Annotated in this window: 50 protein-coding genes (2 of these 50 running past the window's edge); 30 read left to right on the top strand and 20 right to left on the bottom strand. The window is 63.1% G+C overall.

The window, feature by feature from the left end; all coding sequences use genetic code 11:
• The 4 genes in view from JV241A_RS21640 to JV241A_RS21625 are tightly spaced (at most 46 nt apart) and all read right to left on the bottom strand, a layout consistent with a single transcriptional unit that may run on beyond the window.
• A protein-coding gene (locus JV241A_RS21640) for a phosphatase PAP2/dual specificity phosphatase family protein (RefSeq protein ID WP_134064392.1) crosses the window boundary here: on the bottom strand, positions 1-1,214 show its 5' portion. Its footprint begins 106 nt before the window's first position; the window shows 1,214 of its 1,320 coding nt (coding positions 1-1,214); the start codon lies at positions 1,212-1,214; the stop codon falls past the left edge of the window.
• Positions 1,214-2,968: a bifunctional alpha/beta hydrolase/class I SAM-dependent methyltransferase gene (locus JV241A_RS21635; protein ID WP_134064390.1), complete on the bottom strand. Its 1,755-nt coding sequence runs from the start codon at positions 2,966-2,968 to the stop codon at positions 1,214-1,216. Before JV241A_RS21635 ends, JV241A_RS21640 begins: the two co-directional genes overlap by 1 nt.
• 30 nt (positions 2,969-2,998) lie before the next feature.
• Positions 2,999-3,604 (bottom strand): CDP-alcohol phosphatidyltransferase family protein, encoded by a 606-nt coding sequence (locus JV241A_RS21630; protein ID WP_134064388.1) that lies wholly within the window; start codon positions 3,602-3,604, stop codon positions 2,999-3,001.
• 46 nt (positions 3,605-3,650) lie between these two features.
• The gene (locus JV241A_RS21625) at positions 3,651-4,583 is read right to left on the bottom strand and encodes a LysR substrate-binding domain-containing protein (RefSeq protein ID WP_115088845.1); all 933 of its coding nucleotides are present in this window, start codon (positions 4,581-4,583) and stop codon (positions 3,651-3,653) included.
• 77 nt (positions 4,584-4,660) lie between these two features.
• On the opposite strand from JV241A_RS21625, the gene JV241A_RS21620 reads away from it, so the two are divergent.
• A complete protein-coding gene (locus JV241A_RS21620) occupies positions 4,661-5,425 on the top strand; it encodes a sulfite exporter TauE/SafE family protein (RefSeq protein WP_115088843.1) in 765 nt (254 codons plus the stop codon).
• On the opposite strand, the gene JV241A_RS21615 is transcribed toward JV241A_RS21620, so the two are convergent.
• Positions 5,415-5,729, bottom strand: a complete 315-nt coding sequence (locus tag JV241A_RS21615; protein WP_115088840.1) for a putative quinol monooxygenase — start codon at positions 5,727-5,729, stop codon at positions 5,415-5,417. The genes JV241A_RS21620 and JV241A_RS21615 overlap by 11 nt on opposite strands.
• A 191-nt stretch (positions 5,730-5,920) precedes the next feature.
• Between JV241A_RS21615 and JV241A_RS21610 the strand changes: the two genes are divergently transcribed.
• The 3 genes from JV241A_RS21610 (at position 5,921) to ggt (ending at position 9,260) form a co-directional block, all read left to right on the top strand.
• Positions 5,921-6,511, top strand: coding sequence for an NAD(P)H-dependent oxidoreductase (locus JV241A_RS21610; RefSeq protein ID WP_134064386.1), 591 nt, complete (start codon positions 5,921-5,923; stop codon positions 6,509-6,511).
• Positions 6,512-6,578: 67 nt separating this feature from the next.
• Positions 6,579-7,475 carry a LysR family transcriptional regulator gene (locus JV241A_RS21605; protein WP_115088837.1) on the top strand — a complete coding sequence of 299 codons (897 nt, stop codon included), beginning with the start codon at positions 6,579-6,581 and terminating at the stop codon, positions 7,473-7,475.
• A 117-nt stretch (positions 7,476-7,592) separates the two neighbouring features.
• Complete coding sequence (gene ggt / locus JV241A_RS21600) at positions 7,593-9,260, top strand: gamma-glutamyltransferase (protein ID WP_134064384.1); 1,668 nt, start codon at positions 7,593-7,595, stop codon at positions 9,258-9,260.
• Between the two features lie 113 nt (positions 9,261-9,373).
• Here the strand turns inward: ggt and JV241A_RS21595 are convergent, their stop codons facing one another.
• Together JV241A_RS21595 and JV241A_RS21590 are read right to left on the bottom strand one after the other, a co-directional pair.
• Positions 9,374-11,293, bottom strand: a complete 1,920-nt coding sequence (locus tag JV241A_RS21595; protein WP_115088833.1) for a methyl-accepting chemotaxis protein — start codon at positions 11,291-11,293, stop codon at positions 9,374-9,376.
• A 210-nt stretch (positions 11,294-11,503) separates the two neighbouring features.
• A complete protein-coding gene (locus JV241A_RS21590) occupies positions 11,504-12,388 on the bottom strand; it encodes a neutral zinc metallopeptidase (protein WP_115088832.1) in 885 nt (294 codons plus the stop codon).
• Positions 12,389-12,588: 200 nt separating this feature from the next.
• Between JV241A_RS21590 and pcaH the strand changes: the two genes are divergently transcribed.
• Together pcaH and pcaG are read left to right on the top strand one after the other, a co-directional pair.
• A complete protein-coding gene (pcaH, locus tag JV241A_RS21585) occupies positions 12,589-13,308 on the top strand; it encodes a protocatechuate 3,4-dioxygenase subunit beta (protein ID WP_115088830.1) in 720 nt (239 codons plus the stop codon).
• 11 nt (positions 13,309-13,319) lie between these two features.
• Positions 13,320-13,925 carry a protocatechuate 3,4-dioxygenase subunit alpha gene (gene pcaG / locus JV241A_RS21580; RefSeq protein ID WP_115088828.1) on the top strand — a complete coding sequence of 202 codons (606 nt, stop codon included), beginning with the start codon at positions 13,320-13,322 and terminating at the stop codon, positions 13,923-13,925.
• Positions 13,926-13,980: 55 nt separating this feature from the next.
• Here the strand turns inward: pcaG and JV241A_RS21575 are convergent, their stop codons facing one another.
• Positions 13,981-16,731, bottom strand: a complete 2,751-nt coding sequence (locus tag JV241A_RS21575; RefSeq protein WP_205125919.1) for a beta-eliminating lyase-related protein — start codon at positions 16,729-16,731, stop codon at positions 13,981-13,983.
• Between the two features lie 107 nt (positions 16,732-16,838).
• Positions 16,839-18,551: an FAD-dependent oxidoreductase gene (locus JV241A_RS21570; RefSeq protein WP_134064382.1), complete on the bottom strand. Its 1,713-nt coding sequence runs from the start codon at positions 18,549-18,551 to the stop codon at positions 16,839-16,841.
• 172 nt (positions 18,552-18,723) lie between these two features.
• Here JV241A_RS21570 and JV241A_RS21565 point away from each other — a divergent pair, with 172 nt between their 5' ends.
• The 3 genes from JV241A_RS21565 to JV241A_RS21555 all read left to right on the top strand — a co-directional run bounded on the left by JV241A_RS21565 (position 18,724) and on the right by JV241A_RS21555 (position 21,355).
• Positions 18,724-19,500: an IclR family transcriptional regulator gene (locus tag JV241A_RS21565; RefSeq protein ID WP_115088824.1), complete on the top strand. Its 777-nt coding sequence runs from the start codon at positions 18,724-18,726 to the stop codon at positions 19,498-19,500.
• A gap of 151 nt (positions 19,501-19,651) precedes the next feature.
• A complete protein-coding gene (locus JV241A_RS21560; protein ID WP_134064380.1) occupies positions 19,652-20,458 on the top strand; it encodes a TIM barrel protein in 807 nt (268 codons plus the stop codon).
• An 18-nt stretch (positions 20,459-20,476) separates the two neighbouring features.
• On the top strand, positions 20,477-21,355 hold the full coding sequence (locus tag JV241A_RS21555) for a DMT family transporter (RefSeq protein ID WP_115088820.1): 879 nt from the start codon (positions 20,477-20,479) through the stop codon (positions 21,353-21,355).
• Here JV241A_RS21555 and JV241A_RS21550 read toward each other — a convergent pair.
• A complete protein-coding gene (locus JV241A_RS21550; RefSeq protein WP_134064378.1) occupies positions 21,352-22,692 on the bottom strand; it encodes an MFS transporter in 1,341 nt (446 codons plus the stop codon). The two genes, JV241A_RS21555 and JV241A_RS21550, sit on opposite strands and share 4 nt — an antisense overlap.
• A gap of 209 nt (positions 22,693-22,901) precedes the next feature.
• Here JV241A_RS21550 and quiC point away from each other — a divergent pair, with 209 nt between their 5' ends.
• Together quiC and JV241A_RS21540 are read left to right on the top strand one after the other, a co-directional pair.
• Positions 22,902-24,812: a 3-dehydroshikimate dehydratase QuiC gene (gene quiC, locus JV241A_RS21545; protein WP_115088817.1), complete on the top strand. Its 1,911-nt coding sequence runs from the start codon at positions 22,902-22,904 to the stop codon at positions 24,810-24,812.
• A 77-nt stretch (positions 24,813-24,889) separates the two neighbouring features.
• Entirely contained in the window at positions 24,890-25,558 is a 669-nt protein-coding gene (locus JV241A_RS21540) for a TetR/AcrR family transcriptional regulator (RefSeq protein WP_134064376.1), read from the top strand.
• 100 nt (positions 25,559-25,658) lie between these two features.
• Here JV241A_RS21540 and JV241A_RS21535 read toward each other — a convergent pair whose 3' ends face one another.
• A complete protein-coding gene (locus JV241A_RS21535) occupies positions 25,659-26,519 on the bottom strand; it encodes a shikimate dehydrogenase (RefSeq protein ID WP_166675728.1) in 861 nt (286 codons plus the stop codon).
• Between the two features lie 171 nt (positions 26,520-26,690).
• Between JV241A_RS21535 and JV241A_RS21530 the strand changes: the two genes are divergently transcribed.
• Positions 26,691-27,863: a nucleotide pyrophosphatase/phosphodiesterase family protein gene (locus JV241A_RS21530; RefSeq protein WP_134064374.1), complete on the top strand. Its 1,173-nt coding sequence runs from the start codon at positions 26,691-26,693 to the stop codon at positions 27,861-27,863.
• 68 nt (positions 27,864-27,931) lie between these two features.
• Here the strand turns inward: JV241A_RS21530 and trmA are convergent, their stop codons facing one another.
• Positions 27,932-29,017, bottom strand: a complete 1,086-nt coding sequence (trmA, locus tag JV241A_RS21525; protein ID WP_134064372.1) for a tRNA (uridine(54)-C5)-methyltransferase TrmA — start codon at positions 29,015-29,017, stop codon at positions 27,932-27,934.
• Positions 29,014-30,309: an NCS2 family permease gene (locus tag JV241A_RS21520; RefSeq protein WP_115088809.1), complete on the bottom strand. Its 1,296-nt coding sequence runs from the start codon at positions 30,307-30,309 to the stop codon at positions 29,014-29,016. The genes trmA and JV241A_RS21520 overlap by 4 nt, the downstream gene beginning before the upstream one ends.
• Before the next feature lie 208 nt (positions 30,310-30,517).
• On the opposite strand from JV241A_RS21520, the gene JV241A_RS21515 reads away from it, so the two are divergent.
• Both JV241A_RS21515 and JV241A_RS21510 read left to right on the top strand, forming a co-directional pair.
• Positions 30,518-30,997 (top strand): GNAT family N-acetyltransferase, encoded by a 480-nt coding sequence (locus JV241A_RS21515; protein ID WP_134064370.1) that lies wholly within the window; start codon positions 30,518-30,520, stop codon positions 30,995-30,997.
• A gap of 39 nt (positions 30,998-31,036) precedes the next feature.
• Entirely contained in the window at positions 31,037-31,585 is a 549-nt protein-coding gene (locus JV241A_RS21510) for a DJ-1 family glyoxalase III (protein ID WP_115088806.1), read from the top strand.
• Between the two features lie 84 nt (positions 31,586-31,669).
• Here the strand turns inward: JV241A_RS21510 and JV241A_RS21505 are convergent, their stop codons facing one another.
• Positions 31,670-32,896, bottom strand: coding sequence for an MFS transporter (locus tag JV241A_RS21505; RefSeq protein WP_134064368.1), 1,227 nt, complete (start codon positions 32,894-32,896; stop codon positions 31,670-31,672).
• A gap of 361 nt (positions 32,897-33,257) precedes the next feature.
• On the opposite strand from JV241A_RS21505, the gene JV241A_RS21500 reads away from it, so the two are divergent.
• The 3 genes from JV241A_RS21500 to JV241A_RS21490 are packed head-to-tail and all read left to right on the top strand — an operon-like array spanning position 33,258 to position 35,876.
• A complete protein-coding gene (locus tag JV241A_RS21500) occupies positions 33,258-34,697 on the top strand; it encodes a cytochrome ubiquinol oxidase subunit I (protein ID WP_115088804.1) in 1,440 nt (479 codons plus the stop codon).
• A 3-nt stretch (positions 34,698-34,700) separates the two neighbouring features.
• Complete coding sequence (cydB, locus tag JV241A_RS21495) at positions 34,701-35,708, top strand: cytochrome d ubiquinol oxidase subunit II (protein ID WP_115088803.1); 1,008 nt, start codon at positions 34,701-34,703, stop codon at positions 35,706-35,708.
• Between the two features lie 12 nt (positions 35,709-35,720).
• Entirely contained in the window at positions 35,721-35,876 is a 156-nt protein-coding gene (locus tag JV241A_RS21490; RefSeq protein ID WP_115088802.1) for a DUF2474 domain-containing protein, read from the top strand.
• 169 nt (positions 35,877-36,045) lie between these two features.
• Here the strand turns inward: JV241A_RS21490 and JV241A_RS21485 are convergent, their stop codons facing one another.
• Together JV241A_RS21485 and JV241A_RS21480 are read right to left on the bottom strand one after the other, a co-directional pair.
• Positions 36,046-37,170, bottom strand: coding sequence for a methyltransferase (locus JV241A_RS21485; protein WP_134064366.1), 1,125 nt, complete (start codon positions 37,168-37,170; stop codon positions 36,046-36,048).
• A gap of 94 nt (positions 37,171-37,264) precedes the next feature.
• Positions 37,265-37,969: an autoinducer binding domain-containing protein gene (locus tag JV241A_RS21480; protein WP_115088800.1), complete on the bottom strand. Its 705-nt coding sequence runs from the start codon at positions 37,967-37,969 to the stop codon at positions 37,265-37,267.
• 376 nt (positions 37,970-38,345) lie between these two features.
• On the opposite strand from JV241A_RS21480, the gene JV241A_RS21475 reads away from it, so the two are divergent.
• Complete coding sequence (locus JV241A_RS21475; protein WP_115088799.1) at positions 38,346-39,122, top strand: ferredoxin--NADP reductase; 777 nt, start codon at positions 38,346-38,348, stop codon at positions 39,120-39,122.
• A gap of 36 nt (positions 39,123-39,158) precedes the next feature.
• Here JV241A_RS21475 and mscL read toward each other — a convergent pair whose 3' ends face one another.
• The gene (mscL, locus tag JV241A_RS21470; protein WP_115088798.1) at positions 39,159-39,584 is read right to left on the bottom strand and encodes a large-conductance mechanosensitive channel protein MscL; all 426 of its coding nucleotides are present in this window, start codon (positions 39,582-39,584) and stop codon (positions 39,159-39,161) included.
• A 174-nt stretch (positions 39,585-39,758) separates the two neighbouring features.
• Here mscL and radA point away from each other — a divergent pair, with 174 nt between their 5' ends.
• The 9 genes from radA (at position 39,759) to JV241A_RS21425 (ending at position 51,509) form a co-directional block, all read left to right on the top strand.
• A complete protein-coding gene (gene radA / locus JV241A_RS21465; protein WP_134064364.1) occupies positions 39,759-41,126 on the top strand; it encodes a DNA repair protein RadA in 1,368 nt (455 codons plus the stop codon).
• A gap of 105 nt (positions 41,127-41,231) precedes the next feature.
• Positions 41,232-41,735 (top strand): RNA polymerase sigma factor, encoded by a 504-nt coding sequence (locus JV241A_RS21460; protein ID WP_038997249.1) that lies wholly within the window; start codon positions 41,232-41,234, stop codon positions 41,733-41,735.
• Between the two features lie 68 nt (positions 41,736-41,803).
• The gene (locus JV241A_RS21455) at positions 41,804-42,802 is read left to right on the top strand and encodes a FecR family protein (RefSeq protein ID WP_240047893.1); all 999 of its coding nucleotides are present in this window, start codon (positions 41,804-41,806) and stop codon (positions 42,800-42,802) included.
• 75 nt (positions 42,803-42,877) lie between these two features.
• Complete coding sequence (locus JV241A_RS21450) at positions 42,878-43,336, top strand: hypothetical protein (protein WP_134064351.1); 459 nt, start codon at positions 42,878-42,880, stop codon at positions 43,334-43,336.
• 202 nt (positions 43,337-43,538) lie between these two features.
• Positions 43,539-46,205 carry a TonB-dependent receptor gene (locus tag JV241A_RS21445; RefSeq protein ID WP_275670892.1) on the top strand — a complete coding sequence of 889 codons (2,667 nt, stop codon included), beginning with the start codon at positions 43,539-43,541 and terminating at the stop codon, positions 46,203-46,205.
• Between the two features lie 82 nt (positions 46,206-46,287).
• Positions 46,288-46,905 (top strand): heme acquisition protein HasA, encoded by a 618-nt coding sequence (locus JV241A_RS21440; protein WP_115088793.1) that lies wholly within the window; start codon positions 46,288-46,290, stop codon positions 46,903-46,905.
• A gap of 160 nt (positions 46,906-47,065) precedes the next feature.
• The gene (locus JV241A_RS21435; protein WP_134064349.1) at positions 47,066-48,841 is read left to right on the top strand and encodes a type I secretion system permease/ATPase; all 1,776 of its coding nucleotides are present in this window, start codon (positions 47,066-47,068) and stop codon (positions 48,839-48,841) included.
• A 2-nt stretch (positions 48,842-48,843) separates the two neighbouring features.
• On the top strand, positions 48,844-50,178 hold the full coding sequence (locus JV241A_RS21430; protein ID WP_134064347.1) for an HlyD family type I secretion periplasmic adaptor subunit: 1,335 nt from the start codon (positions 48,844-48,846) through the stop codon (positions 50,176-50,178).
• 5 nt (positions 50,179-50,183) lie between these two features.
• The gene (locus tag JV241A_RS21425; RefSeq protein WP_134064345.1) at positions 50,184-51,509 is read left to right on the top strand and encodes a TolC family outer membrane protein; all 1,326 of its coding nucleotides are present in this window, start codon (positions 50,184-50,186) and stop codon (positions 51,507-51,509) included.
• A 54-nt stretch (positions 51,510-51,563) separates the two neighbouring features.
• Here the strand turns inward: JV241A_RS21425 and JV241A_RS21420 are convergent, their stop codons facing one another.
• Positions 51,564-53,084: a nucleobase:cation symporter-2 family protein gene (locus JV241A_RS21420; RefSeq protein WP_115088790.1), complete on the bottom strand. Its 1,521-nt coding sequence runs from the start codon at positions 53,082-53,084 to the stop codon at positions 51,564-51,566.
• 263 nt (positions 53,085-53,347) lie between these two features.
• Positions 53,348-53,713: a PilZ domain-containing protein gene (locus JV241A_RS21415; RefSeq protein ID WP_115088789.1), complete on the bottom strand. Its 366-nt coding sequence runs from the start codon at positions 53,711-53,713 to the stop codon at positions 53,348-53,350.
• 183 nt (positions 53,714-53,896) lie between these two features.
• On the opposite strand from JV241A_RS21415, the gene JV241A_RS21410 reads away from it, so the two are divergent.
• From JV241A_RS21410 to yjiA, 3 genes are all read left to right on the top strand, one after another.
• The gene (locus tag JV241A_RS21410; RefSeq protein ID WP_134064343.1) at positions 53,897-55,963 is read left to right on the top strand and encodes a carbon starvation CstA family protein; all 2,067 of its coding nucleotides are present in this window, start codon (positions 53,897-53,899) and stop codon (positions 55,961-55,963) included.
• An 18-nt stretch (positions 55,964-55,981) separates the two neighbouring features.
• Positions 55,982-56,179 carry a YbdD/YjiX family protein gene (locus JV241A_RS21405; protein ID WP_010226397.1) on the top strand — a complete coding sequence of 66 codons (198 nt, stop codon included), beginning with the start codon at positions 55,982-55,984 and terminating at the stop codon, positions 56,177-56,179.
• 90 nt (positions 56,180-56,269) lie between these two features.
• On the top strand, positions 56,270-57,235 hold the full coding sequence (gene yjiA / locus JV241A_RS21400; protein WP_115088787.1) for a GTPase: 966 nt from the start codon (positions 56,270-56,272) through the stop codon (positions 57,233-57,235).
• A gap of 37 nt (positions 57,236-57,272) precedes the next feature.
• Here the strand turns inward: yjiA and JV241A_RS21395 are convergent, their stop codons facing one another.
• A protein-coding gene (locus tag JV241A_RS21395) for a hypothetical protein (protein ID WP_134064341.1) crosses the window boundary here: on the bottom strand, positions 57,273-57,385 show its final stretch. It continues 457 nt past the right edge of the window; only the last 113 of its 570 coding nucleotides appear in the window; the start codon falls outside the window, past its right edge — the gene reads right to left on this strand; it ends in the stop codon at positions 57,273-57,275.

Here is a 57,385-nt window from a genome sequence, read left to right as displayed (position 1 = left end):
TCGCTGCAGCGCCCGCTGAGCACCAGCCAGGCGGCCACGGCGCTGGCGCTGCGGGAGTAACCGAGGGCGCAGCAGACCAGCACCGGGCCCTGCTGGCGCAGTTGCTCGATGGCCGCTGCCGCGTCCCGGCAGCGCTCGGCCGTGGGCACGACCAGATCGAGGCTGGGCAGGGCGCAGTAGGCCTGGCCCGGGGCAAGCGACGCTGGCAGTTCGGCGCACAGATCGACAATGGCGGCGAAGTGCGCGGCTTGACCCTTGCCCGGAATTCGCCCGAGGTACACGCCATCGCACACTTCATCCGCTTGAGGATGACACCGCGTCCACCAGCGTGAGTTGAGCCAGGCACCAATCAGGTAGGGCGCCAGCAACCAGCGCGCGGCATACGAGAGCCGGCCATCGGACCCTTTCTGAAAGCCTTCGGCGCCCAGTTGCGCATAGTTGAGCGCCACCACCAGCAGCGCGACCGCCGGCCACATCAACCACAGGGCGACGCCGCCCAGGTACAGCGCCAGTCCCACCAGCACTGCCGCCCCGGCCCCATAGCGCAGCGCCAGGCGCCAGCGCTGCGGATCGCGGGCAAGTTGCAGATGGCGCAGCACCGGCCGGCCGTCAACCGGCCACAGCCAAACGCACAGCACCCCCACCAGCGCGCCGCTGGGCAGGTCGATAAAGTGGTGTTGCCAGGTGGTCAGCACCGACAGGCCGATCAGCGCCATCCAGCCATGTACCAGCAAGCGTGGCAGCCTGGCGTGGATATGCCGGGCAAACATCGCCCAGATGATCACCAGCAAGGCGATGTGCAGCGACGGCGCCTGGTTGAACGGTTTGTCGAAGCCCATCAGCACATCGAACAACCAGCCGAACAGGCCATCCAGCGCTGGCCGTTCGACGGTGAAACGCAGCGGCCAGAGCAGAAAACCGAGGATGCAGATGACCTGCGCGCTAAGCAGGCGCAGGGCATGGCGGTCCATCTCCCGACGGCTCAGCGGCAGCAGGAACGACAGGCCGTAGAGCAGGTCGATCGACCAGTACGGGATGATGGTCCAGGGCCACAGCGGGATGCTGCCTTCCCAGGCAAACACCAGGCTGCCGACGTCGCTGCGCCCGGCGGTGTAGGTGTTGGTCAGGCCGTAGCTGAGAAAGAACAGCGGGCCGAGCAACAGCAGCCAGAGCACCCCGCGCTTGATCAAGCCTGGCTCGCGCGCAGTGCTCATCAAGCGACCCGCTGGGCCAGGCTGACGCTGAAGATGCCCCACTCATCGATACGCTGGCAGACCTTGCGAAAGCCGGCCGCCTCGACCAGTTGATCCATCTCCACCTGGCTGCGCCGGCGCATCACCCAGGCCTGGCCGGCGCGGTGGCTGGTCAGGGCGCGGGCGATCATCTCCAGCTGCGGGTGCCAGGGTTGGCCGGTGTACACCAGGTAACCGCCGGGCTCCACGGCCTGGGCCAGGCCGCCCAGGGAGTCGCCAACCATCTGGTTGCTGGCGAACAGTTCATACAGGCCCGAGACCACTGCCAGGGTCGGGCGTGGGTCGAGGCTGGCCAGGCTTTGGGCATCGAAGGCATCGCCCTGGACGAAGCGGGCAATGTCGGCCAGGCCTTTTTCGGCGATCAGCGCGCTGCCCTGCTGGACGTTGAGCTCGCTGTAGTCGCGCAGCAGGATCGACTCCGGCTTGCGCTCCAGGCCCTGCAGCGCTTCGAGGATGTAGCGGCCATGGCCGGCGGCGATATCGACGATATCCACCGGCTTGCCCTGTTCGCGCAGGCGCTCGATGGCCAGGCGCAGCAGTTCCTCGACATGCAGCTTGCGCTGGCGGATGCCGCGCCAGCCGATGGCGTTGAGGTAGTTCTGGTCGACCATCCGCCCGATCGCGCCCTTGCCGGTGGGCTGGTTGCGGTAGACGTAGTCCAGGGTGCTGCCGGAGTCGAAGCCGGTGTCGAAGCCCAGCTTGACCCCGTCCGACAAGCCCTTGCCCAGCCGTAGGCTGGCGCGGGTGGCGCGCCAGTAGAGGTCGGCCGGCGAGTTGCGTGGCAGCGGCGCGGCCAGGCTTTCGGCCTCGGCGCAGCTGGCACCCAGCTGGTCGGCAGCGAGCAGGGAAGGGCGCTGCGGCGCCTGGCTGAAACAGTGCCCGATAAACCGGCGGATCCGCGCCAGGGCATGGCTGCGGTCACGTTCGCCAAGGGTGTCGTGGAAGAACCCGGGGAGGATGTGTTTTTCTTTGTGCACGCTGCCCAGGCGCTCGAAGAACTGCTCCTGGGGTTTGCGCTTGACCACGAAATCGGCGCCGGAAATCAACAGCTGGGTCGGCACCTGGATCGCCTGGGCATCGGCCACCACGCGGTCGGCTGCTTCATACAGGCCAAGCAGCATGGTCACCGAAATCGGCCGGCTGATCAGCGGGTCGCTTTCATACGAGGCGATGCGTTCGGGGTCGTGGCTGAGCAGGCGCGGCTTGACGTAGCTGTTGACGAAGAAGTTGCCGCGCCAGGCGCGCATCAGCTTCAGCCCCGGGCGGGCGAACGGCACGTACAGCTTGACCTTGAAGGCCGGCGAGGCCAGCACCAGGCAGCGCACCTTGGGGGCGTAGTCGTGGGCCCAGGTGGCGATCAGCACGGCACCGACGCTTTGCGCCAGTACTGCCATGTCCTCTTCGGCGATGCCGTGCTCGCGGGCGATATGTTCGATGAAGGTCTGCACGTCGCGCACACTGCAGGCGAAGCTCGGGCTGTCGCCACGGGCCCCGGGCGACTGGCCGTGGCCACGGGCGTCCCAGGCGAAGAAGTCATGGTCGGGCAACTGCAGCTCATCGGCCAGATGGGCCATGCGCCCACCGTGTTCGTGGCCGCGGTGGAACAGCACCACGGCGCGGCGTGGCTGGCCGTCAGCGACGTTGGCGGGCCAGTGGCGGTAATGCAGTTCGACGCCGTCGTGGGTGGTGAAGTGCAGCGATTGCGCGTTGCGCATGGCAAATATCCTTATCTGGCACAAAGAGCTTCAGCGGGTTTGCGCCAGACCGCGGCTGACCCGGTTGTAGAGGGTATAGAGCGAGAGCAGCAAGATCACCAGCAGCACGCCGTTGATCCAGCTGGCAGGCAGCAGTCCTGCGGCGACGCCGGCACCGAGCACGCCGAAGACAAAGGCCCGGTCGCTCTTGCCCATGGGGCCGTCGTAGCGGCGCTCGGCGCCGACCAGCGGGCCCATGACACCGGCGTATTCGCTGATCAGCGCCGCCAGCACGACGATCACCACCAGCGCCGATGAGACGCCCGGCAGCAAGGCAAAAGGCAGGTACAGGGCGCTGTCGGCGACCAGGTCGCAGAGTTCGTTGTAGTAGGCGCCGAGCTTCGATTGCTGGCCGAATTCGCGGGCGAGCATGCCGTCGATGGCATTGAGGGCCATGCGCAGCAGCATCCACACCGGCACCAGGGCGAACAGCCAGGTGAGGTGTGGCAGCCAGGCCAGCAACAGGCCGAGCAACACGGAAACCACGGCGGCGCTCAGGGTCACCTGGTTGGCGGTGACGCCGCGTTGGTACAGGCGCTCGACCGTCGGGCGCAACAGCGCCTGAAAGCGGGGTTTGAGCTGGTAGATCGACGGCACGGTGAAACTCCCTTTACGACTCGGTTGGCGATCAGTGCAGCAACAACTAGGTCCGCGGGGGCGATTGTCGGTGGATTGCCCCTGCCGGAGCAATAGCGCCGGCACTCAGGCAGTCGAGCAAGGCCTGCGCATGCCCGGGCAGTCCGGCAAAATCCCGGCTGCACAGGCGCAACTGACGGTTGGCCCACGGCTCGTTTAGCGCCAGGCTGTGCAACGGCAACACGCCCTGCCAGCGCTGTACCGCTGCCAGTGGCACGATTCCCAAACCGGCGCCATGGGCGACCATGCGGATCACCCCGTCGAAGCCTTCGGCGCGCACCCGGACTTGCAGGCGCCGGCCCAGGTGCAGGGCCTGCTCTTCAAGGTGCAGGGCGAGGGCGCTGTCGGCCTGCAGGCCGACGTAGCCGTGGCCGAGGGTGTCGGCAAAGCGCAGGCTGGCGTCGACGGCCAGTGGGTGAGCGGGCGGCATGATCAGTACCAGCGGGTCGTCGCGAAACGCCAGGGTCTGCAGGTGTTCGCTGGCCACCGCGCTGGAAATGATGCCGATATCCGCCACGCCCTGGGTGATCGCCTGAACGATGCGCAGGCTCGGCAGTTCATGGATATCGAGGTCGATGGCCGGGTACTGCTGAAGAAACCCGGCAAGCAGCTCCGGCAGGTATTCGGTCAACGCTGCGGTGTTGCACAGCAGTCGCACCTGGCCCTGCAGGCCCTGGGCGTACTGCCCGAGGTCGAACTGCAGGCGTTCGACCTGCTGGGCGATCAGCCGGGCATGCTGCAGCAGCGCCTGCCCCGCAGGCGTGGCCTGCACGCCACGGCGGTTGCGTTCGAGCAGCGGTGTGCCCAACGAACTTTCCATGGCGCGGATGCGCGCGCTGGCGGCCGGCAGCGACAGGTGGCTGCGCTGGGCGCCAGCGGTGATGTTGCCGCACTCCAGGGTGTGCTGGAACAGTCGCAGGTCAATCAGATCGAAATGCATCAGCCTCTTCCTGGGCAATAGTCTGGCTGAGTATATGGCAGATTTTCAGTCTCAGTGGCGAGGTGCAGGATAGCGCCATGACTACCTTGTTCGGCTTCTATCAGGATATCGGTCCAGCGCTGACGCTGCTGGTTCTGGCGACCTTCGTGCTGGCCGGCGCGGTGAAGGGCGTGATTGGCCTGGGCCTGCCGACCATAGCCATGGGCCTGCTCGGTATGGCTATGTCCCCGGCGCAGGCAGCGGCCTTGCTGATCGTGCCCTCGACCCTGACCAACCTCTGGCAACTGGCCTTTGGTGGACACTTGCGGGCCCTGCTGAAAAGGCTGTGGCCGATGCTGGCGATGATTTTTGTCGGCACCTTGCTGGGCAGCGCCTGGCTGGGCATCAACAGTGGCGAATGGGCGGCGCGTGCCTTGGGTGGGGCGTTACTGGCGTATGCGTTGTACGGCCTGTTCGGCCGAGCAGTGCGCCTGGCGGCTGCACATGAACCCTGGCTTGGGCCGCTCTGCGGGCTGAGCACCGGGGTGATCACCGCTGCCACCGGGGTGTTTGTGATTCCTGCGGTGCCTTACCTGCAGAGCCTGGGCCTGAGCCGCGACGAAATGGTCCAGGCCCTGGGCCTGTCGTTCAGCGTCTCGACCCTGGCCCTGGCGATCGGCCTGGCGGGCCAGGATGCGCTGGGTGCGCAGGCCCTGGGCGCGTCATTGCTGGTGCTGGCGCCGGCGCTGCTGGGTATGCTCGGCGGCCAGTGGCTGCGTCAGCGCATCAGCGCCGTGCTGTTCAAGCGCTGCTTCTTTACCGGCCTGGCCCTGCTCGGCGCGCACCTGTTGCTCAACGGCTAGCCGAAGAGGGGCTGAGCATGTCGATCAACTGGATATCGAAGTCACGCTCCAGGTAGTCCATGCGCTTCTCGAAAAACGCCGCCATGTGCGGCAGGGCCGAGTGCACATCCAGCGCCGCCTTGCTGGCCCAGATCTCGTAGAAGACGAACAGGCTTGGGTCTTGCTGGTCGCGCAGCATGTGGTATTCGACGCAGCCCGGTTCCTCTCGGCTTGGCTCGACGTAGGCGCGAAACAGCGCTTCGAAGGCTTCGGACATTTCCGGACGGGTCTTGGCTTTGAGGATGAAACCGTATTGCTCGCTCATGAAGAGGCCTCTGAAAGGAAGGGGTGAAACGATTCTAAGGCAACAATAAGCGTGCTATTCGTGCTTTTTGGTCAAATGTATTTTGCCCCGGCGCGGCTGTTTCCCCGCGAGGCCGACCCCTATTCTGCCGCCATCAAATTCACTCGGTCACAGGCTCCGTTGCCCCTGATCGAACACAGATGAGGCACCCCATGAAAAAAGTCCTGTTGCTCAACGGTGGTAAAAAATTCGCCCACTCCGATGGCCGCCTGAACGAAACCCTGCATGAAACCGCACTGGCATTCCTTGACCGCGCCGGTTTCGACGTCAAGACCACCTACATCGACGGCGGCTACGACAACGCCGAAGAGGTGCAGAAGTTCCTCTGGGCCGACGTCATCATCTATCAGATGCCTGGCTGGTGGATGGGCGCGCCGTGGACCGTCAAGCAGTACCTGGACGAAGTCTTCACCGCCGGCCACGGTAGCCTCTACGCCAGCGACGGCCGCACCCGATCCGATGCTTCGCAAAAGTACGGCAGCGGCGGCTTGATCCAGGGCAAGCAGTACATGCTGTCGCTGACCTGGAATGCACCGCAGCAAGCCTTCGACGACCCCAGCGACTTCTTCGAAGGCAAGGGCGTGGACGCGGTGTACTTCCCGTTCCACAAGGCCAACCAGTTCCTCGGCATGAGCGGCCTGCCGACCTACCTTGCCGTCGATGTGATGAAGCGCCCCAACGTCGAAGCCGCCGTGGCCGCCTACGAGCAGCACCTGGCCGAGGTTTTCCAGGCTCAAGCCTGATGAAGCCTTGCGCTGGCCGCGCCAAGCGGCTATCTATCACGGCTGTTGCCAACCCCGGGGTATAGCCGTGAAAGCCAGGTCCGATGAATTGCAGGTGTTCGTCTCGGTGATCGAGTGCGGCTCGATTTCCGCGGCTGCCGAGCAGGGTGGGCAGACGCCGTCGGCGATCAGCCGGACCCTGTCGCGCCTGGAAACCAAGCTCGGCACCACCCTGATCAACCGCACCACCCGGCGCATGGACCTGACCGAAGAAGGGCGGTTTTTCTTCGAGCGGGCCAAGTCGATCCTGCAGCAGATGGACGAGCTCGAAGAGCATCTGTCGGTGCACCACCAGACGCCGTCCGGGCGCTTGCGCATCAACGCCGCGCTGCCGTTCATGCTGCACGCCATCGTGCCCTGGGTCGGTGAGTTCCGCGCGCTGTACCCGCAGATCCAGCTGGAGCTCAACACCAGCGATTTGATCATCGACCTGATCGAACAGAGCACCGACGTTGCCATTCGCATCGGCGAGCTGGCCGACTCCAGCCTGCATGCCCGCGCGCTCGGTTGCAGCCCGTTGAACCTGCTGGCCAGCCCCGAGTACCTGGCCCGGCATGGCACGCCCGAGCAGGTTGAAGACCTGCAAGGCCATGCGCTGCTCGGCTTCACCCAGACCGAGACCCTCAACCACTGGCCACTGCGCCATGCCGAAGGCGATCGCCTGCTGATCCGTCCGGCGCTGTCGGCCTCCAGCGGTGAAACCCTGCGCGAACTGGCCCTGGCCGGTGAAGGTATCGTCTGCCTGTCGCACTTCATGACCCATGAAGACATCCGCAGCGGGCGCCTGCAGGTGCTCCTGCCCGAGCACAACAGTGGCTATCGCCAGCCGATCAATGCGGTGTACTACCGCAACACCCAGCTGGCGCTGCGCATCCAGTGCTTTCTCGATTTCATCCAGAACAAGCTGGCGATCTACGCCTGCTGAAGCATCCATCCGCGACAGCTTCTGCCTGTGAGCGGCGAAATTTCCTGCCGTGTTTGATAACTCGTCTGACATCAGCCTTAATGGCTGTTCAACGAAAACAACACTAAGGAAGCTCTCATGCGCGTTGTGATTTTCCGATCCCTGGCCCTGGGCGCCGCGATCCTCGCCAGTAACGCGGCTTACGCGGTTAGTCTGGAGGGCGGTGCGGTCGCTGCACCCGATCAATATGGTGCACAGGTCGCCGCCGATATCCTGAAAAAAGGCGGCAACGCGGTGGACGCGGCAGTGGCCACCGCCTTCACCCTGGCGGTCACCTACCCCGAGGCGGGCAACATCGGTGGCGGTGGTTTCATGACCCTCTATGTCGACGGCAAGGCCTACTTCCTCGACTACCGCGAAACCGCGCCGAAGGCCGCCAGTCGCAACATGTACCTGGACGACAAGGGCGAGATCATCGAGAACCTCAGCCTGGTCGGCTCCCGTGCCGCTGGCGTGCCTGGCACGGTGATGGGGCTGTGGGAGGCGCATCAGAAATTCGGCAAGCTGCCCTGGGCCGAGCTGCTGACCCCGGCGGTTGGCTATGCCAAGAATGGCTTCAAGGTCGCGTCCAAGCAGTACCAGTATCGCGAAGATGCCCTGGGCCTGTTCAAGGACAGCACCAACTTCAACGACTATTTCGGCAGCATGAAAGTCGGCGAGACCTTCAAGCAGCCGGAGCTGGCGCAAACCCTGGAGCGCATTGCCGACAAGGGCGTCAGCGAGTTCTACCAGGGCAAGACCGCCGACCTGCTGGTGGCGCAGATGCAGGCCGACAAGGGCCTGATCAGCAAGGACGACCTCAAGGATTACAAAGCGGTATGGCGTGAGCCGATGAAGATCGACTGGCGTGGCAACACCGTCTACACCGCGCCGCTGCCAAGCTCGGGCGGTATCGCCCTGGCCCAGCTGCTGGGCATCAAGGAAGCGCGCGCCGCTGACTTCAAGGGTGTCGAGCTGAACTCGGCGCGCTACATCCACCTGTTGGCCGAAATCGAAAAACGCGTGTTTGCCGACCGCGCCGACTACCTCGGCGACCCGGCGTTCTCCAAGGTGCCGGTCGAGCAGCTGATCGCCAAGGACTACATTGCCAAGCGCGCCCAGGAGGTCAACCCGACCGCCATCTCGGAAACCGCGAAAGTCCGCCCGGGCCTCGAACCGCACCAGACCACGCACTTCTCCATCGTCGACAAGGACGGTAACGCGGTCAGCAACACCTACACCCTGAACTGGGACTACGGCAGCGGCGTGGTGGTCAAGGGCGCGGGCTTTTTGCTCAACGACGAAATGGACGACTTCAGTTCCAAGCCGGGTGTGGCCAACGCCTTTGGTGTGGTCGGTGGCGATGCCAACGCGATCGAGCCGGGCAAACGCATGCTCTCGTCGATGAGCCCGAGCCTGGTGACCCGCGATGGCAATGTCACCCTGGTGCTGGGTACCCCGGGTGGTTCGCGGATCTTCACCTCGATCTTCCAGGTGCTGAACAACCTCTATGACTACAACCTGCCGCTGGAAAAAGCCGTGGCTGCGCAGCGCGTGCATCACCAGTTGCTGCCCAAGGACACCATTTATTTCGATGCCTTTGCACCGCTTAACGGCAAGGTCGCTGAAGAGCTGAAGAAGATGGGCTACACCCTGGAAGATCAGGGTTGGGAGATGGGCGACATCCAGGCCATCCGGGTTAATGGCACGGCGCTGGAAACCGCTTCCGATCCGCGTGGGCGGGGAGTGGGGCAGATTGTTAAATAAGTGGTGAAGCTATCGCTGGCAAGCCAGCTCCCACAGGGTTCGGTGTAAACAGATCCATTGTGGGAGCCGGACTTGCCGGCGATGGGCTGCAAAGCAGCCCCGGCTTCAGCGGGTCAGACGCGGAAGTGGCTGACCATGGTTTGCAACTGGTTACCCAGGCGCGCCAGTTCAACACTCGACGCTGCGGTCTCATCGCTGGCCGCCGCCGTCTGTTCGGACACATCGCGCACATTGAGAATGCTGCGGCTGATCTGCTCGGCCACCGCGCTCTGCTGCTCCGCCGCTGCAGCAATCTGCTGGTTCATCGACTGAATGTTCGACACGGTGCGGGTGATGCTTTCCAGCGAGGCACCGGCCTTGCGGGTGAGCTCGACGCTGCTGTCGGTCAGGTTGCGGCTGCCGAGCATCACGTTGGCCACCTGCTGGGTACCGCTCTGCAGGCCAGCGACCAGCTCTTCGATCTCTTCGGTGGATTTCTGCGTGCGCTGGGCCAGGCCGCGAACCTCGTCGGCCACCACGGCAAAACCACGACCGGCTTCACCGGCGCGGGCCGCTTCGATGGCAGCGTTGAGCGCCAGCAGGTTGGTTTGCTCGGCCACCGACTTGATCACGTCCATGACGCTGCCGATCTTCTGGCTTTCCTGCTGCAGTTGGCCCATGGCCTCGGTGGAGCGGTGCACTTCTTCGGCCAGGCGTTCAATCTGCCTGATCGCTTCGGCGACTACCTGGTCACCGGCGCGAGCCTGGCCATCAGCTTCGGTGGCAGCCTCGGAAGCATGCTCGGCATTGCGCGCGACTTCCTGAACAGTGGCAGCCATTTCGTGCATGGCGGTGGCGACCTGGTCGGTTTCAACCTTCTGGCTGTTGACCCCGGCGCTGGTTTCTTCGGTGACGGCCGACAGCTCTTCGGCGGCGCTGGCGATCTGGGTGACGCCGTCGCGGATACCGGTGATCAGGTCGCGCAGGGTCGAGCCCATGCGCTGGATGCCTTGCTGCAGCACACCCAGTTCGTCGCGGCGGGTGACGCGCAGGTTGTGGGTCAGGTCGCCGGCGGCGATCTTCTCGACCACGGCCAGGGTCTCGCGCAGCGGACGGGTGATCTGCCGGGTGATGATCACGGCGGCCAGTACACCGACCAGCAGCGCCAGCAAGGTGGCGGTCAGTTGCAGGGTGCGGGCCTGAGCGCTTTCAATGTCGCGACGGTCGAGCTGGATCTGGTACAGGGCGTCGCTGGTCTTGACGATGTCGGCACCTTGAACGGTCATCTCCTGACGTGACACGGCGATATCAGCGGTGGCGTCGCGGAACTGGCGCACGGCGTCGCGGTAAGCCATGACGGCAGTCTCGAACTGCTTGATGCGCGCGGCTTCGCCAGGCAGTTGGCGGTTCAGGCTGGCGATTTCAGCCAGGGCGGTGTCGAGCTGACGCAAGGCCAGTTGCTCGGTCTCGCTGCTGATGTCAGCGATGTAGCTGCGCACGGCCAGGCGTACCAGCAGCAGTTGTTCCTTGGCCTGGGTGGTGGTGCGGAACTGCTCCAGGCGGCTGGCGTCACCCTCGGGCAGGGCCAGCACGTCGCGGTTGATCGCTTCGATCAGCTCGATGGCGCGGGCCGCGGCCTGGTTCATCGAATCGCGAGCGGCCAGGCTGGTCTTGTAGCCGGCGCGCATCTTGTTGATCGACACCTGGTATTCGCTGATGGTCTGGCCCAGGTCCTGGAGCAGCTTGATGTTCTCGGGGCTCTTGAAGCTCTTCAGCAGTTTTTGCTGCTGTTCGCTGAAGGCATTGAGCTTGACCTGAACGTTGCCGGCCGCCGCATCGTCGCCGTTGGTCAGCATGTACTGCAGGCGGGTGATGCGCAGGTTGGTCAAGTCGCTGTTGAGCTGGGTGATGTCACTCATCCAGTTACTGCGATTGATCAGACTGCCCAGGCTGTTCCAGCCGGTCAGGGCCAGCAGGCCGGTAAGCAACAGCACCAGGCCAAAGCCCAGGCCGAGTTTCAGGTTGACGCTGATGTTGGCAAACCAGCTATTCATGCAATCCCTCCAGGAACGTTGTGCTTCTTGATCCGAATCGGTGGAAGGTTGTTGTTATTGATGGCCAGCCGATGTTCTGAGCAGGGTTTATCGGCGGCTTGCGCCGGAGCTGAAACGCTTTTTCAGCAAAAATGATCAGCGGTAGGTAACAGGGCATTTCTGCGGCCAGCCTGAGACTTCAGGTGGCCGCGAAACGGTGGGGCAGGCGGGTCAGAGCGAGCGTGCGCTAAAGGTGTCGCACTGGTTGATATCGCCCTTGGCGAAGCCGGTCTTGAACCAGCGCTGGCGCTGTTGCGAGGTGCCGTGGGTGAACGAATCCGGGACCACCCGGCCTTGGCCCTGCTGCTGCAGACGGTCGTCGCCGATGGCGTTGGCGGCGTTCAGGGCCTCTTCGATATCGCCGGGCTCCAGCCAGTTCAAGCGTTTTTGCGCCTGGAAAGCCCAGACGCCGGCCAGGCAGTCGGCCTGCAGTTCCTGGCGCACCAGCAAGCCGTTGTCGCCTTCCATGCGCTCGCCACGCTGGCGCGCGGCCTGGACCTTGGCCGAGACGCCGAGCAGGGTTTGCACATGGTGGCCGACTTCGTGGGCGATCACGTAGGCCTGGGCGAAGTCGCCGGCGGCCGAGAAACGCTGCTCCATTTCGCGGAAGAAGCTCATGTCCAGGTAGACCTTCTGGTCGGCCGGGCAATAGAACGGGCCGACCGCCGAAGAGGCGAAGCCGCAGGCCGAGTTGATCTGGCCGCTGAACAGGATCAGGTTGGGGTCTTTGTACTGGCGGCCGGCCTGGGCGAAGATGGCCTTCCAGGTGTCTTCGGTGTCGCCCAGCACGGACCGTACGAATTCCGCCTGCTCGTCGTTGGCCGGCGGCGCCTTGCCGGTGCCAGGGCTGACCGGTGCGGTCTGTTCCTGGCCCATCTGCCCGGCCAGTTGGCCGAGGATCTGCAGCGGGTCCTGGCCGGTGATCCAGCCAATCCCGACAATCAACAGGATCGCGCCGATGCTCAGGCCTTTGCCACCGCCGAAGCGCATGCCGCCACCGCCCTCGCCACGGGCATCGACCACATTGTCGCTACGCCTGCCTTTTCGCCATTGCATGAGTGCTCTCCGGAGCTTGGAAACATGAGGACAAAGATTAGTTCACCGCGTGGGGCTCTGTCAGATTCCTGATCTATTCATAACCATTTGGTTATGTATGGTGCGGTTCTTTTCAGTATTCGCCGGGCCCCGCATACCGGAAACTGCATGCTCGCCTGCCACGCCCAGGCCCTCCAATAATTCCAAGACAGGAGAACGGCATGTCTGCGCAAGACAACAGTCGCTTCGCTATCCGTGATCGCAACTGGCACCCGAAAGCCTTCACCCCGGACTACAAGACTTCCGTCGCCCGTTCGCCGCGCCAGGCCCTGGTGAGCATCCCGCAGTCGGTCAGCGAAAGCACCGGCCCGGATTTCTCGCACCTCAAGTTCGGCCCGCACGACCACGACCTGCTGCTCAACTTCAACAACGGCGGCCTGCCGATCGGTGAGCGCATCGTCCTGGCCGGCCGCGTCTGCGACCAGCACGGCAAACCGATCCCGCACACCCTGGTCGAGATCTGGCAAGCCAACGCCGGTGGCCGCTACCGGCACAAGAACGACCGCTACCTGGCGCCGCTGGACCCCAACTTTGGTGGCGTCGGCCGGGCCCTGACCGACAGCCAAGGCTACTACAGCTTCCGCACCATCAAGCCGGGTCCGTACCCCTGGCGCAACGGCCCCAACGACTGGCGTCCGGCGCATATCCATGTGTCGATCAGCGGCCCGTCGATTGCCACGCGCTTGATCACCCAGCTGTATTTCGAAGGCGATCCGTTGATCCCGATGTGCCCGATCGTCAAGTCGATTGCCAACCCTGACGCGGTGCAGAGCCTGATCGCACGGCTGGACATGAGCAATGCCAACCCCATGGATTGCCTGGCCTACCGCTTTGACATCGTGTTGCGCGGGCAGCGCAAGACCCACTTCGAAAACTGCTGAGGAGGTGCCCCATGCCTATCGAACTGCTGCCGGAAACCCCTTCGCAGACCGCCGGCCCCTACGTGCACATCGGCCTGGCCCTGGAGGCCGCCGGCAACCCGACCCGCGACCAGGAGATCTGGAACCGCATGGCGCGGACTGACGCCCCGGGCGAGCACATCCTGGTGTTCGGCAATGTCTATGACGGCAACGGCCATCTGGTGCGCGACTCGTTCCTGGAGTTCTGGCAGGCCGACCACAATGGCGACTACCAGGGCGACTTCGATCCGGAAAAACCGTTCAACAGCTTCGGCCGCACGGCCACGACGTTCGATGCCGGTGAGTGGGCCTTGCACACCATCAAGCCGGGTGTGGCGAACAACGCCGCGGGCGTGCCGATGGCGCCGCACATCAACATCAGCCTGTTTGCCCGTGGCATCAACATCCACCTGCAGACCCGCCTGTACTTCGATGACGAAGCCGAGGCCAATGCCAAGTGCCCGGTGCTCAACCTGATCGAGCAGCCGCAGCGGCGCGAGACGCTGGTTGCGACCCGTTGCGAGGTAGACGGCAAGCTGGCGTATCGGTTTGATATCCGCATTCAGGGTGAAGGCGAGACGGTATTCTTCGATTTTTGAATGTTGAAGCGAGTGACATGAGCAAAGCCCGCCATTGGCGGGCTTTTTGTTCTGATCAGCGTGGTGTCGTAACGCCGATGGATTCGGACTTCAACAGTTTCAAGCCTTCATCGGCGTTGTAGCCATGAATCTCTTTCACATCGAGCTTGCGCATGAACGAGAGCGTTTCAGCAGTGATCACCTGCCCCGGTACCAGGATTGGAAACCCCGGCGGATAGGGGATCACGAAGTTTGCCGAGATCAGCGGCGGGCCGTTTTCCAGGCGTTCGTCGATGGTTTTGTCGAACAGACGAATATGCTCGCACGCTGCGCTGTCGTAGGCTTTGTAGTAAGCACTACGAATGTCTCCTTCTGCCGTACTGCTGTTCGCCGACTCACGAAAAGCGGGGTAGAAACAGCTGAAGTCGGGCAGGTCCGGCACATCTTCCATGAGTGACTGGACTCGGGCATTGAAGGTGTCCCGCAGTTTGCCATCACTGGTGCGCAGGCGATCCTCCAGTTCGCGGCTGATTCGTACCAGCACCCGGATCAGGTGTGCTACGTCACTGCGAGTGTTGTTGATGTTGGTTTGCAGCAGCACGCTGTTGCGAGAGGTCTTGTTCAACTGAACATCGTAGCGGTTGGTCAGCAAGTTCTTGAACGTGGTGCCGTCAAAGCCTGCATGGCCACAGACCAGCGTCAGGCGGGTAGGGTCCAGGGCGACTTCATCGGTGTTCAGGGCATCGACGACGGTGGACCACGCAGTACCCTTGGCCAGGTAATCCTGCAGCCCTGAAGCCCGATAGACCGTTGGCACCAGGTCCTCGATCGTGAGTATCTTGAAATACTTTGATATTAGCGGGTGGCGGCTGACCTCTCGACGGATGTCGAAGGCCAACTGGGTTGCCGACATCACCAGTTCATAGCCTTCCAGCTCCATTTGCCGACGGGCAACATCAAGGGAAGCAATGATTTGCTGATTGGGGGAGGTGGACGTGTGGGTAAATACCGCCTCGCGGAACGATGCTTCGACGTGATGGAAGTCCTGATCGTCGACCAGGATCATCGAGCCCTGGCGCAGCGCCGACATAGACTTATGGGTGGAGTTGGTCTGGTAGACGCGCACGCGGGTGGTGTCCGGGTCCATCAGCAGGTGCTCCTGCAGCAGCGCAGGGTCATCGGCAGCAAGCGCTTGCAGTCGTTCGCGCTGGCATTCGAAGGCGTGCCGGTACTGCGGGCAACTGAGCGCCTGCTTGAGTTGTGCGGCGGCGCCCATGCCGGTTCGACGACGCAGCAGGGGTGAAAAGCGTGCAAAGCCAAACCAGGCTTCATCCCAGAGAAAGGCCAGGTCCGGTTTGATCGCCAGACATTCTTCCATGACCCGGAAGGTGTTGTAGACATGACCATCGAAGGTGCAGTTGGTCAACACCAGCAGTTTGACCCGATGCAGCTTTCCTTCCTTTTTCAGGTCGAGTAGCGCTTGCTTGATAGCGCTCAGTGGCACTGCGCCGTACATCGAGTATCGGGGCAGCGGGTAGGCTTCGACATACAGCGGGTAGGCGCCGGTCAGAACCATGGCGTAGTGGTGTGACTTGTGGCAGTTGCGATCGACAATCACAATGTCACTGGGCGCAAGCAGGGCTTGTTCAACGATCTTGTTCGAGGTCGAGGTGCCATTGGTGACGAAAAACGCCTGCTGTGCGCCGAACGCATGGGCTGCCCGGTCCTGGGCCTTTTTGATGTTGCCGGTGGGCTCTAGCAGGCTGTCGAGCCCCCCCGTGGTGGCGGAGCTTTCGGCCAGAAACAGGTTGATGCCGTAGAACTCGCCCATGTCGCGGATCCAGTTCGACTTGAATATCGATTTTCCGCGGGCAATGGGCAGCGCATGGAAGGTGCCGATAGGACGTTGAGCATAGTGTTTCAGGTTGTTGAAAAACGGCGTTTCATAGCGTTTTGCAACGCCTTGCAGCAGGCTCAGGTGGATCTCCAGCGGCTCCTCGACTTCGTAGAACACCCGGCTGATGAACGCGTAGTCTTCATCACCGGCAATTCGCTCAACCTGACGATCGCTGAGCAGCAGGATATCGAGCTCCGGCCTGATGGACTTGATCGCTCGGGCCAGTGGCAAGGCCAGGTTCGTGGAGTCTTCGTCGTCCGGGCTGTTGCCCAGGTGTGGGGCCAGCAGCTCACGCACCCAGGCGGCGCGACAGCTCGATGTAAAAGCGAAACCTTCGTAGATCACGACCGCTTGCAGGTTGACGTTGAGTATCACCGCGAGCAACGCATCCTCAAAGGAGCCGGTCATGACGGGCTCGTAGATGAAGGGGTCCTGGTGGCGGCGCAACTGGCGAATGGCCTGAAGGTGCTGCGGCCATGTCGAGATTGGCGCGGGGCTGACAATCAGTGTTTCGAAATACGGACGATGTGCGGACGCAGCGGCGAAACTACGGGGCGCGGGTGCGTCGGGCAGGTCTTCGCTGGCCTCCCAGTCGTTTGCGTCTTGCTTGTAACTGCGGTCGAGCAGCGAACTGCTGATGCGCTGAGCCAGATGCAGGGCTCCGATGCCATTGCCCGCTGCTACGCGTTCGACCAGCAGGGCCAGCAGGCGAGGGCCCGGGTAGGCCTGGTAAGCCTCCAATTGCGCAAGCTGCTCGAGTTGGGCAAGGCATTGCTGCTGGACCTTCGCGCTAGCGGGCTGATCTTTGCAGTTGCGCCAGCGGCGACACAGGGCGTTGAGCTCACGCCACAAGTCAACGCGGGCAGTGGTACAGGAAAACAGTTGATCGATTGGCTTTGCGTCGCCATCGGGTAGGGTCAGGTTGTTCACGATTCAATTCCTTTTGAACGGTCGCCGGGGCCGTGAAGTATTGGCGTGGCGGATAATCGTGAGCAGCCTGTCTGCTTTCCCTGGGATGCCATGCTGCAAGGTACGCCTTACTCGTAATCTGTCACCCCGGCAATATGCCGCCCGGCGATATAGCCGAACGTCGCCGCCGGCCCCAGATTGATCCCGCCCGCCGGGTAGTGCCCGCCCATAATGCTGGCCATGTCAGTGCCCACCGCATACAGCCCGGCAATCGCCTGCCGCTGCTCGTCCAGTACCTGCGCATGGGCGTTGGTCCTGAGCCCGGCAAAGGTGCCGAAGCAGCCCGGTTCGACTTTCACCGCATAGAACGGCCCCTGTTCGATCGGCGCCACGCACGGATTGGGCCCGTGCAGGGCATCACCCTGTTTGCGGTTGTAAGGCGTGGAGCCGCGCCCGAACTGCGGGTCTTCGCCGTTGCGGGCATGCAGGTTGTACTCGGCGACCGTCGCGACCAGGCCCTGAGCGTCAATCCCGCAGGCCCGCGCCAGGGCTTCGAGGCTATCGCCGGTTTTCAGGTAGCCGGAATTGATCAACGGCTGCACCGGTAAAGGAAACGGCCGCGAGATGCCCAGGCCATAACGACGCTGGAAGGCATGGCTGCAGATCAGCCACGACTCGACCTTGTCCCCGGGCGCCTGGGCGACCATGGCGCTGACGTAGTCGTAGTAGCCGTCGGCCTCGTTGACGAAGCGCTTGCCGTCGGCGAGCACGCCGATGATGCCGGGCTTGGCCCGATCGATGATGTGCGGGAAATGCCCAATGCTGCCGTCCGTGTGCGGCACCCGCGACACCGGCGCCCAGGCCACCGGGCTGTGCAAGTCATCGGCAACCTGGCCGCCAACGCTTTCGCCCAGGCGCAGGCCGTCACCGTTGGCGCCCAGCGGCGGCAGGGCCAGGTGCTCGTGGCCGGTGGGTGTTCGCGGGAACAGCGCCTTGCGCCGTTCGACGTCATTGGCAAAGCCGCCGGCGGCCAGTACCACGGCCTTGCGGGCATGGATGCGGATCGGCCCGCGGGTGGTTTCAATAACGGCACCGCTTACCCGGCCCTGATCCTGGATCAACTGGCGAGCCGCTGCTGACTCCCAGAGCAACACGCCAAGGTCTTCAGCCGATTTGGCCAATCGCGCAACCAGCGCTACGCCATTGACCAGTTGCAGGGCTCGGCCGTGGATCGCCAGGTCGAGCAGGTGGCGGCTTAAACGCTTGCTCACGTGCATTAGTGAACGCCAGGAACGGGTGAGGGTGAGGAAGGCACCGAGGTCCTTGCCGGCCATGATCGGCATGCCCATGAACGAGGTTTCGCGCAGGGTTTTGCGCAGGCGCTTGAGCAGCTTCTTACCCACCTGGCGTCCGTCGTAAGGCGCCGCAATCACCGAACGCCCGCCGGTGCCGGCGCCGGGGGTGTTGCCGTGAATGTCGGCAATGCCGTTGCCGTCGGCAAATTGCAGTTGGGTATGGCGCTCGAAGAACGACACCATGTTGGGCGCAGCTTCCAGGAACGCATCGATCATTGGCGCATCGAAACGCTCGCCCAGTTCATGCTCCAGGTAGCTGCGCGGCTGGGCGCGCTCTTCGATGATCCCGGCGCGCTGTGCCAGCGGGTTGCACGGCACCCACATCCAGCCGCCGGACCAGGCCGTGGCACCGCCGAACACCGGGTCTTTTTCGACCACGATGACTTTTTCACCATGCCAGGCGGCAGTCACCGCAGCGGCCAGTCCGGCGGCGCCGGAACCGATGACCAGTACATCGCATTCGACCAGCGGGGTGTCGACGGGCATGAGCAGTATCCTCCAACAAGTTTTGTTATATTTTGGAACTTGATTCCATATTCTATGGTTCGAGAGATCGCTCAGCCAAGGCGTGCCACGACAAAGTGGGCGAAGATCGGACAGTGATTTGCGCTTTCGCCGGGGCTCTTTAGAATCGGCACAAATTTCAGGGACCATGACCATGGCCGGCAGTCAGATCGAACGCGCGTTCAACCTTCTCGAACGCCTTACCAGCGCCCCGCGCGGGCTGCCCCTGCAGACCCTGGCCGAAGAGCTGGACATCCCCAAGAGCGCCACCCACCGCATGCTCGCCGAGCTGATGCGCCTGGGCTATGTGCGCCAGAATGCCGAGAGCAGCCGCTATCACCTGAGCACTCGCCTGGTGGCCATGGGCTTTCGCTACCTGGCCAGTAGTGGCGCCGATATTGTCCAGCCGATCCTCGAGCAACTGGCGCAGCAGACTGGCGAACTGGTGCGCCTGGGGGTGATCGACGGCGAGCGTCAGACCTGGATCGCCAAGGCCCAGGGCGCCCGTTCCGGCTTGCGTTACGACCCCGACATGGGCCGTGATGCGCCGTTGTTCTACACCGCCTCCGGGCATGCCTGGCTGTCCAGCCTGAGTGATGCCCAGGCTTTGTTGCTGGTGGAGCGCCAGGGGATTGCCGACCCGGCGGAGTTCGGCCCCAATGCGCCGAAATCCAATGCCGAGCTGCTCGAACGCCTGCGTATTGCCCGCGAGCATGGTTATGCCTGGGTGGTGGAAAGTTCGGCGGTGGGTACTTCGGCATTGGCGGCAGTAGTGCGTCACCCGCTCGACGGCCACGCGCTGGGGGTGCTCAGCGTCGCCGGTCCCAGTGCACGGATGAGCGAGGCGCGCATGCACGAGCTGGCGCCGGTGTTGCTGGCGGCGGTGGCGGAGTTGTCGGCGGCGAGTCCTGCGTCCGAGTTGTTCGTTTAAAAGCATCGCTGGCAAGCCAGCTCCCACAGGTACTGCATACACCGAACCTGTGGGAGCTGGCTTGCCAGCGATGGGTGTCGTTTTTTTGCTTGCATTGAAATTGGAACTAAGTTCTAAATATTTCCAAATTCAACTCGCCGAGACAACAACAATGACTCAACGCGTGATGTCCCTCGCCGCCCTGACGGTACTCGAGCTGTCGCCGGTGGAAATGGTCGAGGTCGCCGCTCGCGCCGGTTACAGCCATGTCGGCTTGCGTCTGGAGCCGGCCACGGCCGAGGAGCATCACTTCCCGCTGGTGGCCGACGCCGGCCTGCGTCGGCAGACCGCTGCGCGCTTGCGTGACACCGGCATCAAGGTGCTGGATGTGGAGATCCTGCGGCTCAAGCCCGACACCCTTGTCGCCGACTTCGAAGCGCTGCTGGCAGTGGGCGCGGAATTCGGCGCCAGTGAGCTGCTGGTCGCCGGCAATGACCCCGACGAGCAGCGCCAGACCGACAACTTCGCCGCGCTGTGCGATTTGGCCGGGCAGTACGGCCTGCACCCGCACCTGGAATTCATGCCCTGGACCGATGCGAAGAACCTCACTCAGGCCAGGCGTATCGTCGAGCAAGCCGGACGCGACAATGGCGGGGTGCTGGTCGATGCCTTTCACTTCGACCGCTCGGCTTCATCGCTGGACGAGTTGCGCCAGGTGCCGCCCTCGCGGCTACGCTATGCACAGTTGTGTGACGTGGCCGGTCCGCGTCCGGACGACATGGCCGAGATCCTGCGCCAGGCGCGCAACGAGCGGCGCTTTCCCGGTGATGGCAATTGCGACTTGCCCGGCTTGTTGCGTAGCCTGCCGCAGAACATCGCGCTGAGCCTGGAAATCCCCGTCCGCGACCAGGGCCTGAGTGCCTTGCAGCGGGCGCAGATGGCCCTGGACAAGACCTGTCAGCTGCTCCGTCAACTCTGAACCCGCGAGCCTTTACCGATGCCCCGTCCCACTGCGCTCGACGCTGTCAGCCAACCGCTCAAGGGCATTGCCCTGGTGGTTCTGGCGACCTTGCTGTTCGCCAGCCACGACGCCTTGTCCAAGTACCTGGCGGGGTTCTATCCGATTCTCTGGGTGGTGTGGGCGCGCTATCTGGTGCACACCCTGCTGATGATGGTGATCTTCCTGCCGCAGTCGGGCCTGCGCGTGCTGCGTACGCGAAGGCCGGGGCTGCAGACCTTGCGCGCGCTATGCCTGCTGGGCACCAGCCTGTTGTTCACCACGGCCTTGCAGTACATACCGCTGGCCGAGGCGACTGCGGTCAACTTCCTTGCCCCCTTGCTGGTCACTGCGCTGTCGCTGCCGCTGCTGGGCGAGAAGGTCACGCGCGGGCAGTGGGTGGCGGTGCTGGTGAGTTTCGTCGGGGTGACGGTGATCATTCATCCAGGTGGGGCGTTGTTCACCCCGGCGGTGTTGTTGCCGTTCGGTTCGGCCTTGTGCTTTTGCTTCTACCAGTTGCTGACGCGCAAGCTCAGCGGCACCGACAGCCCGACCACCAGCAACTTCTTCACCGGCCTGCTCAACACCCTGGTGATGAGCGCCGTGGTGCCGATGTTCTGGCAGACTCCAAGTTTGATCCACGGCCTGATGGCAGTGGCCCTGGGCACCTGCGGGATGACCGCACACCTGTTCCTGACCCAGGCCTTCCGCCATGCGCCGCCGGCCATGCTGGCGCCGTTCAGTTACTGTCAGATCGTGTTCGCCGGGATTCTCGGCCTGGTGCTGTTCGGACACAGCCCGGACATGGCCGGGCTGGTGGGGATTGCCTTGATCTGCCTGAGCGGCCTGGGCGCCGCCTGGCTGCAGCGGCGTCGTTAGGCCTCGACTGTCGGCACCTTGCGCGGGGCCATGAAGTACATCCAGGTCAGGGCGATGAAGTACATGGCCGGGATCATGGTGAACAGCAGGGTGTAATTGTTGTTGGTGGTGGTGAGGATATAACCCACCAACTGGGTCATGAACATGCCGCCGATGGCCGCGCACATGCCGCCGAAACCGAACACCGTGCTCATCATGTGCTTGGGCGTGTAGTCCATCACCAGGCTCCAGATGTTGGCGGTCCAGGCCTGGTGCGCGGCGATCGCCAGGGAAATCGCCAGTACCGCGACCCACAGGCTGCTGGCGCCAGCGGCGAAGATCACGCCGATGATGGTGGTGGCAAACAACAGCATCGACAGCAGCCGCGCCTTGACCGGGGCCATGCCGCGGCCAATCAGGAACGACGAGAGAATGCCGCCGCCGACACTGCCGAAATCCGCACTCAGGTAGATGACGATCAGCGGGATGCCCATCTGCGTCACGCTGATGCCCAGGCTGTATTGCTGGTTGAGGAACGGCGGCAGCCAGTACAGGTAGAACCAGAACACCGGCGCGGTCACCGAGTAAGCCAGGGCGAAGGCCCAGGTGCCGCGCATGCGCAGGATGCGTGAGAACGGCACGCGAGCCTGATCCGCTTCTGCTTCGCCTTGCACGTAGGCCAGCTCTTCCTTGCTGACGGTCGGGTGGTCTTCGGGGTTGAAGTATTTCAGGCCCCAGAACACCACCCACACCAGGCCCAGCGCGCCCATGCCCATGAACGCCGCTTGCCAGCCCCACACGGTGAGGATCAACGGCAGCAGCATCGGTGTGAACATGGCGCCGACGTTGGTACCGGCGTTGAAGATGCCAGTGGCCACTGCCCGTTCACCGGCCGGGAACCACAAGCGGGTGGTCTTGACGCAGGCCGGGTAGTTGGCCGCTTCGGTCAGGCCAAGAATGAACCGGCAGACCATGAAGCCCACCGCCGAGGTGGCCAGACCGTGAGCGCCGGTGGCCAGGCTCCAGAGCAGCACGGCGCAGAAGAACACGCGTTTGACCCCGACCCGGTCGATCAAGCGGCCCTGGAGCACGAAGCCGATGGCGTAGCCGACCTGGAACCAGAAGTTGATGTTGGCGTAATCCATCGCCGTCCAGCTCATTTCCTTGGCCAGGATCGGCTGCATCACCCCGAGGGCGGCGCGGTCGATGTAGTTCAAGGTGGTGGCGAAGAACACCAGGGCGAGCATGACCCAGCGGGTCTTGCCGACGGCCATGGCGCCACGCAACTTGTCGCCGATGCCGGCGTGCGGAGTACTGCCCAGGGGCTGGGCCATGCGGGTGGATTGAGTGTGGATCATCGCGGGTTACCCGTATTTTTATGTTTATGGGTCAAGCCTTGGTGTTGAAATGGTGCGCCCGTGGTCAAAAAAGGGTCAATTCGCTGAACGCTATTTTGGGCGATAATCGAACACAAAACTAACTAGTTCGTACCTTTTGCATTGAGCAAAAATTGGCCAACGCCAATAATTCCTCCACCGGTTTTTGCCTGCCCATCGGAGCCAGAATAATGCAGCGTTCGATCGCCACCGTATCCTTGAGCGGTACTTTGCCAGAAAAACTCGAAGCCATCGCCGCCGCAGGCTTCGACGGGGTCGAGATCTTCGAGAATGACCTGCTGTACTACGCCGGCAGTCCGCGCGAAATTCGCCAGCGCTGCGCCGACCTGGGTCTGGCAATTACCCTGTTCCAGCCGTTTCGCGATTTCGAGGGCTGCCGCCGCGATCGCCTGGCGCGCAACCTGGAACGGGCCGAGCGCAAATTCGATCTGATGCAGGAGCTGGGCACCGATCTGGTGCTGGTGTGCAGCAACGTCGCCGCCGATTCCCTCGGTGAGCGCCAGCTGCTGGTGGACGACCTGCGCCTGCTGGCCGAGCGCGCCGGTGCCCGTGGCCTGCGCATCGGTTACGAAGCCCTGGCCTGGGGCCGCCATGTGAATACCTGGGAGCAGGTCTGGGACATTGTCAAAACCGCCGACCATGCCAGCCTCGGGATGATCCTCGACAGTTTCCACACCCTGTCGCTCAAGGGCGACCCACGGGCCATCGCCCAGGTGCCGGGGGACAAGATCTTCTTCGTGCAGATGGCCGACGCGCCGATCCTGGCCATGGACGTGCTGGAGTGGAGCCGGCATTTTCGCTGCTTCCCGGGGCAGGGCGAGTTTGACCTGCCGGGGTTTCTGGCGCCGATCCTGGCCAGCGGTTACAGCGGCCCGCTGTCGCTGGAAATCTTCAACGATGGCTTCCGCGCCGCGCCGCCACGGGCCAATGCCGCCGATGGATTGCGCTCGCTGTTGTACCTGGAAGAGAAGACCCGTCAGCGCCTGGAGCAAGACCGCGTAGCGCCGGCCAGCGACGACCTGTTGTTCGCCCCACCGCCTGCCAGTGCCTATGACGGTATCGAGTTCCTCGAATTTGCCGTCGACGACGCCCTGGGTGCCAAGCTGGGCAACTGGCTGGAGTGCCTGGGCTTTACCCGCGCCGGCGTGCATCGTTCGAAGAATGTCAGCCTGCTGCGTCAGGGCGACATCAACCTGATCCTCAACGCCGAACCCTATTCGTTCGCCCACAACTTTTTCGAAAGCCATGGCCCGTCGCTGTGCGCCACGGCGATCCGGGTCAAGGACAGCGCCCAGGCCCTGGCCCGTGCCGTGGCCTACCATGGCCAGCCCTACCGTGGCCTGGTCGGCCCCAACGAGCGCGAGCTGGCGGCGGTGCGCGCACCGGATGGCAGCCTGATCTACCTGGTGGATCAGGACGCCCAGGGCCGGACCATCTACGACACCGACTTCAGTGTGCAGCAGCAAGCGGGCAGCAGCCTCGGCTTGACCCGCATCGATCATATGGCCCTGGCCTTGCCGGCCGACGGCCTGGACAGCTGGGCGCTGTTCTACAAGAGCGTGCTGGACTTCAGCGCCGATGACGAAGTGGTGTTGCCCGACCCCTACGGCCTGGTCAAGAGCCGCGCCTTGCGCAGCCGCTGCAGCACCATCCGCCTGCCGCTGAACATTTCGGAAAACCGCAACACGGCGATTGCCCATGCCTTGTCGCATTACCGCGGTTCGGGCGTGCACCACATCGCGTTTGATTGCGAGGATATTTTTACCGCGGTCAAACAGGCCAAGGAAGCTGGCGTGGCCTTGCTCGACATCCCGCTCAACTATTACGACGACCTTGCCGCGCGTTTTGATTTCGACGACGAGTTCCTCAGCGAGCTGGCCTACTACAACGTGCTTTACGACCGCGATGCCCAGGGCGGTGAGCTGTTTCATGTGTACACCGAGCCGTTCGAGGAGCGCTTCTTCTTCGAGGTACTGCAACGGCGTAACGGCTACAGTGGCTATGGCGCGGCCAACGTCGCCGTGCGGCTGGCCGCGATGGCCAAGGCGCGCGCCGGCTCGCCAGCGCAGGCCAAGTTGTAGGGCACAGGCTGCGAGGCTTCCTTACTCAGCACCCGGGGCTCATAATTGCCGGGTTAACCGATGGCCATGAGTCCCGTATGACGACTACCCCAGCACTCTGCGCAGCCCCTGAACCCGCGCCGCGCAAGGGCCGCAAGAACAACCCGGAAAAGACCCGCGAGAATATTCTCCAGGCGGCGATCAGCGAATTCGTCCAGCAGGGGCTGGCCGGCGCCCGGGTCGATGCGATCGCCGAGCGCACGCAAACCTCCAAGCGCATGATCTACTACTACTTCAACAGCAAGGAGCAGTTGTACGTCGAGGTGCTGGAGAAGCTCTACGGCGATATCCGCAGTACCGAAAGCAACCTGCACCTGGCCGAGCTCGAGCCGCGCCTGGGCATCCGCCGGCTGGTGGAGTTCACCTTTGATCACCATGATCGCAACGTCGACTTCGTGCGCATCGTCTGCAACGAGAACATGCACCACGGCGAGTACGTCAAGCGCTCGTCGGCCATCCGCTCGATGAACAAGACCGTGCTCACGGCGCTGGACGAAGTGCTCAAGCGCGGGGCTGGTGCAGGAGTGTTCCGCCAGGGGCTGGAGGCGCTGGATGTGCACCTGTTGATCAGCTCGTTCTGTTTCTACCGGGTATCGAACCGGCATACCTTTGGCGAGATCTTCCAGGTGGATTTCGAGGACAAGGCGGTCAAGGAACGGCATCGGCAAATGATTTGCGAGGCGGTGCTGAGGTTCTTGCAGGCCTGAGGATCCGGGGCCGCTTTGCGGCCCATCGCTGGCAAGCCAGCTCCCACAGTTGCGGCGCATGCAGATCCATTGTGGGAGCCGGCGTTGCCGGCGATGCTTTTCAGTCACCCAGGCTGTTGAAGTGCTCGATCATCCGCGCCGCATCCGGCTTCACTCCGCTGAACAGTTCAAACGCCTTCACCGCCTGGAACACCGCCATGTTTGCCCCGCTCAGGGTGCGGCAACCCAGGGCCCGGGCTGCGCATAGCAGCTCGGTTTCCAGCGGGAAATAAACGATCTCCGCCACCCACAGATCCGATCGCAGCAACGCCTTGGGCACCGGCATGCCCGGCAGCTTGGCCATGCCCATGGGCGTGGTGTTGACCAGGCCGTCGGCGCTGGCCATGGCGCTTCGCAGGTCATGGCCGACCCTGGCCCGGCTACCTGGAAAGTGCTGGTTGAGGTTATCCACAAGGGCCTGGGCCCGGGCCAGCTCTACATCGAATACCGTCAGCTGTTCGACGCCTTCTTCCAGTAGCGCATGGGCCACTGCAGCCCCTGCGCCGCCAGCGCCCATCTGCACTACCTGACGGCGCGCCGCATCGGCCAGGCCACGGCGAAAGCCTTCGGCAAAGCCCAGGCAGTCGGTGTTGTGGCCGATGCGCTTGCCATCCTTGAGCACCACGGTGTTGACCGCGCCGATGCCCTGGGCTTGCGGCGACAGCTCGTTGAGCAGCGGCAGGATCGCCTGTTTGCATGGGAAAGTGATGTTCAGGCCGGTGAAGCCCATGTACTCAGCTGCTGTCAGCAGCTCTTCGAGGGCGCTGCTGTCGAGTTTGAGCTGGTCCAGGTCGATCAGCCGGTACAGGTAATTCAGGCCTTGCGCGGCGCCTTCGCGCTCGTGCAGCGCCGGGGTGCGCGAGGCCTGGATGCCGGCGCCGATAAGGCCGGCGAGAATGCCGGAGGAGGGGGCCAAACTCATGCTGAAAACTCCATTGTTGTTCTTGGTGATGGGATGGGAGTGATTCAGTTAGAAAATGTACCGAATGGTTAATTTGGTCAATTGGCCGCAAGGTCGCAGGCGTGTTTTCTGTGCGCTGATCGCACAGCCTGTGCTACACCTGTTGCTTTGTACCTGACCACGGAGGGAGACATGGCAACGCCGATCAACGACCTGCAGTCGCTGGGTGAAACCTGGCCAGGCTTGGCCAACCTGACCCAGTCGATCTTCGCGGCCCTGGGTGGCCATGGTTTTCGCAATGCCTTTCGCCTTGATCATTCGCGCAGCACTTGCCTGATGCTGATCGATGGCCTGGGCTGGAACCTGCTGCAGGCCCATGCCTGGCATGCACCGTTTCTTGCCTCATTGATGCAGCCGGACAGCCACTTCAAGGTGGGTTTTCCGGCCACCACCGCGACCAGCCTGGCCTCGGTGACCTCAGGGCTGGGCAGCGGCGCCCACGGCATCGTTGGCTGCGGCTTCGCCCTGGATGAGCAGACCGAACTGTCGCCGCTGTCGTGGACCACGTCGCCTCTGCAGGTCGAGGCGCAGCCCAGCATCGCGCCGCTGCCGGAGAGCTTTATCGTGCCTGCCGATGCCTGGAGCCAGGCCGCCGCGCAGGGCATCGCCATCAGCACGGTGATGCTCGGGCGCTATGCCAGTTCCGACTTCACTCGGGCGATCTACAAGGCTGGCAGGATTCTCCCTGCGCCGGCCTATGACGCCTATCCGGAACTGGTCAATGCCGCCCTGGCGGTGCCGGAGCCGGCGTTCTGTTTTGCCTATTTCGGTGACCTGGACTTTGCCGGACACTTGTTCGGCCCCGGCTCCGAGGGCTGGCTCAAGCAACTGCAGATTGCCGACCAGCTGGCCCAGGCCATCGCCCGCCGTTTGCCCGAGCAGGCGCGGCTGATGGTGATTGCCGACCACGGCATGCTGGCGCTGGACAGCGAACAGGTGCGTGACTTTGACCAGGATCCGGTGCTGCAGGAGGGCGTGCGGGCGATGGCCGGAGATATCCGCGCGCGCTACCTGTACACCCATGAGCACCAGCAGGATCGTGTACACGAGCGTTGGCAGAATCGTCTCGGGGATCAATACCGGATATTGAGCAAGGCCCAGGCAATTGCCAAGGGGCTGTTCGGCGATGTGTTGCTGAGCCAGGCTGAAGCGCGGATTGGCGATCTGATCGTGGTCCCGAGCGGGGCCGGCGGGATCATTCGCAGCGAGGTGGAGAAGCACGCCAGTCAGTGGCGGGGGCACCATGGGGCGTTGACCGATGAGGATCAGCTGGTGCCGTTGTTGATGTGTTCGGGGAAGGGCTGAAGGGCCCTGATCGCGGGTCAAGCCCGCTCCCACAAAACCTGTGGGAGCGGGCTTGACCCGCGATAGCTTCAACGCCGAACCAGCAACACCCCACTCTCCATGTGATGGGTATACGGAAACTGGTCGAACAACGCGCAACGCTCGATGCGATGGGTGTCGTGCAACTGGGCGATATTCGCCGCCAGGGTTTCCGGGTTGCAGGAGATGTACAGGATATTGTCGAAGCGCCGGGTCAGTTCACAAGTGTCCGGGTCCATGCCGGCGCGCGGCGGGTCGACGAACACACTGCCGAACTGGTAACTCTTCAGGTCGATACCTTCCAGGCGGCGGAACGGGCGCACTTCGTTCAGCGCTTCGGTCAGCTCTTCAGCCGACAGGCGCACCAGGCGCACGTTATCCACAGCGTTGTCGTCGAGGTTGTGCAGGGCGGCATTCACCGAAGTCTTGCTGATCTCGGTGGCCAGCACCTTGCGTAGCCGGGTGGCCAGCGGCAGGGTGAAGTTGCCGTTGCCGCAGTACAGCTCGAGCAGGTCGTCCTGGCGCTCGCCCAGGGCCTCATAGGCCCAGTTGAGCATCTTCTGGTTGACCGCGCCGTTAGGCTGGGTGAAGGCGCCTTCAGGCTGGCGGTAGCGGAAGGTGCGTCCTGCAATCTGCAGTTCTTCGACCGCGTAATCGCGGCCGATCACCACGCGCTTGCCCTTGGAGCGGCCGATGATGCTCACGCCCAGGTCGCTGGCCAGTTGCTGCGCCGCGGCTTCCCAGTGCTCGTCCAGTGGACGGTGGTAGCACAGGGTGATCATCGCATCGCCTGCCAGGGTGGTGAGGAACTCCACCTGGAACAGCTTGAAACTCAGCGCCGAACTGGCCTGCCAGGCGGCCTTGAGCCGCGGCATCAGGTCGTTGATCTGCTGGCTGGCAATCGGGAAGTCTTCGATCAGGATCGGCGTGTACTTCTCGCCCGGGGCGAACATTGCGTAGAAGCGCTGCTCGTTTTCACGCCACAGGCGAAACTCTGCACGCAGGCGATAGTGCTCGCGCGGCGAGTCGAACACTGCAGGCTCGGGAGCCGCGAATGGCGCCAGCAGCTCGCGCAGGCGCGCGACCTTGGCGTCGAGCTGCTGGGTGTAGGTCGAAGGGTCGAAGACAGCACTCATGCGTTGAACCAGCCCAGCTTGATGACGAACAGGATCGAGAGGATCACCAGCGCCGCGTTGAGGTCACGGGCACGGCCGGAGAGCAGCTTGATCGCGGTCCAGGCAATGAAACCGAAGGCGATGCCGTTGGCGATCGAGTAGGTCAGCGGCATGGCCAGGGCGGTAACCACCACCGGCGCGGCTTCGGTAATGTCGTCCCAGTTTATTTCAGCCAGGCCCGAAGCCATCAACACGGCGACGAACAACAGCGCAGGTGCCGTGGCGAAGGCTGGCACGCTGCCGGCCAGCGGCGCGAAGAACAGCGCCAGCAGGAACAGGATGGCCACCACGATGGCGGTCAGGCCGGTGCGGCCACCGGCGCTCACGCCCGCGGCGGATTCGATGTAGCTGGTGGTGGTCGAGGTGCCCAGCAGGGAACCGGCCATGGCCGCAGTACTGTCGGCGATCAGCGCACGTCCCATCTTCGGCATGTGGCCGTCCTTGCGCATCAGGCCGGCGCGCTTGGCGACGCCGATCAGGGTGCCGGAGTTGTCGAACAGGTCGACGAACAGGAACGCGAAGATCACGCTGATCAGGCCGACGTCCAGCGCGCCCTTGATGTCCAGCTGCAGGAAGGTCGGTGCCAGCGACGGCGGCATCGACACTACGCCGTTGAACGGGGTGACGCCCAGGGCGATCGAGGCCACGGTCACCGCCAGGATGCCGATCAGCACCGCGCCACGGACCTTCATGGCCTCCAGCGCGACGATCAGGAAGAAGCCCAGGGTGGCAAGGATCGGCGCTGGCTTCTTGAGGTCGCCGAGGCCCACCAGGGTGGCCTGGTTATCGACCACAATGCCGGCGTTGTGCAGGGCGATCAGTGCCAGGAACAGGCCGATACCGGCGGCGATTGCCGAACGCAGCGGCAACGGGATGCTGTTGACGATCCATTCACGGATGCGAAAGATCGACAGCAGGAAGAAGCACACCGCCGAGATGAACACCGCGCCCAATGCCACCTGCCAGGTGTGGCCCATGTGCAGGACCACGGTGTAGGTGAAGAAGGCGTTCAGGCCCATGCCCGGTGCCAGGGCGATCGGGTAGTTGGCGATCAGGCCCATGGTGGTCGAGCCGATGGCTGCGGCCAGGCAGGTGGCGACGAACAGCGCACCCTTGTCCATGCCGGTCTCGCCGAGGATGCTCGGGTTGACGAACAGGATGTAGGCCATGGCCAGGAAGGTGGTCACGCCCGCGAGAATCTCGGTGCGGACATTGGTGTCGTGTGCTTTTAGTTGAAACAGCCTTTCCAGCATGCCTGCTCCCCGTGGCGCTCCCGGCGCCGTGAATGTATCGACCCAGTTAGCAAAGCACAGACTGTACCGGGAGACTGTGGTTTTTCCCTGGGTCGGAAAAAAGCCGCGCATCATACCAGCATGCTCGGGCAGCGGTAATTAATGTCGCGATACACTGCAGATATCTGCAGGTTCTGCGCCGTTCCCCCCATCCCGAGTTGACCATGCTGTGCAACTGACCGACTACCGCGACCTCACCCCGGCCCAGCGCGAGCAACTGATCGATATCCAGGTGCGGCCCGAACAACAGCACTTTGCCGGCGATATGGCCAGCGCGCTGTACATCCTGCTGAGTACCGACAGCCCTGACCTGCGCGGCGTGGCGCTGCTGGTGAATAATGTGCCGAGCGCCTTCCTGCTGCTCCAGCGTGGGGCGTTCCTGGCGCCCTGGGCCCGGCCCGATGCCGCGACAATCAATGCCTTGCAGGTGGATCGGCGCCTGCAGGGCCGCGGCTTGGGGCGATTTTTCATGCAGGCGCTGCCGGGCCTGGTGCGCGATTTGTGGCCCGACGTGCGCTGTTTGCAACTGTCGGTGGACCCGGGCAACCACACCGCCCTGGCGTTTTACCGGGCCACCGGCTGGGTCGACAGCGGTGACGGCTACCGCGCGCGCAAGGGCCATGAGTGTCAACTGACCCTGCTGCTATGAGCGACTAAGCTTGTTAGATACCCCGGCGGAGAGCAGTTGATGACCCACAGAGCCCTGATCGTAGTCGCCGAAGGCGTGGATGACCTGCAAAGCGTGACCTTGATCGACGTGCTGCGTCGGGCCAAGGTGGAAGTGGTGGTGGCCAGTATCGAAGGCCGGCGGATGCTCACCTGTGCCCGTGGCACGCGCTTGACCGCCGACGGCATGCTGGTGGATCTGCTGGCCCAGCCGTTTGATCTAATCGTGTTGCCCGGGGGCGAAAAAGGCGCGCAGCACATGGCTGCGCACCAACCGCTGGCGCAGCAGGTGAAGGACCAGGCCAAGACCGGGAAGTTTTTTGCCGCCATCGGCGAAGGGCCCTTGGCGTTGCAGGCCTTCGGGGTGTTGCGCCAGCGGCGCATGACCTGTGATCCGGCTGTCAGCCAGGGATTGTCCGGGTGCAGTTTTGTCGATCAGCCGGTGGTGGTGGATGGTAATTGCATCACCGCGCAGGGCTCGGCGGCGGCGCTGGAGTTTGCCTTGGTATTGGTCGAGCAACTGGCGGGCAGGGTGGTGCGCAAGCGGGTGGCAACTGAGCTGCGGGTGTGACTATCGCGGGGCAAGCCCGCTCCCACAGGTTTTGCATGCACCGGACTTGTGGGAGCTGGCTTGCCAGCGATGAGGCCCCTGAGGTCAATCCTCGGGCCTGTTCTGCATATGATCGCGTCCAGCCAAGGTCGGGAACAGCTTGATCCACACCCCGGTCACCACCAGGGTCCCGACCCCGCCCAGCACCACCGCCGGCACCGTGCCGAACCAGTGCGCCGTCACCCCCGACTCGAACTCACCGAGCTGGTTCGACGCACCGATGAACAATCCGTTCACCGCACTCACCCGGCCACGCATCTCATCCGGTGTCTCCAGTTGCACGAAGGCGCCGCGAATCACCATGCTGATCATGTCGGCGGCACCCAGCACCGCCAGCACGGCCAGGGAAAACCAGAACGAAGTGGACAGGCCAAAGGCGATGGTCGCCACACCAAACACCCCCACGGCGGTGAACATCACCCGCCCGACCTTGCGCTCCACCGGGAAGCGCGCCAGCCACAGCGACATCAGCAAAGCGCCCACCGCTGGCGCCGAACGCAGCAGGCCCAGGCCCCAGGGGCCGGTCAGCAGGATGTCCTTGGCGAACACCGGCAGCAATGCAGTGGCTCCGCCCAGCAGCACGGCAAACAGGTCCAGGGAAATGGCGCCGAGAATGTCCGGGCGGCTGCGGATAAAGCGAATTCCGGCCATCAGTGATTCAAGACTGGCACGGCCCTGGTTGCTCGGCTGCTGACGCGAGACCAGGCCCAGGGTCAGTACACAGGCAATCAGGTACAGCGCCACCGTCGGGCCATAGACCCAGACGCTGCCAAAGGCATAGAGAAAACCGCCCACCGCCGGCGCGACGATGGTTGCCGCCTGCATGGCCGAAGCCGATGCCGCCACCGCGCGCGGGAACAGCTCGGAAGGCACCACATTGGGCAGCAGCGCTTGAGTCGCCGGCATCTCGAAGGAGCGTGCGCTGCCGAGCAAAAACGCCAACAGGAAGATCAGCTCGCGGCTGACACTGTTGGTGCTGCTGGCAAGTACCAGTACCAGGGCGATCATGGCCTGGGCGCTCTGGCACAGGGCGGCTACCCGACGCCGGTCATAACGGTCGGCGACGTGCCCGGTGTGCAGCATGAACAGCACCCGCGGGGCGAACTCCACCAGGCCCACCAGGCCCAGGTCGAGGACATTGCCGGTCAACTGATAGAGGTGCCAGCCGATCGCCACGGTGAGCATCTGGAAGCCGCTGGCGGTAAATACCCGGGCCAGCCAGAAAGCCAGGAAGGGACGGTGATGACGCAGCAGCAGAACAGGGTCTGACATCGGCGAAACAGAGCCTCGGCGAACGGATCGGCGGTGCAGATTAGCATCACTTTGTAACAGCGGGTTGCGAGGAATACCGCGTTTGTGCGGTAAGCGCACTGTTTTGGGGCGCGGTAAAGGGGGTGAGACAACCGGTCACGCGGCAATCAACCACACAAGCGAGCAGCCCGTTCAGGACTATCCTTTCAGGCAACCGTTGATCTGGATCAATTGTTTCATTTGCAACGGTAGGGCCAGACGGCCGAATTCCCTGCGATGTGATGTTTACAGAACAATTCCAACTTGCCGCACTCAACTACCGTGGGGGCAGTTGGCGCCAAGGCCTCCGCCTGACGCCGGATTACCTGACAGAGGAAGCACTATGTTCGGATTAGAGGCTCTAGATCTCGCCCGAATTCAGTTCGCGTTTACCGTGTCCTTTCACATCCTGTTCCCGGCCATCACCATCGGCCTGGCGAGCTACCTGGCTGTTCTCGAAGGCTTGTGGCTGAAGACCAACAACAGCGTCTACCGTGACCTTTACCATTTCTGGTCGAAAATCTTTGCCGTCAACTTCGGCATGGGGGTGGTCTCCGGCCTGGTCATGGCCTACCAGTTCGGTACCAACTGGAGCAAGTTTTCCGATTTCGCCGGCTCCGTCACCGGGCCGCTGCTCACCTATGAAGTACTCACGGCCTTCTTCCTCGAGGCCGGTTTCCTTGGCGTCATGCTCTTTGGCTGGAACCGTGTCGGCCGTGGCCTGCACTTCTTTGCCACAGTGATGGTGGCCATCGGCACCTTGATCTCGACCTTCTGGATCCTCGCCTCCAACAGCTGGATGCAGACCCCGCAGGGCTACGAAATCGTCAACGGCGTGGTTGTGCCGGTGGACTGGTTCGCGGTGATCTTCAACCCGTCGTTCCCCTACCGCCTGGCACACATGGCTACTGCCGCCTTTGTTGCTACCGCGTTCTTCGTCGGCGCTTCGGCCGCCTGGCACCTGTTGCGCGGCCGCGATAATCCGGCGATCCGCAAGATGCTGTCGATGGCCATGTGGATGGCCCTGATCGTAGCGCCGGTGCAGGCAGTGATCGGCGACTTCCACGGCCTCAACACTCTTAAGCACCAGCCGGTGAAAATCGCCGCGATCGAAGGCCACTGGGAAAACGTGCCGGGCGAACCGACCCCGTTGATCCTCTTCGGCATCCCCGACATGGAAGCCGAGACCACCCGCTTCAAAGTGGAAATCCCGGCGCTGGGCAGCCTGATCCTGACCCACAGCCTGGACAAGCAAGTGCCAGCGATGAAGGAGTTTCCGAAAGAAGACCGACCTAACTCGACCATCGTCTTCTGGTCGTTCCGGGTCATGGTCGGCCTTGGCATGTTGATGATCTTCGTCGGCCTCTGGAGCCTGTGGCTGCGCAAGAGCGACAAGCTCTACAGCTCGCGGCCGTTCCTCTACCTGACCCTGTGGATGGGCCCGTCCGGCCTGATCGCGATTCTTGCCGGCTGGTTCACCACCGAGATCGGTCGTCAGCCCTGGGTGGTCTACGGCCTGATGCGTACCGCCGATGGTGCCTCGAACCACAGCTACGGCCAGCTCGGCCTGACCCTGGTGATGTTCGTGGTGGTCTACTTCGCGCTGTTCGGCACCGGCCTGGGCTACATGATGCGCCTGGTGCGCAAAGGGCCGAAAACCGGTGAAGGCGACGAGACCAACCCGGGTGGCCCCGGCCAGCAACGCACCCCGGCACGGCCGCTGTCTGCCGCCGATGACGATCATGACAATGGCGAGCACGCCAGCCTGAACAAGGGGAACTGAATCATGGGTGTTGATCTTCCGCTTATCTGGGCCATCATCATCATCTTCGGCATCATGATGTACGTGGTCATGGACGGCTTCGACCTCGGCATCGGCATCCTCTTCCCCTTCGTCAAGGGTGAGCAGGACCGCGATGTGATGATGAACACCGTCGCCCCGGTCTGGGACGGTAACGAAACCTGGTTGGTACTCGGTGGTGCGGCGCTGTTCGGCGCCTTCCCGCTGGCCTACGCCGTGGTGCTTTCAGCGCTGTACCTGCCGTTGATGCTGATGCTGATCGGGCTGATCTTCCGTGGCGTGGCCTTCGAGTTCCGCTTCAAGGCCACTGCGGCCAAGCGTCACCTGTGGGATAAGGCGTTCATCGGCGGCTCGCTCGCGGCGACTTTCTTCCAGGGCGTGGCCCTGGGTGCCTTCATCGAAGGCTTCAAGGTGGTCGATCGCAGCTACGCCGGCGGCAGCCTCGACTGGCTGACCCCGTTCAGCCTGTTCTGCGGCCTGGGCCTGATCGTTGCCTACGCCTTGCTCGGCTGCACCTGGCTGATCATGAAGACCGAAGGCAAGCTGCAACTGCAGATGCACGACCTGGCGCGCCCGCTGGCCCTGGTGCTGCTGGCGGTGACCGGTATCGTCAGTATCTGGACGCCGCTGGCCCACCCGGACATTGCCGAGCGCTGGTTCAGCCTGCCCAACCTGTTCTGGTTCCTGCCGGTGCCGATCCTGGTGCTGGTGACCCTTTACGGTTTGCTCCGGGCGGTGGCGCGTAACGCTCACTACACCCCGTTCCTGCTGACCCTGGTGTTGATCTTCCTTGGCTACAGCGGCCTGGGCATCAGCCTGTGGCCGAACATCATCCCGCCGTCGATCTCGATCTGGGACGCTGCCGCGCCGCCGCAAAGCCAGGGCTTCATGCTGGTCGGGACCTTGTTCATCATCCCGTTCATCCTCGGTTACACCTTCTGGAGCTACTACGTGTTCCGCGGCAAGGTGACCCACGAAGATGGCTACCACTAGGGGAGCATGGCAATGACTGGCAAAGGCACGATTGACGAAGAGAAAAAACCGCTCTGGCAGCGCCTGGGCTGGTTGGCGCTGATCTGGGTGGGCAGCGTGGTGAGCCTGGCGATTGTTGCCTGGCTGATGCGCCTGTTCATGAGTGCGGCCGGACTGAGCACGCACTGAAACGCTATTTCCCATCCCGCCTTGCGGCGGATTTACAGCCCTTCGCAGCGTCAGCTGCGGAGGGTTTTTTTAGGGCCTCATCGCTGGCAAGCCAGCTCCCACATGGCCAGTGGACACCGGTCTATTGTGGGAGCTGGCTTGCCAGCGATGCAGGCGACGCAGTGCTGGTTTATTTACGCGCCTTGAGCACCACGAACTTCGGTGTCGCCGCCACCTGTTCGACCCCGCGGAACAACCGCGCCAGCTTGCTGTGATAACCCAGATGACGGTTGCCGACGATATACAGCGCGCCACCGACCACCAGCGCCTCCCGAGCCTGCTGGAACATCCGCCAGGCGAGGAAGTCACCGACCACCTGCTGCTGGTGGAACGGCGGGTTGCACAGCACCACATCCAGCGACTGCGGCGCTTGCCCGGCCAGGCCGTCGTCGGCGCGGACAGTGACTTCCCGCTGGCCCAGTGCGGCCTGCCAGTTCTCCAGCGCCGACTGCACGGCCATGTACGACTCGTCGACCAGGGTGTACTGCGCCTGCGGGTTGGCCAGGGCGCTGGCAATGGCCAGCACACCATTGCCGCAACCCAGGTCCGCGACTCGGGCGTCGCCGAGGTCTTTGGGCAGGTGTGGCAGGAACGCCCGGGTGCCGATATCCAGGCCTTCGCGGCAAAACACGTTGGCGTGGTTGAGCAGCTCAAGGCGTGGCGCATCGAGTTGATAGCGGGTCGGGTAGGGCGAGACAAATGGCGACTTCGGCTCGAAGGTGGCAATCAACAACCGGGCCTTTTTCTTCGCCAGCGATGCCTGCACCGGGCCGATATACTTCTCCAGCAGATCGCCGGCAGCCCGTGGCAGGTGCTTGATCATGGCCCCGGCAACCACTTGCGCGCCGGGCGCCAGCTGGCCCTGCAGGCGGATCAACTGCTCTTCGAGCAAGGCCAGGGTCTTCGGCACGCGTACCAGCACGCGGTCGAACGGGCCTTGCCAGGGGCTGCTGGCCGCCACGAACGGCACTGCGTCGAAGGCCAGGCCGTTGCGTACCAGGTTTTTTTCCAGGGCCAGATGAGCCAGGTGCGAATCGCCGCTGCTGAGCACCGATACATGCGGTGCCAGGCTGATGGCCAGGGCACCGAAACTGTCATTGAGCACCAGCACCCGGGTAATTGCCGTAGGGGACTGCTCGGCCATGTGCTCCAGCAAATACTCGTCGGCAGCATCGAAGGCTTGCAGGGGGTCGTTGGCTTGCTCGGGCTGGCGAAGCAGGTCGAGTTCGGCGAAGGGGCTGGTCAGCAGGGGCATGGTGTAAGGCTCTGGGGCATTGATGTGCGTGCGCGCGGCGCGCTCTACAGGGCCGTGATTCTACCGTGCTTTGAAAGAGTGCGGGGTTGTTGCCTCAGATCAGGCCGCGCATCGCTGCAATGGCGATTGCGCCGGCTTTGTTGCTCGCGTTGGTTTTAGTGATGATGCTGCGGATGTGAAAGTTCACCGTGCTCTGCGACAGCGAAAGGATGCAGGCGATATCGGCGGCGGTCTTGCCGGCGGCAGACCATTTCAGCACTTCGGTCTCCCGCGCGGACAAATTGCAGGACGGCGTGTCGTGCCCCGGCTGCCGGTCAATCATCAGCGTGTGCAGCAGGTTGCACAGCCAGATGGTCTGGCCGGCCTTGTCGTAGAGTTCTTCGAGGCTGATTGGCTGTTGGCTGCGGACGACGCTGAGCATGCTTTCGTTGTGACGCATATCGTGTGCCGACTGGCTCCAGCCATGGCGCAGACCGTGGGATTTGGCGTCTTCCCAGAATTGAGGCGTCTCTCGGAACAGGTCATCGCACCACAGGATCGGCATCAGCGAGCGATGGCAGTGGGTGACGATGGGGTCGATGTTCAGGTAGTTGCAGCTTTGGTAGTGGTCGTTCCAGGCATCGGGATAATTGTTGAAGGTTCTTAGTTGAGGCGCCTGGGTCGCTATCTGCACACGCATGCCGAAAGCCAGGTACTCCATGTCCAGTTGCTGGGCCAGGGAAACCGCGAGCTCAAACATCCGTATTTCGTCGGTTTCGCCAAGCAACTGCTCTAGTTGCTGTTCTTTCCAGTGCGGCATGGGGCCAGTCTCTTGTTGGTGGATCCAACAACGGATAAACGTGGAGAGCAGTGTAGGAAAAGGCCGACGGTTTTGTTGGGTTTTTTTGCTATAGAAATGTGATCGTTTCGATAGGCAGGTTCTTTAAGGCGTGGCAGTTAGTTTCAAGTTGCGACGCGTTATTATTTGGTTGATATCAGTGTGAAATCATTGAGCTATTACCAGGCACTGCTTCTATTTTCGCCTCTGGCTGTTGAAATGTTGTTACAGCGTGCCGGAGTGCGCCATCCTGGCTGATTCCCGGTTGGATCGACACAGGCCGATGCCACTACAAACCTGCGGTGTTTATCTTGCGGCGTTTGCGCGACACTGGGCTATCTGTTTTTTGGAGTAAGTCATGACTGCCAGTGCTGAAAAGTTCACCCGCCAGACGCTGCTCGACGTCCAGCCGCTGACCCCCAGCCTGTTCAGCCTGCGCACCAGCCGCGACCAGGGCTTTCGTTTTCGTGCCGGCCAGTTCGCCCGCCTGGGGGTGACCAAGGCTGACGGTAGCGTGGTCTGGCGCGCTTATTCGATGGTGTCCTCGCCGTTCGACGAGCATCTGGATTTCTTTTCCATCGTGGTGCCGGGTGGTGAATTCACCAGTGAGCTGAGCCGCCTGGGCGAAGGCGACAGCCTGCTGATCGATCGCCAGGCCTTTGGTTACCTGACCCTCGACCGCTTTGTCGACGGCCGCGACCTGTGGCTGCTGGCGACCGGCACCGGCATTGCGCCGTTCCTGTCGATCCTCCAGGACTTCGAGGTGTGGGAGCGCTTCGAGTCGATCAAGCTGGTCTATTCGGTACGTGAAGCGCGCGAGCTGGCCTACCTGGACCTGATCGCCGGCCTGGAGCAGCGCGACTACCTGGCCGAACATGCCGGCAAGCTGCAGTTCATCCCGATCGTCACCCGCGAACAACATCCCGGTGCGCTGAACCAGCGCATTACCACCCTGATCGAGAATGGCGAGCTGGAGCGCGCGGCGGGCCTGGCGCTGACCCCGGAGCATTCACGGGTGATGCTCTGCGGCAACCCGCAGATGATCGACGACACCCGCAAGGTGCTCAAACAGCGCGACATGAACCTCAGCCTCAGCCGCCGCCCCGGGCAGGTGGCTGTCGAGACCTACTGGTAAGCAGCAAGAAAAACGGCGCCCGCAGGCGCCGTTTTTTTATACCGGATCTCTGGGTTGCTGGTTTTGCGACTTGAGCAGGTCGCGGATCTCGGTGAGCAGCTCTTCTTCCTTGGTCGGTACCGGCGGCAGGGTTGGCGCCGCAGCTTCTTCGCGTTTCAGGCGGTTGATGACCTTGATGCCCATGAAGATCGCGAAGGCAACGATGATGAAGTCGAGAATGGTCTGAATGAATTTGCCGTAGGCCAGGACCACGGCCGGTATGTCGCCTTCGGCAGCCTTGAGGGTTACCGCCAGGTCACTGAAGTCGACACCGCCGATCAGCAAGCCGATTGGCGGCATGATCACGTCACCTACAAAAGATGAAACGATTTTGCCAAAGGCGGCGCCGATAATGATACCGACGGCCATATCGACGACATTCCCTTTGACCGCGAAGGCCTTGAATTCACTGAGCACGCCCATGGTTTATTCCTTGTAACAGATGAGTTTGGTAAACGCAGTGTAATTCAGCTATGCGCTTCATGCTCCGCGCTGCTGCAACAGACTGCGGTTATACCGAATAGTTTTGTCGATTTCTGTGGCCGCCCATGCGGTCGAGGTCGGCTATCATGGTCCCTTTTTCCAGAGGACCGTCCCATGGCCAAGGCCAAGCGCATGTACGGCTGCACCGAGTGCGGCGCGACCTTCCCGAAGTGGGCCGGGCAATGCGGTGAATGCGGGGCCTGGAACACCCTGGTCGAGACCGTACTGGAAAGCGGTGCCGCTGCGGCCCCCAGCGGGCGCACCGGCTGGGCCGGGCAGCAGGCACAGATCAAGACCCTGGCTGAAGTAAGCGTCGAGGAGATCCCGCGCTTCACCACCGCCAGCACCGAGCTGGACCGGGTGCTCGGCGGCGGCCTGGTCGACGGCTCGGTAGTGCTGATCGGCGGCGACCCGGGTATCGGCAAGTCGACCATTCTCCTGCAGACCTTGTGCAACATCGCCACGCGCATGCCGGCGCTGTACGTCACTGGCGAAGAATCCCAGCAACAGGTGGCCATGCGCGCCCGGCGCCTGGGCCTGCCCCAGGACAAGTTGCGGGTGATGACCGAAACCTGCATCGAGACCATCATCGCCACGGCACGGGTCGAGAAGCCCAAGGTGATGGTCATCGACTCGATCCAGACCATCTTCACCGAGCAGTTGCAGTCGGCCCCCGGCGGTGTTTCCCAGGTGCGTGAAAGTGCAGCCTTGCTGGTGCGTTATGCCAAGCAGAGCGGCACAGCGATTTTCCTGGTTGGTCACGTGACCAAGGAAGGCGCGCTGGCCGGCCCGCGGGTGCTCGAGCACATGGTCGATACCGTGCTGTATTTCGAAGGTGAATCCGACGGCCGCCTGCGCCTGCTGCGCGCAGTGAAAAACCGTTTTGGCGCGGTCAACGAACTGGGTGTGTTCGGCATGACCGACCGCGGGCTGAAGGAAGTTTCCAATCCTTCTGCAATCTTTCTCACGCGTGCCCAGGAAGAAGTGTCGGGCAGTGTGGTCATGGCCACCTGGGAAGGTACCCGGCCCATGCTGGTCGAAGTCCAGGCGCTGGTCGACGACAGCCACCTGTCCAACCCGCGGCGCGTCACCCTGGGCCTGGACCAGAACCGCCTGGCGATGCTGCTGGCGGTGCTGCATCGCCACGGCGGCATCCCTACCCATGACCAGGATGTGTTCCTCAACGTGGTCGGCGGGGTCAAGGTGCTGGAGACGGCCTCCGACCTGGCGTTGATGGCAGCGATCATGTCCAGCCTGCGCAACCGCCCGCTGGACAACGGCCTGCTGGTGTTCGGCGAGGTCGGTCTGTCCGGTGAGGTGCGGCCTGTGCCCAGCGGCCAGGAGCGCTTGAAGGAAGCGGCCAAGCATGGCTTCAAGCGTGCCATCGTGCCCAAGGGCAATGCGCCGAAAGAGGCGCCACCCGGGTTGCAGGTGATTGCCGTGACCCGTCTTGAGCAGGCGCTGGATGCGTTGTTCGAGTGACCTGAAAGCCCCGGTAAGTGCAAGGCTTGCCGGGTTGAAGTTGCAACTGATTCTCACTAACGAGTAGCATGCCGTCTTCTTTCCGGCCATCCACAGGGAGTTCGCGTGGCGGAGTCCGACTTGAAGCGGCTGTTCCTCAAGCACGCGAAAACCTTGCAGGGGTTGCTGACGCGCAAGGTGCGCGACCCGCAACTGGCCGCCGACCTGGTACAGGAAAGCTTCCTGCGCCTGGCCGAGCAACAGGGCCGTGAACGGATCGACAACACCCCGGCCTACCTCTATCGCACTGCGCACAACCTGATGATCGATCACGTGCGCCAGCAGCAACGGCGCAAGACCGATTCGGTGCCCCATGAAGCACTGGAGTCCATCGTCGAAGACAGCCCCGGCCTGGACGAAAACGCCGCCACCGAACAGCACATGCGCCGCTTGCGCAGGGCACTGGCCGACTTGCCGCCACGTACCCAGGAAGTGTTCCGTCTCAATCGGCTTGAGGGCATGACCCACGCCGAGGTGGCGCGGGCGCTGGATATTTCCGACAGCTCGGTACAGAAGCATCTGGCCAAGGCCCTGGCCTATGTGATGCAGTGTCTGCAGGAACCAGGATGACGAACGGTTTACTGGGAAATGCGCCTTCAGACGTCAGCACTCACATAACCAGAATTCGAGAGAACCGTGTGACCAGCCAGAACTCGCCAGAGCAAGCCATTCGCGAGCAGGCCGCCGAGTGGGCGGTGCTGCGCAGCGCCGGCCCGTTGAACCCCGAGCAGGAGCAGGCGCTGGCGCGGTGGTTGGCCAGTGATCCGCGCCATGCGCAGGCGCTGGATTTTGCCCAGGCGACTTGGGCCGACCTCGGCCGTCTTGGGCGTATGGACCAGCCTGTATCAATCGCGCTCCCTGCGGTGGCTCGTCCACTGGCCGGGCGCCGACGCCGTTCACGCCTGCGCTGGGCGTTGAGTACGGCGGCGCTGCTGGTGCTGGCGGTGGTGGGGGTGGAGCAGGCGCCCAGCCTTTCACTGGCATTGCGCGCTGACTACGCCACGGCCAAAGGTGAGGTTCGCCAGGTGTCCTTGCCCGATGGCAGTAAAGTCGACCTCGACAGTCACAGTGGCATCGAACTGGTCTATAGCGACAGCGAGCGTCGTGTACGCCTGTTGGCCGGTGAGGCGGTGTTTACCGTTGCGCCGGTCTCCGGCAATGAGCAACGGCCGTTCGTGGTCGAGCGGGCAGGGGGCAGCAGCCGTGTCCTGGGCACGCGTTTCGTGGTGGGCCCCGAGCCTGATGGCGGCACTTGGGTCGGCATGCTCGAACACAGTGTTGCAGTCACCTTGCAGGCCACCCCGCAAGCGGGCAGCGCCGAGCAGGTGCTCAAGGAAGGTCAGAGCCTGCGCTACGACACGACCCACGGTATTCGTCCATGGCCCGAGCACGATGTACGTCGCGCTACCGCCTGGCAGCGTGGTGTGCTGGTGTTCGAGCGCGAGCCGCTGGGCGAGGTTGCCGCGCAACTCAATCGCTATCGTGGCGGGCACGTGCTGATCACCGACCAGGCCCTGGCCCGGCGTGAAGTCAGCGGCATGTTTCGCCTGGACAACCTTGATGCCGCGCTGGGCATGCTGACCGACGAGCTCAAGGCCAGCCGCCTCGACCTGCCTGGGCTGACCCTGATCTATTGAGTGCCGCATGGCCGATTGTCGGTAGCGCTGTTTTCCACGAAACTGGCGTTTTGACGACGATCTGAAGGCAGGGATATGGCCAGTGGTTTTTTCGCGTGTATTGCTTCATCCATCTCCGGCGCCTTGCTGCTCGGACTGTCCAGCACCCAAGTGCTGGCGGCCGACGACCTGGTGCAGTTCAACCCCGCCACGTGCGAGTTCGGCGCAAAGCTTGAGCCGTACTTCGATCAGGCTATCGCCAAACGTCAGGCGCTGCCTGTAGAAGCGCAGGAAGAGGAGGTGAGCTCTCCGGTCAATCAGCCCTTCCATGGCATCAAGGTCACTGGTGTATTCATCGGCTATGAATGGCACGGGATCTATTTTGATGCACCGCCGGATCAGGTGCGTTCGCTGTTTCGCAAGCTGAGCTACCGCGTGGCTGAAGACGGTGACATGTCGGCCAGTGGCGATGAGGTTGCGGTGACGGCATCGATCATCGAAACCAGCGGCAAGGCCCGCGAACAAGGGCAGTCGGCGCTCACCTGCGGCGTCTGATGTTCGCCGGGTAAATTTCTTTTGGATTTTCTTTACTGACTTTCCCCGCGTTGCACGTCTGTTTGTTGAGATTGATTTTCATTACTAGAAAACGCCAACACAGCGAGCAACAGACGTGAGCAATCAACAACAACGACGCACCCGACCGTTCGGTCGGGTAGCCCTTGCCAGCAGCCTGATGCTGGGTGCCTGGACCTTGCCGATGGGGATCGGCAGCGTGCAGGCAGCCGAACCCGCCAACCCGAGCCAGCGCACCGCACTGATCCACTTCGACATTCCCGCCCAGGCCCTGGACAGCGCCGTGCTGGCCTTCGCCGAACAGGCCGGGGTGCAGGTGTTTTTCGACAGCCGCAAGCTGGCTGGCCTGCGCAGTGACGGCTTGCGTGGCGAGCACTCGGCACAGGAAGGGCTCGGCCTGTTGTTGCGCGGCTCGCCTGTGCGCTATCGCTTCAGCGGCACTGACCGGGTCGGCCTGGAGCGCGTGCGGGACGACGGTCAGGCGCTGGAGCTGGGTGCAACTCATGTCGATTCGAACAGCGATGCCGATTGGGTCTATCAGACGCCCCGGTCGGTCAGCGTCATCACCCGCGAGCAGATCGACAAGCGCCCGCCACGCCATGCCGCCGACATGCTCGAAGAAACCGCCGGCGTCTACACCGCTGTCAACCAGCGTGACCCGGGGCTGTCGGTGAACATTCGCGGCGTGCAGGACTATGGCCGGGTCAACATGAATATCGACGGCATGCGCCAGAACTTCAACGTCAACGGCCACCAGCAGCGCAACGGGGTGATGTTCATCGACCCGGAGTTCATCAGCTCCATCGAGATCGAAAAAGGCACCCAGGCGGGCATGGGTGGTGCCGGCGTTATTGGCGGTATCGCCAGCTTCAATACAGTTCAGGCCAGTGATTTTCTCGGGCCCGACAAGGAATACGGTGGCCGCCTGCGCGCGGGTAATGGCATCGGCGAGCTGGGCAATGGCACAAACTTCAATGGCAGCGCATTGTTTGCCTTCGGCAATGAGCTAGGCGATGTACTGCTGGGCGTCAGTGAGCGGCACTTCGGGGATTACCGCGCCGGCACCAACAACGCCGATAACCTCGGCACCCAGATCCGCGGCAAGACCAGCTACCCCGAAGCCTGGAAGGACTGGCTGCACTCCGAAGTCGGCGAGACCGGCAGCGTCACCCGTTCGCAACTGCTCAAGCTGGGCCTGAACCTGCCCAACGACCAGCGCCTGCAGCTCAACTACATGGAAACCGACACCGACAGCAAGGACGCCTGGACCTACTACGACAACCAAACCCGGCAGTTCTATTACAAGCGTACCGGCAGCAGTGATTTCAACGCCAGGAATGCCTCGCTCGATTACAGCTACAGCCCAGACAACGACCTGGTCGATCTGAAGGCCAAGCTGTATTTCGTCTCGACCCGGCAGGATCGCTGGAATGCCGGTAACGATGCCTCCGCCAGCAGCAACAACCGCGTCGAGGCGTACGGCGATCGTTTTCAGACCGATACTTGGGGCCTGCAGCTGCAAAACACTTCGCGCTTCTACCTGGGCGATGCCGACAAGATCACCTTCAACTACGGTACCGAGCTGTTCCAGGATAGCTTCAAGCCGAACACCGACCGGGTCCCGGCCCCTAATGAACAGGCCTTGCCTTACGTTCAGGGCACCACGCCTGAAGGCAAGCGCATCATGGCTAGCCTGTTCGGCGATGTGCAGTACGAGCATGGCGACTGGCTGACGGTCGATGCCGGATTACGCTATGACCGTTATCGCCTGACGGGCGAAACCGGTATCACCACCTGGATGTACCCAAGGGGTGTCACTGGTGAGAACCTTCAACGTGTCCAGACCCACCTGATCTTTGACGAAGAACAGGAGCAGGGCCGCTTCTCGCCCACCTTCGGCATCGCGGTGAGACCCGGTGTCGACTGGATGCAGGTCTATACCCGCTGGGGACGTGGCTGGCGTCCGCCGTCGGTGACCGAAGTGTTCATGAGCGGCCGCCCCCATGGCGGTGGCAGCGAGATGCTCTATCCCAATCCGTTCCTCAAGGCCGAGGAGTCGCACAACTGGGAACTGGGGGTGAACCTGTTCAAGGAGTCGCTGTTGCAGGAAGGAGATCGTTTTGGCGCCAAGGTCGCCTATTTCGATACCCGCATCGACAATTTCTCGTTCATGGATGTCAACGCCGATCTCCCCGGGGCAACTGCGCTGGGTACTTCGCTCGGGCGCTCGGCCTACCAGAACAATCTTGAGCAGACGCGTTTTCGCGGGGTTGAGTACAGCCTCGATTACGACGCAGGGCGCTACTACAGCCAACTCAGTTACACCCACATGATCGGCAGCAATGATTTCTGCTCGAAGCAGTTGTACATGGGTGGCGGACAGCGCCTGGCCAACGCCGGAACGGTGATGCGCCCGGTACGGGTCGGCAGCCGCGTCATCATGTTGCCGGTACGCGTCTCGCGTGCCGAGGACGCCGCCGACCTCGACCAGGCCGTCAGCTGCGGCCACATCATGGGCAACGCCAGCTACATGCCGGCTGACCGTGGCTCGCTGACGGTCGGCATGCGCTTTCTTGACCGCACCCTCGATGTCGGCGCCCGCCTGCGTTACAGCAAGGGCAACGGTGAGAACCTCAACGACCACGGCTACCGCCTGATCGACCAGGCGCAATGGCCCAAATACAAGGTCTACGACCTGTACGCCAGCTACTGGATGACGCCGAACCTGAACCTCGCGCTGTCGCTGGAGAACGCCACCGACGAAGCCTACTTCGTGGCCATGGGCGACACCGACAACCTGTCGCTGGCCCGCGGCCGGACCTTGAGCGGAATGCTCGAATACAAATTCTGATCCACACCGGGTTTGCCCATGTCGGGCGACACGAAGGCAGGAAATACGCCTTCGCAATCATGCAATGCACCGAGGAACCGTTATGACTCTTTCCGTTACTTACGATGCCGCCTTCTCCAGCTCGTCGATCGATGACTACCTGGCGTTCTGGACTTCGGGCTTCGTCACTGCAGGTCATGGACAAAGCAATACCGGCGGCTTCAGCAACGGCAGCCTGAGCGGCGACCAGTACGCTACCCATGGTAGCCAGGGCTCCGACTACGCATTCATCGCCGACAGCAACACTGCCAATGGTCTGCACTATGTGTTCGACCGCGGCCTGCCAGCCGGTGACAACCTCAACCACTACCTGTGGGGCGAGCTGGACAATGTTTCCCTGGGCCAGGTTCTGGGCGGTGGTAGCGGTAGCGACTTCACCCTGAGCAACTACGTGGTCAGCTTCAACGGCCTGGACCTGGATGCGGCGCTGGGCGCCGGTCGCGTCGGCAACGAAGTGCAGAGCGTGATCTACGGCCTGATGCAGGGCAACACCTCGGCCCTGGAAGGCGTGCTGGACAACCTGCTGGCCGGTTACGGCGTGTCCACCGACGACAGCTTCGATGTGGTCAGCGCCGCGCTGGCTGCCGGTCCGCTGAGCGTGGCTTCGGCCGATGTGGTGGGTGTCCAGGCCCTGGCCGAGGACTTCGCCCTGGCCGCCTGACCCCAGGCAAAAAAAAGCGAATGGAAGATCACTCCTCCATTCGCTGCTTGCTTACCCCGCCGTCTGCGTCTTTGCCGGGCCCAGGCTGCGGTGGTGCGAATTCTGCGAGCCTGCGCCGGCGAGGTCAATCGCCCGTGGGCTTGCCCTGTTGAGGTCCTTCATGAAAGCAACCCGCTCCCGCCCTGCGAACGAGGTGTTGCAGGCGCTCAAGGCCTGCCGCGCCGGCTTTGCCAACATTGGCTTGTTCACTGCGGTGATCAACCTGCTGATGCTGGCGCCGGCGCTGTACATGCTGCAGGTCTATGACCGGGTGCTGTCTTCGGGCAACGAGATGACCCTGCTGATGCTCAGCCTGATGGTCCTCGGCCTGTTCGCCTTCATGGGCCTGCTGGAATGGGTGCGCAGCCTGGTGGTGATCCGCCTCGGCACGCAGATGGACATGCGCCTCAACCCAAGGGTGTTCGAGGCCGCTTACCAAGCCAGCCTGGCCGGCCACAAGGGCGCGGCGAACCAGGTACTGAGCGACCTGACCAGCTTGCGCCAATTCGCTACTGGCCAGGCGTTGTTTGCCTTTTTCGATGCGCCGTGGTTCCCGGTGTACCTGCTGGTGATGTTCCTGTTCAGCCCATGGCTGGGACTGATGGCGTTGGTGGGCGCCGTGCTGTTGACGATCCTCGCCTGGATCAACGAGCGCCTGACCCAGGCGCCGTTCGCCGAAGCCGGGCAGTTGTCGCAGCAGGCCGGGCAGCAGGCCGGCGCCAATCTGCGCAATGCCGAAGTGATGGAGGCGATGGGCATGCTGGCGGCGGTGCGTCAGCGTTGGGCCAAATTGCACCACGGCTTTCTCCTGCGCCAGAACCTCGGTAGCGAGCGCACGGCGGCGGTGACGGCGGTGTCCAAGAGCCTGCGCCTGGCTTTGCAATCTTTGGTGCTGGGCCTGGGCGCGTGGCTGGCGATCGAGCAACTGATCACCCCGGGGATGATGATCGCCGGTTCCATTCTCATGGCCCGGGTACTGGCGCCGATCGACCAGCTGATCGCCGTGTGGCGTCAATGGGGTTCGGCACGCCAGGCCTATGAGCGGTTGCACACCCTGCTCAGCGAGCAGCCGCCGCGCGCGGCCGGCATGCCACTGCCGACGCCGCTCGGGCACTTGCTGCTGGAGCAGTTGAGTGCGGTACAACCGGGTACGCGCAAGCCGTGCCTGGTCAACCTTGGCTTCGAACTGGCGGCCGGCGACAGCCTTGGCATCATTGGTGCGTCCGGCTCCGGCAAGTCGACCCTGGCACGCTTGCTGGTCGGCGTCGCCACACCTGCAGCCGGCAAGGTGCGCCTGGATGGCGCCGAGCTGCAGCAATGGGACAAGGGCCTGCTCGGCGCTCACATCGGTTACCTGCCCCAGGACGTACAACTGTTCGCTGGCAGCATTGCCGAGAACATCGCCCGGCTGGGTGAGGTCGATTCGTCGCTGGTAGTGGCCGCCGCGCGGTTAGCCGGTGTGCACGAGCTGATCCTGAAACTGCCCAACGGCTATGACACCCAGCTCGGCGAAGGCGGGGCGGGGCTCTCCGGTGGCCAGCGCCAGCGCATCGGCCTGGCCCGGGCGTTGTACGGCCTGCCGGCGCTGATCGTGCTCGATGAACCCAACTCCAACCTCGATGACTTCGGCGAGCGCGCCTTGCTGGAGGCGATCAAACAGGTCAAGGCGCAGCAGCGCACGCTGATCCTGATCACCCACAAATCCAGCCTGCTGGCGGCGGTAGACAAGTTGCTGGTGCTGCAGAACGGTCAAATGCAGGCCTTTGGCCCGACCGCGCGGGTGTTGCAGGACCTGCAGCGCAGCCACAAGCCGGCCGGCATCCCCACTCCTACTCCTACTTCGGCGCTGCGCAGCGCGGCCAGCGTCAGCATGAGCTACGGCACCCCGAGATCCTGATCATGACCGCCCCCCAGTCGCTTCACGCTCACGCCATTCCCGACAACCTGCTGACCCTCGATGCCCGCCGCCACAGCCGTTTGGGCCGCTGGCTGGTGATCGGCGGCTTTGGCGGTTTCATCCTCTGGGCCGCCTTGGCACCGCTGGACAAGGGCGTGCCGGTGTCAGGCAACGTGGTAGTCGCCGGCAGCCGCCAGGCCGTGCAGCATCCCACCGGCGGCACCATCGAGCGCCTGCTGGTACGCGACGGCGACAGCGTCAGTGCCGGGCAGGTGCTGGTGCAGATGGACGCCACCCAGGCCCAGGCCCAGCATGATTCGTTGCGGGTGCAATACGTCAACGCCCGGGCCAGCGAGGCGCGCCTGCAAGCTGAGCGTGACGGCTTGGCAAGCATCACTTTCCCGGCCGAGTTGCGGGCACTGGCCAGCGAGCCCTGGGTAACCACCGCCCTGGAACTGCAGCGCCAGTTGCGTAGCAGCCGGCGTCAGTCACTGGACATGGAACTGGCCGGCCTGCGCGAAAACATCGCGGGTGCCGAGGCCATGCTGGCCGGCGTGCAGGGCTCGATGAGCCACAAGCAGGAGCAACGCGCCGCGCTCGATGAGCAACTGCAGGGCCTGCGTGAACTGGCCCGCGACGGTTACATCCCGCGCAACCGCTTGCTCGACAGCGAACGCCTGTACGCGCAGATCAACGGGGCGATCTCGGAAGACCTGGGCAATATCGGCCGCACCCGCCGTCAGGTTCTGGAGCTGAAACTGCGCATGGCCCAGCGTCAGCAAGAGTACCAACGTGAAGTCGGCCAGCAGTTGAGCGACATGCAATCCAGCGCCGAAGACCTCGGCAATCGCCTGCGCAGCGCCGCCTTCGAACTGGCCAACGCCCAACTGCGCGCACCGGCCAGCGGCACCGTGGTGGGCCTGAGCGTGTTCACCAATGGCGGAGTGATCGCCCGCGGTCAGCAACTGATGGAGATCGTCCCCAGCGATGCGTCCTTGCTGATCGATGCGCGTGCTCCGGTGGAGCTTGTCGACCGCCTGCACCCGGGCCTGCTGGTAGAAATCATGTTTGTCGCCTTCAACCAAAGCAAAACCCCACGGGTCGAAGGCGAGCTGACCCTGGTCTCGGCCGACCGTCTGGTCGATGAGAAAACCCAGCAGCCCTACTACCAGGTACGCGCCAAGGTCAGTGACGCCGGCTTGCAGCAACTGGCCGGCCAGGACATCCGCCCGGGCATGCCGGTGGAAGCTTTCGTGCGTACTGGCGAGCGCTCGATGCTCAACTACTTGTTCAAGCCGTTGACCGACCGGGTGCATGTCGCCCTGGCGGAGGAATGATGTCGATGCGTGTGTTGTCCTGCCTGCTGTTGCTGGGCACCAGTCTGTCGGCCGCTGCGGTGGACCTTGGTGATGCCTATGCCCTGGCCCTGCGCAACGACCCGACCTTCCATGCCGCCATCGCCGAGCGCGATGCCGGCCTTGAGAGCCGCACCATCGGCCGGGCAGCGTTGCTGCCGAACCTGTCCTACCGCTACAACAATGCCCGCAACGATTCCGAAGTGACCCAGACCAACGCCCGCGGCAACGTCACCAGCCAGCGTGACTATCGCAGCTACTCCTCGACACTGACCTTGCAACAGCCGCTGTTCGACTACGGCGCCTGGGCCGAGTACCGCCAGGGTGTGGCCAAGGCGTTGCTGGCGGACGAGCGTTTTCGTAGCCGCAGCCAGGAGCTGGCGGTGCGGGTGTTCGGCGCCTACAGCGAAGCGCTGTTCGCCAACGAGCAGATCGCCCTGGCCCAGGCCCAGCGCCGTGCCTATGCCGAGCAACTGCAATTGAACCGGCGCTTGCTCAAGGGCGGCGAGGGTACCCGTACCGACCTGCTGGAAACCCAGGCGCGCTATGAGCTGGCCCAGGCCCAGGAAATCGAGGCCAGCGACAACCTCGATGCGGCCCTGCGCGCCTTGCAGGCAATTATTGGCGAGCCGCTGGAGGTCGAGGACCTGGCACCGCTGAGCGGCCACTTTCGCGTGCAACCCTTGCAACCGCTACGTTTCGAGAGCTGGCGCGACCTGGCAGTGAGCCACAACGCCGAGCTGGCATCCCAGCGTCACGCCCTGGTAGCCGCCGACTATGCCGTCGAGCGTCAGCGCGCCGGCCACCTGCCGACCCTGAGTGCCTATGCCAGCACCGGCAAATCCAGCTCCAGTTCCGAAAGCAGCTACGACCAGCGCTATGACACCGACAGCATCGGCATCCAGATCAGCCTGCCGCTGTTCGCCGGCGGCGGGGTGTCGGCGTCCACCCGCCAGGCGGCTGCCGAGCGTGACAGTGCGCGCTTCAGCCTGGATGGGCAGATTGCCGATACCGTCAATCAATTGCGCAAGCAGTTCAACCTCTGCGCCAGCAGTACGGCGAAGATCCGTGCCTATGAGTTGGCGGTCAAGTCAGCCAGCGGCTTGATTACCGCCACGCGCAAAAGCGTCGCCGGTGGCGAGCGGGTCAACCTCGACGTGCTCGATGCCGAACAGCAGCTCTACAGTGCCCGCCGCGACCTGGCCCAGGCGCGCTACGACTACCTGCGCGCCTGGTTGCAGTTGCGTTATCTGGCCGGGGTGCTGGAACCGCAGGATTTGCAGCAGCTCAATGGCTACTTTGCTTCGCGCTGAAACAAAAAGGCCGGTGCATGTGCACCGGCCCCGAAGATTCAACCGCTAACTCATTCAGTGTTCCGAAACCGCCTCTCGTCGCGCCGGCGGCTCTCCATGCTCGCCCTCGCTCATCACCGGCACTTCTATGCCCTCGGCGTTGAACAGCTTGCCGTCTTCGAAGTAGTCGCCATCACGCAGCGCGGAAATGTCCGAGTAGTGGATGGTGCGTTCGTAGGCGGCAGCGAATACCGACTGCTGGTCGGAGTTGCCGGTGGTGAAGTGGTTGAACACCAGGTTGAGCACGATCGCCATGATCGCCGCCGAGCTGATGCCGGAGTGGAAGATGGTCTCGAACCAGTTGGGGAACTGCGCGTAGAAGTTTGGCGCAGCGATCGGGATCATGCCGAAGCCCAGGGAAGCGGCGACGATGATCAGGTTGACGTTGTTCTTGTAGCTGACCTTGGACAGGGTGCGGATACCGCTGGCGGCAACGGTGCCGAACAGCACGATGCCGGCGCCACCGAGTACCGAAGTCGGCACCGCGGCAATGACCCGGCCCATGATCGGCAGCAGGCCGAGCACCACCAGGATCACCCCGCCGGTGGCGACCACATAGCGGCTCTTGACCCCGGTCACGGCTACCAGGCCGACGTTCTGGGCGAAGGCGCTCTGGGTGAAGGAGCCGAAGATGGGGGCCAGGATGCTCGACGCCATGTCGGCACGCAGGCCATTGCCCAGGCGTTTGGAATCGACCTTGGTGTCGATGATCTCGCCGACGGCGAGGATGTCCGCCGAAGTTTCCACCAGAGTCACCATGATCACGATGCACATCGACAGGATGGCGGCGATGTGGAAGGTCGGCATGCCGAAGTGGAACGGCGTCGGCATCGCTACCAGCGGGCCGTCGAGGACCTTGCTGAAGTCAGCCATGCCCAGCGACCAGGCAATCAGGGTGCCGATGACCATGGCCAGCAGGATCGACAGCCGCGAGATGGTCGCGCTGCCCAGCTTGCTCAGCACCAGGACGATGACGAAGGTCAGGCCGGCCAGGCCGATGTTGGCCATGCTGCCGAAATCCGGGGCCTTGCTGTTGCCACCCATGACCCAGCGTGCGGCCACTGGCATCAGGGTCAGGCCGATGGTGGTGATGACGATACCGGTCACCAGCGGCGGGAAGAACTTGGTGATCCGCGAGAACACCGGGGTAATCAGAAAACCGATCAGAGAGGCCGCCATGACTGCGCCCAGTACCCCGGGCAAGCCTCCACCGCCTTCACTGCTGAGGATCGCCCCCATGGTCGCCACGCCGGCGAACGACACGCCCTGCACCAGCGGCAACTGGCAACCGAACCACGGCAGTCCGAGGGTTTGCAGCAGGGTGGCGAGGCCGCCGGCAAACAGCGATGCGGCGATCAGCAGGCCGATGTCGGCAGGGCCCAGGCCGGCCGCCTGGCCGAGGATCAGCGGCACGGCGACGATACCGCCGTACATGGTCAGAACATGCTGCAGGCCATAAGCCAGGTTGGCGCCAAGGCCCAGGTTCTCGTCTTCGGGACGCTGGGCTGAAGACGTGCTAGGGGAGGACGTATTCATGGGGCAAGTTCTCAGTTTTATTGTTGTGGCGCTACTGTAGACAAGTCCTACACGCGAATGCCAGAACAATTGTATACAATTTTTAGATTGGCGTAGGAACAGTCCTACTGATGGTTTGGCTTCAGGGCTGGATGCAGATTCTGTTCCAACAGCCACAGGCCAGCGCCACAGGGCCTCGTGAGGGCACCGTGGAACTGGCTGGAAAGCTGTCTAAGTGGACAAGAAAGGTGTTTGGGTGATGGTAGGTAGGAAGCTAAGAGTTTCTAAACTTCGATCAGTTCGTGGAACTCGCGCTCCAGTTCGGTGCGATCGGCCAGATTAAGCTCGATCAGGCGGCACAGATGCTCCAGCGAATGCAGGTCGATGTGCAGGCAGATAAAGCCGAGCTGGCGGTCGTCGATGTGGCGCAGTTGCACCTGCATCTCTACCTGCGCGTTTTCACCCAGGTGAATCACTGCATCGAACAGTTCTTCGAGATCGGCATCCCAGGGTTCGGGGGATTCGATCAATATGCCCTTGAGGGAGATGTCCAGCAGGCTGACCTGCCAGCGGTGTTCGCCCTGTACCAGTTCGGTGGGCGCGTCGAAGGCAATGCGTTTGAAACGTCGACGTTCTTGGTGGTCGCTCATGTTCAGACACTCCAGGGTTCTTCCTGACTATAGCTCAGCACTTGCCAAGGTCTGCGCAAGGGCGCATAACCAGATTTGCTCAGCCCGCGCTGGAGGGCTCTAGACCAACGTGGGGGCTGGCCTTTCCTGCCAGTATCGCTAGACTCGAAAGGCTGTCTTTTATCCACTAGCTGGAAGCAAACCATGAACAACAATAATAGCCTGCTACGCCACATTCCGTGGCTGGCGCTGGCAGTCATAGGAGCCTGTGCGCTGGGTGTGGTCGCCCTGCGTCGTGGTGAGGCCATCAACGCCTTGTGGATCGTCGTCGCTTCGGTGGCCATCTACCTGGTCGCCTACCGCTACTACAGCCTGTTCATCGCCACCAAGGTGATGCAGCTGGACCCGCGTCGGGCCACCCCGGCGGTGGTTAACAACGATGGTCTGGACTACGTGCCGACCAACAAACATATTCTTTTCGGTCACCACTTCGCCGCGATCGCCGGTGCCGGCCCGCTGGTCGGTCCTGTGCTGGCGGCGCAGATGGGCTACCTGCCGGGCACGCTCTGGCTGATTGCCGGGGTGGTGCTGGCCGGTGCGGTGCAGGACTTCATGATCCTGTTCCTCTCCACCCGCCGCAACGGCCGCTCGCTGGGCGACATGGTCCGCGAAGAGATGGGCCGGATCCCCGGCACCATTGCCCTGTTCGGCTGCTTCCTGATCATGATCATCATCCTCGCGGTGCTGGCGCTGATCGTGGTCAAGGCCCTGGCCGAGAGCCCATGGGGCATGTTCACGGTGATGGCGACCATCCCGATCGCGATGTTCATGGGCATCTACATGCGCTACATCCGCCCGGGGCATATCGGCGAGATCTCGCTGATCGGCGTGGTGCTGCTGTTGCTGTCGATCTGGCTGGGGGGCCAGGTTGCCGCCGATCCGGTCTGGGGCCCGGCGTTCACCTTCACTGGCGTGCAGATCACCTGGATGCTGGTGGGCTACGGTTTCGTTGCCGCGGTACTGCCGGTGTGGCTGGTGCTGGCACCGCGTGACTACCTGTCGACCTTTCTCAAGATCGGCACCATCGTCGGCCTGGCCATCGGTATCCTGATCATCGCTCCCGAGCTGAAAATGCCGGCGCTGACCCAGTTCACCGACGGTAGCGGCCCGGTGTGGAAGGGCACCCTGTTCCCGTTCCTGTTCATCACCATCGCCTGTGGCGCGGTGTCGGGTTTCCATGCGCTGATCTCCTCGGGGACCACGCCCAAACTGCTGGATAACGAAGTCAACGCCCGTTACATCGGTTACGGCGGCATGCTCATGGAGTCGTTCGTGGCGATCATGGCCATGGTTGCCGCCTCGGTGATCGAACCAGGCGTGTACTTCGCCATGAACAGCCCGGCCGCAGTGGTCGGTTCTGATGTTGTCTCGGTTGCGCAAACCGTCAGTAGCTGGGGCTTTGCCATTACCCCGGATGCCCTTGAGGCGGTAGCCAAGGACATCGGCGAGCACACCATCCTGGCCCGTGCCGGTGGTGCGCCGACCCTGGCGGTGGGTATCGCGCAGATCCTCCACCAGGTGCTGCCGGGTGAGAACACCATGGCCTTCTGGTATCACTTCGCGATCCTGTTCGAGGCGCTGTTCATCCTCACCGCAGTGGACGCCGGTACCCGTGCCGGGCGCTTCATGCTCCAGGACCTGCTGGGCAGCTTTGTGCCTGCGCTCAAACGCACCGAATCGTGGGGCGCCAACCTGCTCGCCACCGCCGGTTGCGTGGCGCTCTGGGGTTACCTGCTGTACCAGGGCGTGATCGATCCACTGGGCGGCATCAACACCTTGTGGCCGCTGTTCGGCATCTCCAACCAGATGCTCGCCGGTATCGCCCTGATGCTCGGCACCGTGGTACTGATCAAGATGAAGCGCCAGCGCTACATGTGGGTCACCCTGGTGCCTGCGGTCTGGCTGCTGATCTGCACCACCACCGCCGGCTTCATCAAGCTGTTCGACCCGAACCCGGCGGTCGGCTTCCTGGCCCTGGCCAACAAGTACAGCGTGGCGCTCGACGCAGGGCAGGTGCTGGCCCCGGCCAAGGACATCGGCCAGATGCAGCACGTGATCTTCAACGCCTACACCAACGCGGCCCTGACCGGCCTGTTCCTGTTCGTGGTCTTCAGCATTCTGTTCTTCGCCCTCAAGGTCGGCATCGCTGCCCTGGGCAAAAAAGAGCGGACTGACAAAGAGTCCCCGTTCCAGGCCCTGCCGGATGCGTAACCCAAGAGGAATGCAGTGATGTTCAACGATCTCGGTCGACTGGGTAAGTACCTGGGGCAGGCAGCCCGCCTGATGGTCGGCATGCCCGACTACGACAACTACGTCGAGCATATGCAGACCAAGCACCCGGACAAACCGGTAATGACCTACGAGGAGTTCTTCCGCGAACGCCAGGAGGCTCGTTACGGCGGCAAGGGTGGGCCCAAGTGCTGTTGAAAAGCGGCATGCAAGGCAAGTGACAAAGCTGTGGGAGCCCGGTTTGCGCCGGGCTCCCACAGTCATTTTCAGCGTTCAGGAGTATTCGGTTTGTTACCTCCAATTCCCGTTACCGTGCTCAGCGGCTTTCTCGGCGCCGGCAAGACCACCTTGTTGCGCCACCTGCTCAAGGCCGAGCACGGCCTGAAGATCGCCGTTATCGAAAACGAATTCAGCGATGCCGGTATCGATACCCAACTGCTCGGTGATGAACCGGTGCAGGTCATGACCCTGGCCAACGGCTGCGTGTGCTGCAGCATCCACACCGACCTGACCAAGGCGCTGTTCCTGCTGCTTGAGCGCTTGGACAGCGGCGAGATCGCCTTCGACCGCCTGGTGATCGAGTGCACGGGCCTCGCCGACCCGGCGCCGGTGGCGCAAACCTTCTTCATCGATGAAGAGCTGCGCGAGCGCTATATCCTCGACGGCATCATCACCCTGGTCGATGCCGCGCACGCCGACCTGCACCTGACCCAGACCATTGCCCAGGCACAGGTCGGTTTTGCCGACCGCCTGCTGGTGAGCAAGACCGACCTGGTCGACGCCGCCAGCTTCCAGGCACTGAGCGAGCGTCTGGGGCGGATCAACCGCCGCGCCCCGATTCGGGTAGTGGACAACGGCAAGATCGATCTGGCCGAGCTGCTCGATGTCCGCGGTTTCAACCTCAATGCCGACCTGGGCGGCGGTTTGCGTCTGCGCCCGGCCGGGCAGACGGCGACGCCGGATCGAATCTCCAGCCTGGTGTTGCGCACTGATTCGCCGCTGGATATTGATCGCCTCAGCGACTTCATGAACCAGTTGCTGGAAGAGCATGGCAAGCAGCTGTTGCGCTACAAGGGCGTGCTGAACATTGCCGGGGAGGATCGGCGCCTGGTGTTCCAGGGGGTGCTCAAGCTCTATGGCTTTGATTGGGACAGCGAGTGGGCAGAGGGGGAGGCGCGCGAGAGTGTGATGGTGTTTATTGCGGATGATTTGCCGGAGGCGAAGATTCGCGCCGGATTCGCTGCGCTGACTTGAGCTCCCCCTACCGCGTTTCGGCGATAAGGGGAATGTCTCAGATCTCGTTCGGCTCGCTAAGGTAAGGCGCATTCAACTCAAGGATATTGAGGGTGATTTCCAGTGGTGCTCCCCCTTTGGTACCCAGATAGATCTGTTTGGAGTCGTGAA

The organism is Pseudomonas sp. JV241A, from assembly GCF_900275665.1.
Lineage (GTDB): Bacteria > Pseudomonadota > Gammaproteobacteria > Pseudomonadales > Pseudomonadaceae > Aquipseudomonas > Aquipseudomonas wadenswilerensis.
This window is presented reverse-complemented; position numbering and strand designations above follow the sequence as displayed.

Coding starts and splice junctions, on each gene's coding strand:
- JV241A_RS21565 (WP_115088824.1), top strand. CDS start 18,724: ATGGCCGGCAGTCAGATCGAACGCGCGTTCAACCTTCTCGAACGCCTT.
- JV241A_RS21520 (WP_115088809.1), bottom strand. CDS start 30,309: ATGCTGGAAAGGCTGTTTCAACTAAAAGCACACGACACCAATGTCCGC.
- JV241A_RS21485 (WP_134064366.1), bottom strand. CDS start 37,170: ATGCCCCTGCTGACCAGCCCCTTCGCCGAACTCGACCTGCTTCGCCAG.
- JV241A_RS21435 (WP_134064349.1), top strand. CDS start 47,066: ATGAAAGCAACCCGCTCCCGCCCTGCGAACGAGGTGTTGCAGGCGCTC.
- JV241A_RS21550 (WP_134064378.1), bottom strand. CDS start 22,692: ATGATCCACACTCAATCCACCCGCATGGCCCAGCCCCTGGGCAGTACT.
- cydB (WP_115088803.1), top strand. CDS start 34,701: ATGGGTGTTGATCTTCCGCTTATCTGGGCCATCATCATCATCTTCGGC.
- JV241A_RS21505 (WP_134064368.1), bottom strand. CDS start 32,896: ATGTCAGACCCTGTTCTGCTGCTGCGTCATCACCGTCCCTTCCTGGCT.
- JV241A_RS21590 (WP_115088832.1), bottom strand. CDS start 12,388: ATGCAATGGCGAAAAGGCAGGCGTAGCGACAATGTGGTCGATGCCCGT.
- JV241A_RS21410 (WP_134064343.1), top strand. CDS start 53,897: ATGAACAACAATAATAGCCTGCTACGCCACATTCCGTGGCTGGCGCTG.
- JV241A_RS21450 (WP_134064351.1), top strand. CDS start 42,878: ATGGCCAGTGGTTTTTTCGCGTGTATTGCTTCATCCATCTCCGGCGCC.
- JV241A_RS21555 (WP_115088820.1), top strand. CDS start 20,477: ATGCCCCGTCCCACTGCGCTCGACGCTGTCAGCCAACCGCTCAAGGGC.
- JV241A_RS21530 (WP_134064374.1), top strand. CDS start 26,691: ATGGCAACGCCGATCAACGACCTGCAGTCGCTGGGTGAAACCTGGCCA.
- JV241A_RS21420 (WP_115088790.1), bottom strand. CDS start 53,084: ATGAATACGTCCTCCCCTAGCACGTCTTCAGCCCAGCGTCCCGAAGAC.
- JV241A_RS21405 (WP_010226397.1), top strand. CDS start 55,982: ATGTTCAACGATCTCGGTCGACTGGGTAAGTACCTGGGGCAGGCAGCC.
- JV241A_RS21425 (WP_134064345.1), top strand. CDS start 50,184: ATGCGTGTGTTGTCCTGCCTGCTGTTGCTGGGCACCAGTCTGTCGGCC.
- JV241A_RS21535 (WP_166675728.1), bottom strand. CDS start 26,519: ATGAGTTTGGCCCCCTCCTCCGGCATTCTCGCCGGCCTTATCGGCGCC.
- JV241A_RS21490 (WP_115088802.1), top strand. CDS start 35,721: ATGACTGGCAAAGGCACGATTGACGAAGAGAAAAAACCGCTCTGGCAG.
- JV241A_RS21480 (WP_115088800.1), bottom strand. CDS start 37,969: ATGCCGCACTGGAAAGAACAGCAACTAGAGCAGTTGCTTGGCGAAACC.
- JV241A_RS21610 (WP_134064386.1), top strand. CDS start 5,921: ATGAAAAAAGTCCTGTTGCTCAACGGTGGTAAAAAATTCGCCCACTCC.
- quiC (WP_115088817.1), top strand. CDS start 22,902: ATGCAGCGTTCGATCGCCACCGTATCCTTGAGCGGTACTTTGCCAGAA.
- JV241A_RS21570 (WP_134064382.1), bottom strand. CDS start 18,551: ATGCCCGTCGACACCCCGCTGGTCGAATGCGATGTACTGGTCATCGGT.
- JV241A_RS21620 (WP_115088843.1), top strand. CDS start 4,661: ATGACTACCTTGTTCGGCTTCTATCAGGATATCGGTCCAGCGCTGACG.
- JV241A_RS21625 (WP_115088845.1), bottom strand. CDS start 4,583: ATGCATTTCGATCTGATTGACCTGCGACTGTTCCAGCACACCCTGGAG.
- pcaG (WP_115088828.1), top strand. CDS start 13,320: ATGCCTATCGAACTGCTGCCGGAAACCCCTTCGCAGACCGCCGGCCCC.
- ggt (WP_134064384.1), top strand. CDS start 7,593: ATGCGCGTTGTGATTTTCCGATCCCTGGCCCTGGGCGCCGCGATCCTC.
- JV241A_RS21615 (WP_115088840.1), bottom strand. CDS start 5,729: ATGAGCGAGCAATACGGTTTCATCCTCAAAGCCAAGACCCGTCCGGAA.
- radA (WP_134064364.1), top strand. CDS start 39,759: ATGGCCAAGGCCAAGCGCATGTACGGCTGCACCGAGTGCGGCGCGACC.
- JV241A_RS21445 (WP_275670892.1), top strand. CDS start 43,539: ATGGGGATCGGCAGCGTGCAGGCAGCCGAACCCGCCAACCCGAGCCAG.
- JV241A_RS21635 (WP_134064390.1), bottom strand. CDS start 2,968: ATGCGCAACGCGCAATCGCTGCACTTCACCACCCACGACGGCGTCGAA.
- JV241A_RS21475 (WP_115088799.1), top strand. CDS start 38,346: ATGACTGCCAGTGCTGAAAAGTTCACCCGCCAGACGCTGCTCGACGTC.
- JV241A_RS21540 (WP_134064376.1), top strand. CDS start 24,890: ATGACGACTACCCCAGCACTCTGCGCAGCCCCTGAACCCGCGCCGCGC.
- mscL (WP_115088798.1), bottom strand. CDS start 39,584: ATGGGCGTGCTCAGTGAATTCAAGGCCTTCGCGGTCAAAGGGAATGTC.
- JV241A_RS21595 (WP_115088833.1), bottom strand. CDS start 11,293: ATGAATAGCTGGTTTGCCAACATCAGCGTCAACCTGAAACTCGGCCTG.
- JV241A_RS21430 (WP_134064347.1), top strand. CDS start 48,844: ATGACCGCCCCCCAGTCGCTTCACGCTCACGCCATTCCCGACAACCTG.
- pcaH (WP_115088830.1), top strand. CDS start 12,589: ATGTCTGCGCAAGACAACAGTCGCTTCGCTATCCGTGATCGCAACTGG.
- JV241A_RS21560 (WP_134064380.1), top strand. CDS start 19,652: ATGACTCAACGCGTGATGTCCCTCGCCGCCCTGACGGTACTCGAGCTG.
- JV241A_RS21510 (WP_115088806.1), top strand. CDS start 31,037: ATGACCCACAGAGCCCTGATCGTAGTCGCCGAAGGCGTGGATGACCTG.
- JV241A_RS21500 (WP_115088804.1), top strand. CDS start 33,258: ATGTTCGGATTAGAGGCTCTAGATCTCGCCCGAATTCAGTTCGCGTTT.
- trmA (WP_134064372.1), bottom strand. CDS start 29,017: ATGAGTGCTGTCTTCGACCCTTCGACCTACACCCAGCAGCTCGACGCC.
- JV241A_RS21440 (WP_115088793.1), top strand. CDS start 46,288: ATGACTCTTTCCGTTACTTACGATGCCGCCTTCTCCAGCTCGTCGATC.
- JV241A_RS21415 (WP_115088789.1), bottom strand. CDS start 53,713: ATGAGCGACCACCAAGAACGTCGACGTTTCAAACGCATTGCCTTCGAC.